Origin of the sequence: Adlercreutzia sp. ZJ473, assembly GCF_013185065.1 — a bacterium.
Classification (GTDB): domain Bacteria; phylum Actinomycetota; class Coriobacteriia; order Coriobacteriales; family Eggerthellaceae; genus CAAEEV01.
Window position 1 is genome coordinate 1 of the sequence record NZ_JAAVTO010000002.1, and the last position, 56,421, is coordinate 56,421.

Sequence of the window (56,421 nt, forward strand, 5' to 3'; positions counted from 1 at the left end):
TTCTCCGTTCATGGCTCTTTCCTGTCTTCTGTGGATGGCAAGGTTTGGCGACTGGACACCATAGCTGGAAAGGGTCATTTTGTGTATTGCGGCGGGCGCTCGGGCCAAAGGGCCCTCACGTCCGCCGGGGGCTTGCGCCCCGTCCCGGTTCCGGACTAACCGCAACTGTTGCGCCTGGTCTGGAAGTTTGCGGTTAGCGTTGCGATGAGTATGAAAAATTTCGTTTCTTGTATCTAGGCTATGCTGCTGTCAAAGTGCGCAAGAAATTGTACGTTACCCGTGGACGTGGCTGAGTCTACGAGGTTTAATCGCAGGTAAGAGCTTGTTTAGTGCATTTGTGACTGCGCCTTAGCCTATCGCTATAGGGCGAGTAACCTGTGCGCATTTCCCGAAGGTCAAGTTAAAACTATGGTCATGCACACAAAATCGCCATATAATTCAAGGACACGAGAGGTGTGATTTCGAAGGGAGGATGTGAGACTTATGGCTACAAATGACCAGGCAAAGCAGCTCGCCAAAGCTCACTACTCCGGCGATGACGATGCATTCAGGTCGTGCCTATTGCAAATAGCAGCTTATGAAGCTAAGCGTGGACACGTCCAAGCTGCAAGGGAATTCAAAGCCCTTGCCGAGCAGCAGCGACAAAAGGCGAAGATAGTTAACCTCACGCAAGTAGAAGGCCTTTTTCAGGTTGCCTATCCCACGACATCCTTGAACAGGCTCATCGTTTCCGATGCGCTTATGGCCAAGTTGCAGCGCGTCATTGACGAATATCGCCAACGTGGCAAGCTTGCCGACTACGGATATGCCAACAGGCGGCGAATCCTCCTTGAAGGTGCTCCAGGTACGGGGAAGACCATGACGGCAGCCGTTATCGCAGCCGAGTTGTCTTTGCCGCTGTTCACGGTTCAGATGGACAAGCTCATTACCAAATACATGGGTGAGACGAGCGTCAAACTCCGTCAGATATTCAGCGCCATCGAGCGCAATGTGGGCGTATATCTCTTTGACGAATTTGACGCTATTGGGGCGGATCGCAACCTCGATAACGAGGTTGGCGAGATGAGGCGCATCCTCAACTCGTTCTTGCAGTTCATCGAAAGCGATAGCTCAGATAGTATTATCATCGCCGCCACAAACAATAGGCAGATGTTGGATCATGCCCTATTTCGCAGGTTTGATGACGTGCTTCATTATGAGCTGCCCACAACCGAAGAGGCTAAGCACATCATCGACTCTGTTATCGGCGGCTACGATACAACTTTCTATGCCTCCGACGAGCTTGCCGAGAAGGCATCCTTGCTGTGTCAGGCGGAGATTGTGCAGGTGTGCAACGATGCCATCAAGGGTTCATTGCTCTCTAGTGAGCCTGTAACTGAGGATATACTCTCTGCGCTCCTTGGTGAGCGGCTTGATGTTTACAAAGTCGACCAGAAGGTTAGCTAGCCTATGCTCCCAAATGTCTTTCTCGCCGATACTTCCGAATCGCGCCCTTACGAGCGGCCGAGCGGGGGTGGCGGCGAGGCCAAGCGTCCCGAGAGGGATAGAAAGGCGCATGCAGACAAGCTCGTGCGACAAATCGATGCGGCTATCGCGGAAGAGGATGAGGACGCTAAGGAACGCGGAGGTACCTATCTTCGATTCAACAGTTCCCCTCTTTTTCCACTCGATCCCGAAGCTTTCGAGAATCGCATCCATAAGGTCGTGCTTCTGCGCATGGATACCGACTTGGATACTGGCAGGATGTCGGCTACTGTATTCGTGCCGCGAGGGAAAGAGGGTTTCTTTCGCCAGAAGGTGACGGATTATGCTGACGAATCGCAGGCAACGAGAGAGGGGCATCCACGTAATCAAGAATTCGTTGAGGATGTCGACGAAGTCTCCAAACCGACTGCGAAGTCCTTTTGGAGTGGAACGGCGGACGAGTACCCAGATGGGGTTGCCATATGGTGTGAGATCTGGATAAACACCTCTCAGACTTCTGCCGAAGATGCCCTTGGCAAGTTCGCAGCGTACTGCGACGGTCGCAATGTCCAACAATCGGCTGATTACCTCATCTTTCCGGAGTGCGTTGTCGTCATGGCAAAGCTCGACGGTAAAAGCATTGAAGAAATGCTTCGCGAGATAGGGGCTGTTTCGGAGATTCGACGGGCCGCTGAGCCGACATCAACCTTTGTCAATGCGGACGCGCGCTTTCAGAAAGAGCTCGTCGACGATCTTGTTGGGCGTTTGACCATTGATGCTACCGAAACGTCCATCTGCGTCCTAGACACAGGGGTTAACGCTAGCCACCCGTTGTTGGTGCCGGCGGTGAAGGATGGCACTGTGATTTCGGCCCGTAGCGGATGGCCCTCGTCCGATGCAGACGGACATGGGACCAGCATGGCGGGCATTGCGCTCTACAACGACTTGAAGGCATCGGTATTAGGCCAAGGGCCAGTGAGCGTAGGGCACCATATAGAGTCCGTAAGAATCTTTCCCCCTTCTGGCGCAAACGAACAGAGCATGTACGGCGTCATAACGCGAGATGCAGTCAGCGAGATTGAGATAGCGCAGCCAGCCTCCAATAGGGTTTTCTGTATGGCAGTAACAGATGACGGCGGCATCACTGATGGTTCGCCGACTTCTTGGTCAGCAGAAGTCGATAAGTTAGCGGCTGCGGTCGGTGAAAATGAGGAGGACAAACGGCTCCTGCTTGTAAGCGCCGGTAACGTAGATACGAATGAGTTTCGTGCCGTACCCTACCCTGGAACAAACCTGACTTCAGCGGTGGAGAGTCCTGCGCAGGCGTGGAATGCACTAACGGTCGGCGCGTATTCAGATGACGTGATGACGAATGAGGCTGGACTCGAAGGCTTTTCGGGAATGGCTGAGAAGGGTGGCCTCTGCCCGTATAGCCGAACGTCGCACATTTGGGACGACATGTGGCCGATAAAACCAGAGATTTGTTGCGATGGTGGGAATCTCGCCACTAACGGTTTCAACTGGATAGACAGCCTAGACATGAGCAAGCTGAGCACCAGTAATGACTTGCCCTCAAGCTATTTCACGAGCATTAGGGCAACGAGTTCAGCGACAGCCCAAGCGTCTTGGATGGCGGCACGTATCATGGATGCCCATCCAGGGATTTGGCCCGAAACCGTGCGCGCCCTTCTTGTGCATTCGGCACGATGGACTGACGCGATGAGGCGGCAGTTTCTCCCTGAGCACGATACAATGAAGGGACCTAGACGCGATCTTCTACGAACGTGCGGATGGGGTATTCCGAACATCGACTATGCGCTTGGTTCGCTTGACAATCGGGTTAACCTCATCATCCAGGGCGAGATCCAGCCATTCAAGGAAGATGGAACCTGCAATGAGATGCGTGTGCACGAGCTCCCCTGGCCAAAGGAAGAGCTCCTCGGGCTTAGTGAGAAAGAAGTTGAGCTGAGGGTAACGCTCTCGTATTTCATTGAGCCAAACCCTGGCGAACGCGGCTGGACAGACAAGTTCCAATACCAATCGTGCGGGCTGAGGTTCCAGGTAATCGGCAAGAATCAAGACTACGACGAGTTTCTCGGATTCGTTAGCAAGAAGATGCGTGATGGCGGGACAGACTATGCCAGAGGCTCGGCTTCAAGCGAGTGGTATCTTGGTCAAGATAATCGCGACGCAGGTTCCATACACAGTGATTTCAAGCGAATAAGTGCAGCCGATCTTTGTGATGCTCGATATGTGGCCGTATATCCCGTAGGAGGCTGGTGGAAGATGCTCAAGTCTCTCGGGAAGCGCACAGAAAAGCTGCGCTATGCACTTGTTGTTTCGATTGACTCAGCGGAAGTTGAAGCTAATCTCTACAACGAGATTGTTGCGAAAATCAAGATCCCGACCGAGACAACGATACCTACGCCATAGCCTGAATCGTTGAGTGACTTTGTGACGGCCCTTTAGCCTATTTGCAGGTTGAGGGGCCGAACTGTTTATCAGCCACGATACGAAAGGTGGTCGAAATGGCAGGTGATACACATGACGCAGAGGCACAAGAAGAGCCGCAAGCAAGTCGTCTTTGGTCAGGTTGTTTGAAGCGCAAAGCGCTATATAGGCTTGAAATCTTCATGCGTGCCTCCGGCTATATAGAGCGTTGACCTTCCTTTTTTGTCATTTATGAAATAAAATTACTTAAAAAATTGAATATATTATTTAAATATACGCAATAAACGACTATATTATAGGAAATGAGATATTTTAACGGTAGCTTTCAAAAGTATAGGGGGTAGCAATGAAGACGTTTACTTCCGCTAGCGCAGCTAAGTACTTGAAGAGCCTTCAGGATAAAAAGGATCATCTCGTCAGCATAGAGAAGAGCAGCTGCGTGTATCAGCTCGCTCCAGGCGAGGAAGCTGATCCTCCCGAGTACGACTATGAGGCTATGCGTCGCGAAATCGCGGAGATTGACGACCAGATGAGGGCTGTTCGCCACGCCCTGCACGTGTTCAACGCCAACGAGGTACTACCCGAGAGCGGCATAACCATCGATGAGGCGCTTATCCTGCTTGCCCAGTTGGGTGGCGAGAAAGGTCGTCTTTTCACTATGCGCTCACGGCAGTCTAAGGAGCGTGTGTCTAGCGGGTACTTCCGCAGCGACTCCATCGAGTACCGCTTCGCAAATTACGACTTGGCCAAGGCGGAGAAAGACTACCTCGAGGTGTCAGAACGGGTTTCAAATCTTCAACTCGAGCTGGATCTGTGCAATCAGACGCGAATTTTCGATGTTGACGTGTAGGATCGCTTTCCGAGTACAGGCGATCACTCTTTGACGAGAGTACGCAAACTCCTTCACGCGTTGTTGTATAACGTTGGCGTTGATCGTGGTTTCGTAGTCTTTTGTGGGTTGGGGCAAGCCGTTACGGTACATTGGAAAAGTTGATTTTCCGCCTCTTCTCGCCTGTGCTGAAAACTTCACGGTGCCGTTCAGGTATCGTGCAGCGCTGAAGTTCGGTTTCAGGCGCTACTGCTGGGAAGTGCCTGAGGAGCTGGGTAGTTCGACAAGAGCGTAGCTAACGTTTGGCTTGCACGCTGATTCGTGAGACTTGCGAGGTTTGGTTGTCACCTCAAAGGGGATGCGGCCTTCGCGCACAGACTGACTTACGAAAATGTTAATGGCGGTGGTCAGGCTCATGCCAAGCTGGTCAAACAGGGTTTCTGCTTCCTTCTTTAGGCCCTCGTCCATTCGGACGGTAATGTTCACATTGGCCACGGTCGCCTCCCATGATAATCGTTTTGCTCGGGTGCATTCAGTTAATGCTTAACTCGTGCATTATACCCGTTCGCGTGCATCCCTTTGATCCCGGGCGGCAAGGATCGAAATGAATTGCGCGAATTGGAGAGGGCGTGGTCGACCGCCATGGAGATCGAGGTCTGTCTAAAGACGCCGTCCGTGAAAGAAGGTTTTGATCAGGAGGCATCCTTGGCGTGGTTGCTCTGGGCGATGATCTCACCAAGCTTGCAGAGCAGGGATTCGATCGTTGGAGAAACGCCGCCTTCACCCTTTTGAGGGGAGGGGAGCAGCTCCTCTATGCTTTTTGCGATATCCAGTGCCTCTTCGCTCATGGTGTAGTGGCTCATCGCCTCGAACAGGTCTTGCTGAACGATGCTGGACATCACGCTGGCTGCGTCTGCCATGAGTGCTGCGTGCGCAGGCGTAAGAGCAATCGTCATCAGAAGGCCATCGCCTTCTCCCTCGCAGGAACACTGAATCGGGGGGAGCGATCCATGAATCCAAGGTCTGTCGAAGTCTCGCTCTATACCTCCCTCGGTGTTCTTGTGCCAAGCGCGGGCATGCCGAACAACCTGCAAGATATCGTATGCGGTTTGGCCTCGATCGTCGGTATGCTCGCTCCAGATGCCGTGGCTTGCCTCAAGGGGCATGTCGCTCAGCTCGGGGAGGATGAGCTTTCTCATGAGAAGCCAAGCCTTCTTGCGGGCGTTTTCCTTCAGGTTAAACTCGCTGAACGCCAACGTCAGGTTTCGGAGCTCCCATTCGATGTGGTCATACTGCCCAACCCAGATGCGCGAATAGATATTGAGCGCACTCATCAAGATGCTCGCCTCGTCGTTGTCCAGGACAACCTCCGCTAATAGCGGCTTCGGGGCGGGTACCTTCATCCATTCGGCTTGTGCGATAACTGCTTCGGCATTCTCCTCGGGGAGGTGAATGCAGCTTATCACCTCTCTTCCAAAATGACTTTTGCCTTGGTGCCAGATGCTTTCGTTGAACGGCACGATGAACAGCTCGTCTTCACCCAAGAGGGCGCGGGCAACGTCATTCGCATCGGAAAGATAGGCGGGTGTTTCTGTTTTGTTCAGGTGATGCCAGATACGGGCCATGTCAGCGGAATGCCACGTGATAGATCCGAAAAGCGACAGCAGCCAGCCTGCTTCGTCGGGCCTGGGGTAGAGGTAAACACGAGAGATGCTCGAGCCGGCAAGAATCTCAAACGTATGGTTGAAGAAGTGATCTCCGCTGTACAGTTCGCTGAAAGCTTCGGGAGAGCCTTGGTCCATGGTGAATATGACCTCATCGCGGGCATCCCCAAAACGCTCGTACCAAGCACGTCCGTCTTCTGGGGGAACTGCGCTCCATAACCCTTCTGAGTCGTTGTGGTAACCAGCGGCTATATAAGCGTCCTTCAGAATCCTGAAATAGTCGCGAGCGCAAAGGCTGGGAATGCGAGGGATGCTTTCCTTTGCCTGCTGTCTCTTCAGTTCCGCCGCAAGAGTTCGCGCCTCTTCGTCACCCATTTTCGCATCGTCGTAGCAGTTGTCCTTGCCGCATATCTCCCAATAGTCTGAACGCTTGATGAAACCATGCCGGCAGCGCATCGGAAGCTCTTTGCTCAGATATTCCTCGTAGTCTTCACGACAAGCCTTTTCCAAGACGAGTCCGATGCTCGCACGCATTTTTTTGAGGGTTTTGTGAATGCGAGGATCATCCCAGACATCTTCCTTGCCTTTCGCCACCTCTATTACAACTCGGTTGTCGATGATCAGAATCATCCAGTCGTCTTCGGCATTGGAGGTGGCTTCATGCCAGTACGTTTCGTCAGGAAAGCACTGCTGCCACTCTTCGAGGCGGCGAGTGTTGACCATTTCTGCCGGCTCATCATAGAACTCAGCGTAATCTCTGTACTCATCAAGCGTCAACCAATCATCTGGCTCTCCACGCTTGACGCAAAACCAAAGGCTGCGCACGCGAGAGTCTTTCTCTTTCGGAGGGAAAGACTCCATCATCCGAAGAATATCGCGAGCTGTGCGCCAGTCCGCTTCATGACCGAAGGGGTGATTTCCCAAACTGCGCCATTCGATGTTTTCGATGTCTGCTTCACAGAGATACGATATCATAAGCGCTCCTGCTCTGGCTTTGTGGGCGTCTTTGTGGTGGATTGGGCTTTGCAGCTGTGCGGCTGTATGTCCACTCGCAAAATTAGGGTGTCTGCTCTTTCGGCGGAAACAGCCGTTGGATATGCTGCGCCGACGTGAAGCCTTCCTCGATAGTAGGCACTTCGAACTCCTCGAGGTAGATCGCCAAAGCTGTCTTGGCATGCGGTGGGTCCGGATTGTCGGGGTGCGCCGCATTCCAGCTAGCCGCGTCGCTCTCGTCATAGCGAGCGTAGGTTTCCAAGTCTGGCAAGGAATAGAAGCAGCTGATTCGTGCATCTGGACGCACCGAGCGCACCGCATTGATGTACATGGTCCGGCGCTTGGCTTTCATGAGCGTATGCCGCAGAATGACTTTGCGATGCCGCTGCAGCGCCTCAACAAGCTCTTTCTCGCAGATTAGGTAAGAGTCCCACACGGTGCAGCTGCGCTTTTGGATCTCGTGTAGGTCGATTACCTCGTAACCGAGCAGGTTCTCTCTTATGAACGTGAGCTTGCCCGAGCAGGGCGGGCCTATAACAAATACAACATCCTCGGCTTCGATGGCGTTCATGCTGTCTCTTTTCGTAGGCGAAGGCACCGCCAGAGAATAGCCCGGTATCTTCGAAAGACGATAACTTACTAATTATCGTAATGATTATTACTTCAAATACAATAAAAGCTAATTAAATTTAAGTAAATAATCATAATAATGCTCAGATAGTCTCAAAGGAACCCTTCTCCGCTTTTCGGATTGCAAGGAGCCGAAACCAACCTCCAGGATCTTTTTGTTGAAATACCTAGACGATATGCAAGAGGCCTGACGGGGCGGACGATTAATTGCAAACCAAACAAGATGCTCCATCATGATGCGCTGTCGACGATCAGGAAACGGTCCTTCCCTTTTCGCTTTGCTTCGTACAAGGCTGCGTCCGTCTGCTGGTAGATTTCGTCGATCACGAGCTTCTCCGGGATGAAGGACGCGCCCGCGCTGACGGACAGCCCCTCTCCGGGGTACTCCGACTCGAAGGTTTCCCGTACCCGGTCGATGAACTTGCGCAGCATCCCCTCCGCCGCTTCAGCAGTGAGGGGGCGCCCTGCGAAGACGGCAAACTCGTCCCCGCCGAGCCGGGCTGTGATGTCACCGCTTCGGTTGAAGAATTCGTCCAGCTGCCGGGCAAAGCTCCTCAGGGCCACATCTCCCTCCGGGTGGCCGAACTTGTCGTTGATCTGCTTGAAGTTGTCCAGATCCATGATGATCAGCATGCCCTGTCCGGGGTGCGCCGCCACCGCGTTCTTCAAGGCCTGCCGAAACCCGGACCGGTTGAGCAGACCGGTGAGGTTGTCGGTTCTTTCCCGGACGTCCATGAGGGCGATCTGCTTGGCTGAGCGAAAGGTGACCAGCACCAGAAGCAGGCAGGCTGCCAGGGACGTCCCCACCATGATGACCATGATCTGGTCCAGGTTTCGCAGGGCCTCTCTGCTGCTCATGCAGGTGACGAAATACCAGTCCATCGCCTCGATGTGGATGACGTTGGTGATGTAGCTGCCGTCTTCTCCCTGGACTTCATGCTGGCCGGTCTGGTCCTGGGCAATCAGACGGTCCACGTTCTGGTACAGCGGAGCGCTCTCCTCGCTGTTCAGCGGCTGCCCCACCGTGGAGGTGTCCGAATTGGCCAGGATGATCCGACTCTGACCGGTAACGAAGAAAGCGTAGCTGATGTTGTCTTCCGTGATGTCGGCGACTACCCTGGAGGCGTAGTCCAGGTAGACGTCCGCCGCCACCACGCTCTCCACCGGGCTGTTGTTGACCCGCGCGGAGGCGCTGACGCACACCTCTCCGGTCATCACATCCACATAGGGCTCTCCGAAGCCGAAGTGGTCCCGTGTCAGTCCCTCCCAATACCAGTTCCGCTCCGCTGGGACATAGTCTGCATCCGGGACCCATCCGGAGGAGTCAAAGTAGTTATTCTTCCGGTCTCCCCAGTACAGGCCGTAAGGGTAAGCCTCATGGCCGGGGTAGGAGGTTCCCATCAGCTCAAAGACCTGGGGATTGTCCATCCCCACCTGCTCAATCATGTCCTTGTAGATGTCCAGCTCGCCGAGGATCTCCTCCGCCCATACGCCCACCGCTTCCGCGCCGCTCTGGGACTGAAGGGCCAGCTTCTCTTTGGAGAGATCCATAACCTCCTGCTGGACCAGAAGGAGAAGCATGATGAGCAACGGAAGCACGATGAGCATAACGGAGCAGATCAGCTTGAAGCCAACGCCGGAGATCTTCGCTTTCTTTTCCATATGCAACAGCTTCTTTTTCCTTCAAGTACCTCCCAGAGAGCCATCTGTCATTATATATTTATGTCTTACGGGGGGGGCTGACAAATAACTGCCGAAGGAGGCATCGGTGAAGGACGCCTGTCTCCCGAGGCGCTGTTTTCGGACTCCTTCGATAGCCCATGATCTTTTGACTCAGCCCCTGAGCTCCTTGATCCTTGCCCGCATCAGCTTGGGGAAATCGCGATACCGCATGCCGACGAGCTTTGTCAGGCGGCTCTGCATGAAGGCGAAGCATGCGAAGTAGAGCACGACCGCCGCAAGGTACTCCCACCAGGCAACCGAGCAAAACGCGATCAGATAAGCCAGGCATCCCGCGCCGAGGGCGAACTCCGCGAGCGCGGTGACCATGCCGGGCGTGTAGGGGCGCGTCTGCTGCATCAGCTTGATGCCCATCACGTGGACGATTCCCTCGAAGAGGCCCAGATAGACCGGTAGCAGGACGAGGATCCAAACGCGATCGAAGAAGAACGGAACAACCGTGAACCCGATGATGAGGGCCATGGTGGGTATGCGCGAGAGGTTCGCGATCTCTTGGCTCACCTTGCGCTTGAGCAGGTTCGCTGCCATAAGGTCGACGAAGCCGCCGGGGTACTTGCCCTCCTCCCACTCATGCAGCACGAACAACCACATGAATCCGAGCATGAAGCGCTGAACCACATCGAGGCTCGGGCAGATTGCGGCGGCGAACACGATGAACGTGCCCAGTATGAACGTGAGCACTTCCAGGTTGTATTTCGCAATCCAGTTTCTCATAGCGAACCACCCGCCTTTTCCTGGGATCTGCGAAGGCGCGGTAAGCATGCGCGCAAATCCGATATAGTGTCTGATAATAGTATCGGGGTGCTGCCCGCCAGCATCAACCGACACAGCAGGCTGTTTTGTAGGAAAGAAGAAAGCCATGGCCAAGAAGAACCTCGAGAAACGAGCTGCCACGCGAAAGAGGATCATGGACTCATGTTGGGACGTCTACGTCGAGAAGGGCGCAAGCGGGTTGACCGTGAAGGAGATAATCACCCGCGCGAAGGTCCACAGGAGCACGTTCTACGAGTACTTCGATTCGGCTCAGGACGCATTCGACGCCCTTGAAGACGAACTCATAGCTCTTATCCAGGCGGAGGCGCTCCTTGCCATGAAAAACGACGCGAACGACCCGGCGTCATTGGTTCGGCATGTGTACGTGGAGCACCAAGAGAGGCTTTCCGTCTTGCTCGGATCCCAAGGGGATCCCTCGTTTTCAAGGAGGATCGCGGATACCATCATCTGCTCAGTCGTAGGCTCGCTGGACCTGGGCGAACCGGACGACCAGGTGCCGTATGTACTGGAGTTCGCCCTCGTCGGAGCCCTTTCCGCCATTACGCTGTGGTATGAGCGCGGCTGCGATCTCTCGTCGGATGAGCTGGGCGCACTCGTCGCAAGAATGCTCAGGGCGGTCACGGCATCGTAAAAGAGAGGCATTTCACCTGCTGCAACCTGCGGTAGGCGAATAATCCCACAGAGGGTGGGCTGTTCGGATGGCTGCATGCTATAATCCCGCTATCAGCCATTCGGCGGGGCCAGCGGATGCGCGCCGCTTCGAGTTAGGTAAGGTTAGATGAAGAACTAGCGATGCCCGTTACGGGCGCCCATACGACCACTTCACACGTCCGGTCGCGCTTTTGAGGGTGCCGCATCGCTTCAACGTCCTTTCGCTTCAGAACCAATACATCGCGTGCCTAGCCCCTGCGCGACCTCCTTTTAAAGGAGCTCGCCATGCAACTGAATCTCTCACATGTCAGCTACACCTATTCTGGGGCGGCGTCACCTGCGTTCAGCGATGTCAGCGTCACGTTCCCGTCAGGTTGGACGGGCGTCATCGGCGACAACGGGTGCGGCAAGAGCACGCTCGCCCAAGTTGCTGCGCGCCTTATCAAGCCCGATTCCGGAACGGTGAGCCCGCAGCTGTTCTCGGCTTACTGCCAGCAAGACTCGACCCGAGCGCCGAAGAGCCTCCTCGACCTCGCTTCTGACTGGGGGCGGGAAGGCCGACGGGCAAGGGCGCTGCTGCGCATCGAGGACGACTGGTTCTGGCGCTACGAGACGCTCTCGGGCGGTCAGCGAAAGCGGCTCCAGATCGCATGCGCGCTCTACGCGCGCCCTGACGTCCTCGTCATGGACGAGCCGACGAACGACCTCGACGGCGAAACGCGCGACGTCGTGAAGGCAGCCCTCGCCTCGTTCGACGGCATAGGCATCCTCATCTCGCACGACAGGGATCTGCTGGACGCCCTCGTGAGCCAGAGCCTGCTGTGCGAGGGGGATCGCTGGGCCATGCGTCCCGGCGGGTACTCGAAGGCGAGCAGCCAGGTGGCAAGCGAGCGTGCTTCTGCCATGAGGGATCGGGAGAAGGCGGCCCGCGAAGTTGAGCGCCTGAAGGCGGAGGCCCGGCGCAGGAGCGAGGAAGCCGCCCGACAGAAGGGCAAGCGAAGCAAGCGCGGCCTTGGCAAGGACGACAGCGACGCACGCGAGAAGATCGGCCGCGCCGTAATCTCTGGTAAGGACGGTGTCGCGGGGAGGCTGTCGTCGACCATGGGCAAGCGGCTCGCCAAGGCCGAATCCGAGCTTTCGGGAAAATCCGTCTCGAAGCGATACGACCACCGCATCGGCGAGTTTGGAGTGACAGCCAGGTCGAGCCATGTGGCGCACTTGGAGGCGACGCGGCTGCGGACAGGCGAGTTCTCCGTCAAGGTGCCGGAGCTTTGGATATCTCCTGCTGACCACGTGGTTCTCACCGGGGCAAACGGTACGGGCAAGAGCCTCGTGGTGCGAAACGTCATCGAATCGGTTCCGGACAGCGTCAAGGTGGCGTACGTGCCCCAAGACGTCTCGCCCAGGGAGCGGGAAGGAGCCTTGCGGTCGCTTCGCGCTCAGGCGCAGGGGCAGAGGGGCCACGTCCTCTCCATCGTGGCGCGCCTGAACTCCGACCCCGGCAGGCTTCTCGACGGCAATGACCTCAGCCCGGGCGAGCTTCGCAAGCTCATGCTCGCCGAGCAGCTCGTCGCAGATCCGAGCTTCCTCGTGCTTGACGAGCCGACCAACCATCTCGACGTCGGCTCGATCGAGGCTCTCCAGAACATGCTCGTCGGCTTTCCCGGCGCAATCCTCCTGGTGACGCACGACAGGCAGCTGGCGAATGCGGTGGCGCAAACGGAGTGGAGGATAGAGCGGAGCGAAGATGCCTTTGAGTTGAGAGTCAAATGAAGGGCGGCGCGGACGAGGTCCCGGGCTCGACGCAGAAGGCGGAGCATGCGAAATAGAGCACGACCGCCGCAACCCGCTGCCGCCGCAACCCTGCCCGTGTCGCAACCTGCTGCCGTTGCAACCCGCCCGCGCCACCTCCCAGCGCTTCGCGCGGCGCAAGCCTGCATTGACGATCCCGATGTGCTGAAGGCCGTCGATTGGGCCATTGTGCGACTCGGAAACAAGGCGTTTCGCCCATAACATCCTCCGTCTTCAATGGCCTTTCCTTTTCAGCTTCTTCTTAGCAACGCGCTGTGCGTAGCGTCTGTCCTCTGATTGCTCTTTTTCGGTAGAGCGACGGTGGGCTGCCGCTTTCTTATGCGCCTCTCTTTCCTGCGAGAGAGCGCGTTGCGCTTTGGTGCTCATGGTTGGCCTCTTGAGCGCCTTCGCCGCGTCTCGCATGCGGCGCTTGGGGTTCTTCGCCAACGGCTTCGGATCGGCATCCAGGTCATCTCGGAACGACAACGTCTGCCATTTCTCTACGACGAATCGGAGCACCTCCTCGTTCGACGGCTCCGCACCGAACACGATTCGGGCAGCTCCGAACCCTCCGTCTTCGACATGCTCGACGATGCCCACCCAAAACTGGCCGTCGTGGTATACGGTCAGGGTGGATGACACGCTGATCTGCATGGACGCTTCCTCCTTTATGTAGACAGACCATGCAGAGAAGGGACAACCAAGGAGGCAGGTTACTGATGCGGCAGAACCGCACGCCCACGACTACCCGACGGGGACTGTGTTTTCATCTCTGGTAGATTGATTATACCCTGCTGCCAAGGTGCTTCAAGAGATCCGCGATGCGACATCCTCAAAGCGGCTGATCTCCAGCGGGAGACAGCCGATCAGCTCCTATTCTCAAGAATGCACGAAACATGTCATCTAGACGTGACAATGACACCTGAGATATGCCACCCTGACATGGTAGATAAGCTTGTCGAGTCCAAATATACTGAGCTTGGAGGTATGAAAGATATGATCAGTCAGAACATACTTTCGCTGAGAATGCGCTCTGGCATGACGCAAGAGGAGCTCGCCCAGAGAATAGGCGTGGCTCGGCAGACCGTCGCGAAATGGGAGGCAGGCGCTGCCGTCCCCGACCTTGACAACGCGACGCGCCTCGCGCAGCTGTTCGGCGTGAGTCTCGATGCGCTCGTCCACCACGACGAGGAGCAGGTCGGGTACCCTGTCGCCCCTCGCGGCCTGCACATCTTCGGCGTCGTTCGCATGGGCGAGCGCGGCCAGGTGGTCATCCCGAAGAAGGCTCGTGACATCTTCGAGCTGCATGCTGGAAGCGAGCTTCTGGTGCTGGGCGACGAGTCGCAAGGGCTTGCGCTTCAGCGCATCGAGGATGCGGCGGCCATGTTGGAGAGCTACGGACGCGCCGTGAACGAGAGGCTTTCTGACTGATCCAAGGAAAGGATCTACGCCATGGACAACAAGGGCTACGCCTGCAGAGGACTCATCTCCGTGAAGCTCGGCCCCGCCGGCAAGCTGCTCGTCAGTGACCTTGTCTTCCAGGAGCTCTGATGCAAAATGCGCAGTATCGAAGAAAAGGCCGGGCAGCCTGCGCTTTCTTTCACAAAGCACGAAGGTGGCGCGCGCTCCTTGGTCCTCGTTCACGCGCAGAGCACCGATCAGCACAGCTTCGACAAAGTGATCAGGCCGCTGTCAAAAGATTTCACCGTGTATACCGTGGACTGCTTTGGGCATGGGAAGAGCGCCCACGATCCAAGCTTGTACAACATCGTCTCGCTGGGAGACGCCCTCGTCAGGTTCATCGAGGATGTGGTCGGCAGACCGTGTGCGCTGCTCGGGCACTCATCGGGCGGGCTGATCGCCGCATACGCCGCCGGGAAGACGCAGCTGTGCGAACTGCTCATCCTTGAGGACCCGCCCTTCTTCTCGTGCCAGGGCGAGCGAAGAAAAAAGACGTTCAACTATCTGGATCTCTCGTCGATATGCCATGAGTACCTGCAGGGCCCGGCGGATGAGAGCTTCGTGTTGTTCTACTTCGAGAACCAGTACGCTTGGAAATTCTTTCCGGAAAAGGCGCGCGAGAAGATGCGTCCGAAAAGCATTGCGTCGGCCAGAAAGTTTTTACAGAAGCATCCTGAGAAAGACCTGAAGGTCCCCTTCTGGCCAAAGACCGCCTTGGCGGCGTTTGTTGGGATGGGGAGCTACGATCCGCGATTCGGGGAGGCGTTCTATGACGACAGCTTCCACTGCGGGATTCCCCATGAGGAGCTGCTTAGTGAAATCAGGTGCCCGGCCCTGTTCATGAAGGCGAAGACGGATTGGTCTGACGACGGCGTTCTTTTCGCCGCGCTCGATGAAGACGACCTTGCGAAGTGCTTGGGGCTTATCTCCGACTGCGAGCTCGTTCGGTTCGACTGCGGTCACGGGATCCATGTTGAGAAGTCCAGGGATTTCGTCTCGGCCATCAAGGATTCAATCTCGCGCGTCAGGTGATGACAGCGGCGGGGCAGGCAATTCTGCACTGGCACGTCAGGGTGTGTATGTCGTAGCCTTCAAGTACAAGAAACCCCCGTACTGTCTTCCGTTGCTAGAAAGATGGTACGGGGGTTAAAAATGCGCCTGGCGATCGAGCAGGCTACATCAGCGCCTTGCCTGCATCCCAGGCATCGCCGACTTCTTCGCCGACCTCAGCAAACTCCTTGAGCGCGCACTGGATTGCGATGCGCGAGTCCTTCGCCAACAAGATGCCGTCCACGTCTGATCCTTTCATCTTGCATGCCGAGTAACCTTACGTGCGTGATCGATATGAAGTATGATTCAAAGGCGAAGTTGCGACTAGTACTATTATTAAAGATAGATACTATCTTGAAAGATAGCCATGAGATTGTCTAAAAGAGGATCGGAGAAGCCAAGTTCCAGATCACGGGCCCTAGCCCGGTCGACAACGTTTCTTGCCGTCACCGTGGGGCACTTGTATGAAAACGCTCCGTTGTCCCATTTGGGGCGGACAGATAGGGGCACGCACTTGCCGCTGAAAGCACAATGGTTGACGCGTTGTGGAAGAGCGCAGATTGCTGCGGCGTAAGGACACCTGCAATGCTCAGGGCCAGCAACAGGCTGTTGAATCCGATTGCGAAGCGGTATCCGCGATTCATGCGTCGTTGCAAGGTGCGGGATAATGTACGCAAGTACACGATGGAATGCAGGTCATCGGAGGTTAATGCGATGTCTGCCGCTTCGCGTGCGACCGCAGATCCAGCCGACATGGCGATTGACACGTCGGCTGTGGCCAAGGCGGGCGAGTCGTTGACGCCGTCACCTACCATGCACACCTTGCAACCTTCTGCCTGTAATTTGCGAACGAATCGGTGCTTGTCTTCGGGCAGCAGGTCAGCGTGGCATTCGTCTATGCCCGCCTCTTCGGCGATCCGTCGCGCGGTGCGGTCGGCGTCGCCCGTCAACATGATCACGCGCCGGAATCCTTCGGCGTGCAGGTTCTCAATGACGCTGCGCGCTTCTTCTTTTAACGGGTCATCAATGTAGATGACGCCGCGAAGCTGATGGTCGACTGCCAAAAACAGCGGTGACGTTCCAAGCGCCAAGCTGTGAATATGCTCCAGTTGCTGTGCGTCAATCTGGACAGCTTCGTCTTCCAGCACGAAATGCTGACTGCCGATAACAACGCGCTTGCCGTTTTCGAGCGAGCTTACGATACCGTGGGCGACCACGTACTCGACGTCGGAGTGTAGTTTGCGGTGTTCCAGGTGCTCCTCTAGTGCGGCGTTTACCACAGCACGTGCGACAGGGTGCGGGAAGTGCTCTTCGAGACAAGCTGCAAGGCGTAGTACCTCTTTGCGCGAGAACCCGTTATACGGTTCCACGTGGTGCACCGCAGGTGTGGCGGCTGTCAACGTACCTGTCTTGTCGAACACGAGGGTGTCGGCTTTTGCGATGGCGTCGAAATACCGCGAGCCTTTTACCAGAAATCCATGCCGTGCGCCTTCGCGCTGTGCGGCCATGACGGCGATGGCGCCGGACATCTTGAGCGCGCATGAGTAATCAACCATAAGGCACGCCGCCGTTTTCGAGAGCGAGCGCGTTGCCAGCGCCACCGCGCCCGCTAGCGCGAAGTTCCACGGCACCAGCTTGTCGGCTATGTTTTCGATGCGTTTCTGTTCGGACGACTTCGCAGCGTTCGTGTCTTGCATCATGGCGAGGATCGAGTTGATCTTGCTTTGCGCAGGGTCGCTGGTCACGCGCACGCAGATCTCTCCTTCTTCCACGGCGGTTCCGGCATACACGCTGTCGCCCATCTGCCGCATGACGGGTAGCGGTTCGCCGGTCAGCGACGACTGGTTCACCATCGCTTCGCCGGACACGATGGTGCCGTCAACGGGCATCGCATCGCCGGTGCGCACGATTACGTGCTCGCCGATCTGCAGGTCGGAAAGATCCACTTCCACTTCTACGTCGTTGCGGTTTGCTCTTGCCGTAGTGGGAATGCCCAGCAGCGACTGTGCCAAACTGGATTCGGAGCGCTTGCGGGTGTAGTCTTCCAGGATCTCTCCCACATGCAGCAGAAGCATGGTTTCACCGGCGTTGCTTGCTCCTTGTGTGAAGCCCATGGCAATAGCTGCGCCGTCGAGCACGGGCACATCGAGTCGTCTGTGGCGCAGAGATCCAAGGCTTGCCTTCCAGAAGGGGAGGGCGCGCCGAAACCACACGATGGTTTTCAACGGCTTAGGCATGAAGAGGCGAAGGATAAACCATGCCGTAAGGTTGGCTAGTTTCGCATACAGCTCGCGACTGCGCGGTGCAAGTGCGAAAGCGTCGCTCGGGCGCCATGCGTTCAATTCGGCGAAGGTGGTCTTCGCTATACGTCCCACGACGGCGTTGCGTGATGATTTCGTTGGCTCGAACTCAACGGCGAAGCTGGCTGCGTGAGGGTATGCTGTGGCTTTGCGAACGAAAGTCATCTCAAGAAACGTTTCCTCGAGCGCCATCGCCTCATGGTCGGTCAAGTTGCGGGGCAGCTGCAAACGCAGGCGTCCGGGTAGGGAGTGCTTGATGACGCAACGCACGAGCCGCTCGCTATTCTTCCGGTTCTTTCGAGTCTTCTACAGCTTCTTCGATGATCATGTCGTCGACGTCGTGCGCGGCATCCTCTTCGTTTCTCAGTACTTTCGCTTCGGCCATGATGTCATCGCACTGAGCTTTTGCTTCGTCCACAACATGCTCGACGTAGCCCTTGCACTCAAGTCCACATGCCGTCGCACGCACGCATGCCTGATGAACTGGGCGGCTTTTCGCAGCTTTTATGCCAACGGTTCCAAGAAGAAAACCTCCGATAACCAATAATCCGGGATGCATGATGACCTCCTAAAATTGAATACGTTTTCATCTGTCGGATTAAGGAGCGCCTTTCCGGCTGTTTGCATTTCTTCGTAATTTACCTTAGTCCTCAATAATTAGCCTTAGCATACTTAATGTTATCCTAATATAACTTTTGAGCGAGAGCCAGCGGTATGAAATAAGAGAGCCAGCGGCACGAAATGCACCGACATGGTCATTGCTCTCTCCAGCGTAGTTAATGAACGATTGATACGAATGGAGCATTGAAAAACGAATGGGCTAACAGGAATTGCTTGACATCGCATAAAAATGTTAGCCATAATTAACATCGTTGAAAGGTTGGTTGTTTTGAATAGTCAGAGAGCAGAGCAGGGATTAAAACCGAAGGACCTCATCAACGTAGGCATTTTCAGTGCGATTTATTTCATCATCTGTATGGCGGTGGCTATGCGAACGCATCCAAGTTCTCATCGGCATTCAAGGAGGCGACAGGCTTCACGCCACGTGAGTTTCGTGCGCGTGCGCTATCTGAGGTTTAATTCCCCGTATCCGTCAGCCTTGCGCGGATGGGCTGATGTCTTTCCGGTCACGTCTCAAAGGATCTTCCTGGTGTATTGAAAGGAGTTTGCTCATATGCAACATGATGAATCGTATCAAGAATCATCTCTGAAGGCGCCCGTATCTCCCTCCGACGACGCAAGCGAGCCGTCAAGTAAGCTGGGGTTCGCCTATCTTCTCGGATTCGCGGGGCGCAAGCGCTGGCTGCTCTATTTCGGATGCGCTCTGTCGGCAGTGGCTATGCTGCTTTCATTTGGACCTTATATCTGCATCTGGCTCGTCGCGCGCGACCTCATCGCGGTTGCTCCCGATTGGACGGAGGCGGAAAACCTCGCCTTGCATGGTTGGCTTGCGCTCTTCCTGGCCGTCGTGAGCCTCGTGCTGTACTTCTTCGCGCTGCTCTGCACCCATGCGTGCGCCTTCCATACGGCGAGCAACTTGCGCAAAGCCTGCCTGAGCCACCTCATGAAGGTGCAGCTCGGCTACTTCGACACGCATGCTTCGGGTGCGCTTCGTCGCGTCATCGACGGATGCGCCGGTTCTACTGAGGGCCTCATCGCGCACAAGACGCCCGACACGGCGGGCTCGCTCGCCATGGTGTTAGGCCTCGTTGTCACGCTGTTCGTGTTCGACTGGCGCATGGGGCTTGCATGTCTGATGTCCGCGATCCTATCTATCGCTTGCATGTTTGCCATGATGGGCGGCAAGAACGCTCACTTCATGCAGCGCTACATGCAGGCGCAGGTGAACATGTCGAAGGCCGGAACGGAGTACGTGCGCGGCATTCCCGTCGTGAAGGTGTTCCAGCAGACTGTCTACTCGTTCAAGGCATTCCACGACGCCATAATCGAATACTCGGAAATGGCCGAGAAGTATGCGGTGAAGACATGCGCCAAGCCGCAGGTGACAGCGCTCACCGTCATCACGGGCGTCGCCATCTTCCTTGTGCCGGTGGCCATCTTTCTCGCGCCAGGTGCGCAGGCGGAAGGCTTCGCCGCGTTCGCGGGCTTCATAGCCGACTTCGCGTTTTATGCGATCTTCTCTGCCATCATCGCCACGGCCGTTACGCGCCTCATGTTCGTGATGGAAGAGTTTGAAATCTCTTCTGATGCAGCGAAGAGGACGTACGACATTCTGAACTCGCCGATCCTTGCCGAACCCGAACATCCCGAAACTCCGTTCGCCTACGATATCGCCTTCGATCATGTCAGCTTTCGCTACGAGGGCGCAGACCGTGACGCTTTGTCTGACGTGAGCTTCGAGGTTCCTCAAGGCGCGACGGTTGCCTTGGTGGGACCTTCTGGCGGTGGCAAGACCACGGCGGCGAGCTTGGTCCCGCGCTTCTGGGATGTCGCTGCTGGCTCGGTGCGCATCGGCGGCATTGACGTGCGTGCGATCGATGCGGATGAACTCATGCAAAGCATCGCTTTCGTGTTCCAGGACAACCGACTGTTCAAGAAGTCCATCTACGAGAACGTCGCTGCAGCGCGCCTCGATGCTACGCGCGAAGACGTGATGTCTGCGCTCGCTGCCGCCCAATGCGATGACATCTTGGCTAAGCTTCCCAACGGCGTTGACACGGTGGTGGGAACGGCTGGCATCCATCTTTCCGGGGGCGAGAAACAGCGCATCGCGCTTGCTCGCGCCATCTGCAAGCAGGCGCCCATCGTGGTGCTCGACGAGGCGACCGCCTTCGCCGATCCGGAGAACGAGGCGCTCATTCAAAAGGGCTTTGCCGAACTCGCCCGTGGCCGCACCGTGCTCATGATCGCGCACAGGCTTTCCACGGTGGTAGGCGCCGACAAGATCGTGGTCATCGACGACGGACGCGCTGTAGAACAGGGAACGCACGACGAGCTCGTTGCATTCGGCGGACTGTATGCGCGCATGTGGGAAGAGTACCAACACGCTGCGCTTTGGCGCATCAAGTCCGATGCGCCGGCTCGGGATGGGGCTGCGGTCGTGGGCGAAGCATCTGCGTTAGAAGGAGGCGCGCGATGATGAGCATGAAAGAGAAGTATGCGCTCACTGATGAGGGTGCAAAAAACGTCCGTCTTGGCGCTTTCTGGACCGTGGTGGTGAACATCGTTGCCATGTTCGGCATCGGGTTCTTCTTCATTTTGATGGATCAGCTTGTCGGGGCACTCACGCAAGGCGAGCCCTTGCCCGATATGCTGCCGTATGCGATAGGGCTTGTTGTGTTCGCCATTGCTCTTTGGATAGCGCACTGGTTCCAATATGACCACACCTACGGCAAAACCTATCGCGAGAGCGGAAAACAACGTATTGGCCTGGCCGAACGTTTGCGCGAGTTGCCGCTGTCGTTCTTCGGCAAGCGAGACTTAGCGGATCTTACCGAAACGATCATGACCGACGCAACCACGATGGAACACGTTTACTCCCATGTGCTGCCTTACCTTTACGGTACCTATATATCGACGGGAATCATCGCCGCGTGCCTTTTGGTTTCCAACTGGCAGTTGGCTCTTGCGGCTCTCTGGTCGGTACCGGTCGCTTTTGCCATCCTGTTTTGGTCGCGCCGCTTTTCTGCTCCGCTCATGCGCAAGACTCGCTCACACGCGCTTGACATGACGGAGAACACCCAGGAGATGTTGGAGTGTGTTCGTGAGATTCGCGCGACAAACCAAGTCGATGCGTATCTCAAGCAGGCTGACAGCCTTATTGACCGCCACGAGAAGTCGATGTTCAGATCGGAGGTGGGGATGGGCATCCCGGTACAGTCCACTCAAGTCATTATGCGCTTCGGCATTGCAACAACCATTCTTGCAGGTTCGCTCATGCTCGCCGACGGATCCATCGGATTCATGGTTATGTTCGGGTTTTTGCTCGTGGTCTCGCGCATCTATGCCCCCTTTGACCAGTCGATGCTCATGCTCGCCGAGTTGTTCATGGCTACCGAGGTAGCTGCGCCCCGCATGAAGGCACTCTACGACGAGCCGGTGGCCACGGGCAGCAAAACGTTCGAACCTTGCGGGTACGATGTGACGTTCGAAGATGTCACCTTCTCATATGGCGATGGTGGCGAGCCAGTCGTGAGCAACGTCTCCTTCGTTGCCTCAGAAGGCAAGGTGACGGCGTTGGTCGGTCCGTCCGGATCGGGCAAATCGACCCTCACCAAGCTGGCGGCGCGCTTCTGGGATGCCGACAGTGGACGTGTGCTTGTAGGCGGCGTTGACGTCTCCACTATCGACCCCGAAACGCTTTTGAAGGATTACTCAGTTGTCTTTCAGGATGTGCTGCTCTTCGACGACACGGTGATGGGCAACATTCGCCTTGGCCGCCGCGATGCGACCGACGAAGAGGTGCTGGCTGCCGCCAAGGCCGCCATGTGCGATGACTTCGTGCGCAAGCTCCCGCAAGGCTATGACACCATGATCGGCGAGAATGGGAGCAAGCTCTCCGGCGGCGAGCGCCAGCGCATATCGATCGCCCGGGCGCTTCTGAAGGGCTCGCCCATAGTCTTGCTCGACGAAGCAACTGCTTCGCTTGATGTGGAGAACGAGTCGCAGGTGCAACAAGCGCTATCGAACCTGCTTGCAGGAAAGACCGTCATCGTCATCGCGCACCGCATGCGCACGGTGATGAACGCTGACAAGATCGTGGTGCTCGACGAAGGCCGCGTGGTGGAAGAGGGATCGCCGAACAGCCTCCTTGCGGAAAACGGTTTGTTCGCCCGCATGGTGAACCTGCAAAGCCAGTCCTCTGCTTGGACGCTCTAGCGATGACAAGCGCCTTGCCTCGTATTCCATAATCTCGCGTCTACTTAGACTTTGGCAGCACGCCAAGTCTTTCGCATTGCCTTTGAGCCACAAAAGCGCATCGTAGCAGTCATCAAGCGCGGCAGGGTAGGGATGCACTGGTGCCAAACGATAGCCAGGAGACACGATCATGCAGCCAAACTTTTCGACCAAATGCCTTTGCTCATGGCTAGATTTCAAACGTTGCGCCAGCGACAAATGCTGAGAGCTTATCTCCCAAGGTTTCAGCAAGTTGGGGCATGTAGGGGCCTGTGCAATGTCCCGTGATCACGCGGGATACGCCTGTATCTGCAAGCTTCTTAGCAAAGGAATAGACGAATTCCTCGTTACGATCGAATAAGTGAAGACCACCAATAACGGCTTTGACGGGCTTGCCGGGAAATGCGCGACGGGCCTCCTCGACGACGACGTCGGCTCCTGCGTGGCAGCATCCGTTGACCACGACTATGCCGTCGCCATCAATCAAAATGAGTGACTGCTCGTGCGTGAAATCATCGGCCACAAGTTCGTCGTCGACTTTGATAAGCATCTTTTGCGCGGCACCTGCATCCGCATAGCCTGATACGTCATGTCCCAGGATGTATGCACCCTTACCGATTTGCTCTAGGTTAGAAGTGGGGCGGATACGGTCTTCCAGCAGGCTCATCAACCCAGGCTCAATGCCGATGTATTCAAGATCGCCTTTGGCGCGTGAGTAGCAATTCTCCTTGGCGGCGCTGGCGATATAGATCGGGGCATCAGTGTTTGTATCGGCAAAGGACTTGAGTCCACCTGCGTGGTCGAAATGCGCATGGGACAGGATGCATGCGTCGACGTTCGCAAGGTCGACCCCTAGGACTTTGGCGTTCGCGACGAAGGCACCGGTGGCTCCTGTGTCATAGAGGTAGGTCGTACCCGCATGCTCGACCAGGAGTGATAAGCCCCACTCACAGGTCAGGCCCTCGTCTGCATTGTTGTCTATCAGCACGCGAATTCGCATGATGCCCCTCGCTTTCTCCTGCATACATTGATCACGTTAATCCATCCAATTCCATTTCGCAAATTTGCAAATTGCTATGTTTGCGAAATGGAATAATGTCCGCAAGTATTCTTCTCGCACTTGTCGCGAATTCGACAGCCAGGCCACGCTCCAATCGCCTGTTTCGTCAACAGTTTAGCCATTGTTCGATTGAAATATACAAACAAACATTCTAATAGGGGAGTGCACTTGCGGGTCGAGCTCATATCGATGGGTCCAGCAGATGGGACGCTGTACATGGTGTTCAGGTCCCCTGCGCTTATCTCCGAGTCGGGTCGCGCGGAGATGCTGTCCAATCTTGAGCGGGTAGCTGATCCTGGCAGCTGGATTAGGACTCCAGAACCCCTCACGTCAACTCGTGCCGTGGCGATGCTGCGCTATCGCGGTGAGCTTATGAGGGCGGGACCCGGCAAGTTGAACTGAACACCTAATGTGCAGTTTTGGGACGCAGTTCAGAATGGCGCGGGCTTTTTGTAGCGAAATCAAGCTACCCTGCTATGCGAATCGATAGCGTACACCTGAACCTGTCTTTTTCGCCATGATCGAGAAACCATAGCGATGCGGTTTCATAATACGGTTCTTCGAGGATCAGATTTTCTCTTTGGACAAATCTCCTTGCGGCTTTGTACGCCTTACCAACTTCAGGCCACTCCTCGTTGAATATGACGACAACGTAATCGCCTTCAGGTTTTGTGTCTATTTTGAATTCGTTTCGAGACACTTCTTCAAGTGCGTCTTCTGGGATTTCTATTCCCTGTGGCAAAAGAAGATACGAGGACTGGTAAAGCGGTTTGCCGTCCACGAAGTTTGCAGTCAACCCATATGGAGACAGCTGCGCTGCAGGTCCGATGCTCTTTGTGAGCATCATGGCTTTGCCTAATGCCGGCCACAATAATTCAAAGGAATCACCAGGGTGTTTGACTTGGGCGGGTCCGTCAACAAGGAGCAGCCTTTCGGGAAGGTGCTTCACGCGAACATCGACAACCCCTTCCGCTTCTAGGCCGTCTTGCACTGCTTTTTCTGACTGACGTGCAATCTCCGCCAAGAGTTCTTTTGATCGCTCCAGTTCGCGGATGCGTTGCAAAATGGCTTCTTGCGTTTCTTTGACGGTGTTGTGAAAAAGCAGGAGGTCGTCTTTGTCGCAGCGTTCTTTGATTTCTGCGAGCGACATCCCGGCGTCTACTAGGGCGCGGATGGTTACGAAAACGCCATAGTCATCCATGGTGTAATCGCGATAGCCATTTGCTTTCTTCGAAGAGGGTTTCACCAAGCCGATTTGGTCGTAATGGATAAGCGTGTCCTTGCTCGTGTCGCATAGTTTTGCGAATTCGCCAGACTTCATGGGCTCGCTCCTTGTTTTTTCGGTTTTATTCCATTGGTAAAAATAAGCTGTTGACTCTGGGGTTACCCTACAGTTTAGCATCCTCCCATCGAGACATTCAATATGGGTGTCTATACGAAGAGAGAGGATGAGATATGCCAACGTATAACCCTGAGCTATACCGCAAGGAAAAGCACTGGAAAGAAGGCGAATTCGATGTCTATCGAAATGCTCATTGGTCGGGTCCCGGATGCCATGAGGGCTGCGGTCTTCTGTGGTATGTGAAGGACGGCAAGGTTGACCATATTGAGGGCGATCCGAATGACGCTTTCAACAGAGGTCGTCTGTGCATGCGTTGCCTGAACATGGTGGATGAGGGTATCAACAATACTGAGCAGCGACTGAAGCGCCCTCTGAAGCGCGTTGGTAAGCGCGGCGAGAACAAGTGGGAAGAGATTTCCTGGGATGAGGCTTACAGCATCATCGAAGAGCACGTGCATGATGCATGGGATACCGTGGGTCCGCTGTCCATCATCGTGATGGAGGGTACCGGCCGTAACGTATGCTGGCAGGTTCCGCTGCTTGGCTTCTCCGCCTTCAGGACCCCGCAGTTCTCCTGTGGCTTCCTTTCTGGCGACTCTTGCTATCTGCCTCGTTGCTCGTCTTCGGTGCTCATCATGGGCGGTCCTGCAGTTGTTGATTGCGGTCAGTTCAGCCAGGAGCGATATGATCATCCCGAGTACGAGTATCCGGAGGTCATCCTTTCTTGGGGCTCCAACTCTCTGGTCAGCAACAAAGAGGCGCTTCTGGGCCACTGGTTCATCGACTGCGCACGTAATGGCGGCACGAAGTTCCTCAACGTCGACACGCGTGTTACCTGGCTCAGCGCTCATTCTGAGGCTTACCTGCAGCCGCGTCCTGGCACCGACGGCGCGCTTGCCATGGCAATGCTGAATGTCATCATCAGCGAAGATCTTTATGATCATGAGTTCGTCGAGAAGTGGTGCTTCGGCTTCGATGATCTTAGGGAGTGCGTAAAGGATTGGACTCCTGAGCGAGCTGGCGAAATCGCTGGTTGCGATCCCGAGGACATCAAAATGATTGCCCGCATATACGCTACCGCTAAAACCGCTGCATTTGACTGGGGCGTTGCAACCGACCAGAACGTCAACGGCATGGCTCAAACCCATGCTTTCATGATCATGGAAGCTATCACGGGTAACGTGGATGTGCCCGGTGGCAACTACTTGGCAGGAGGTGCCTTCGGCGTAAACGCAATGTGCGCTTGCGGTCTTGATCAGTTCATCTCGAAGGATCTCCAGGACCAGCGTATCGGCCTCGATAAATATCCGATGCATCAGTACGGCATGGTGCCGACTGTGGTACCCGACCTGCTCCTTGAGCAGATCGAAACTGGTGAGCCCTACCCAATTAAGATGCTCTACATGGCAGGCACCAATCCTATCGCCTGCATGGGCGCAGAGGCCCCGCGCGTTGTTGAGGCGTTGCAGAAGGTTCCGTTCGTTGTAATTGCCGACCTGTGGATGACGCCGACTGCCGTTGCAGCTGCCGACCTTGTACTCCCCGTAGCTATGAGCTGCGAGCGCAACTCCTATCGCGAGTGGTATCAGCCGAGCCGTGCCATGACCAAGCTGACCCAGTACGGAGAGTGCAAGTCCGACGAACAGATTCTAGCCGATTTGTCCATTCGACTGAATGGCGAAAACGTGCCGTGGACCAATGAGAAGGAGATGCTCGAATGGGTTCTGGCCAAGGACAACGCTCCTATCACTTGGGAAGACCTTTCCAAGAACCCCGATGGCGCATGGGCCTTCCCGGGTTATCGTCGCTATGAGACGGGCAAGCTCCGCGGCGACGGCAAGCCTGGCTTCAACACGCCGACGGGACTGATCGAGCTTCGCAGCACCATGATGGAAGCTATGGGCTACCATGATCTGCCCTACTTCCAGGAGCCGCCGGAGTCCCCCGTGACTCGCCCCGACCTCTTTGAGGAATATCCCCTGGTTTGCACTTCAGGCAAGCGCCACGATGAGTTCTTCCATTCTGAGCACAGGAACATGCCCACTATGCGTGAATTCCGTCCTAATCCTGAGGTTGACATCCATCCGAACGATGCCGAGAAGTATGGCATCAAGCATGGTGATTGGGTTTGGATCGAAAATCATCGCGGTCGCTGCAAGCAGACGGCAAACGTTACGCCGACTATCAAGGAAGGCGTGGTTTGCGCTGACCATGGTTGGTGGTTCCCCGAGAATGACCCTGCCGAACTCTACAATGTCTTTGACGTGAACATTAACAACCTCACCACTCAGGGTGTTTTTGGTGAGGCTGGCTATGGCGCACCGTACCGCACCATTCTCTGCAAGGTTTACAAGTGCACGTCTGAGAACAGCAAGGTCACTCCTAACCAGATCATAGTCGAGAGCCTGAAGAAGTAGAGGAGGACGATAATGAGCAAAATGGGTCTTTTCATCAATTACGAGTACTGCACGGGTTGCCACGCGTGCGAAGTAGCATGCAAGAAGCACCTGAATCTGGAGAAGGGCCAGTTCGGCATGCATGTTCTCCAGGATGGACCGCGCCTGTTGCCTGACGGCAAGAAGTGGGAGTACACGTATCTGCCTTATCCGTCTCATCTGTGCGATATGTGCGCAGATCGCACAAAGGAAGGTCGCCTTCCCACTTGCGCGCATCATTGCCAGGGCGGTGTTATCGAGTATGGTCCGCTTGAGGAGTTGGTAAAGCTTGCCGCCGAACAGCCCCACTCTGTTATTTACGCCCTGCAGTAATTCGAGTGGCGTAACAAAAAGAGCTAGCGAAGCATCTTAGGCACCACCCTTGTTCGCGAGAATCCAGGGTGGTGCTTTACGTATACGAAGGGAGGACATCCGTGGCGTGTCCAATTTGCAATCCAATGTGTGGAAAATGCCGGCCTCCGCAGCCGAAGCCGATGAGATGCGAGTCATGTGGAAAGCTTGCCATGCGTTCGCGCACGCAGCCTTGGGAATGTAACCACTGTGGAGCGCCCTTGCCCGAACGCCCTAAGGTCAAGTGTGCATGGGCGGGTCGTATGTGCGACATCCCTTGCGCGTTTGTTGCGACATCTCATGAATCGGGCAAGCTTCAGCCATGCAAATGGCCGCCAAGGAAGCCCAGCAAAGTCTGGAGCAAGTGATCATTGAGCTTGAAAAGCGAGGGTCGAGACTATTCATGACAAGCCTGCTGTTCCCATTTGGGGGTCTAGTTCAAAGCCGGGCCCTTTAGCCGTCGTGGCGGTTCGTAGGTCTCGAGGAAGGGAAGCCGCTATCTAGCTATGTTCGCTGTCAAAGTGCGCAAGAAATTGTACGTCATCAGCGCCATCGCCGACGACGTGCAGCCTCCGGCCGCTACATTCACCTCAACCCCCGGATATCGGGCGACGCCCGATAGGCCGAGGGCTTCCGCATGCCAGGGAGCGCGCGTCAAAGCACCCGACCCCCGACATGCCGAACATGCCATGGAAGCCGAATGCGAAGAAGCTCTCCCTTCTTCAAACTCCGCGCAGCTACTCCTGCGCTTTCAGCGCTATAGAGAGCGGCACGTTCCTGATGTGGCGTACATGCAGGAAAGCAACCGCGACATAGCAGACGATGCCCACGCACACCTCGAGCACTAGCTGGGAAGCAGGAATGACTACCTCGAAGTTGCCGTTGTACCCCATGAAAACGAACTTGACGAGCCATGTGAGGAACAGCACGATCACCGGGAGGCACAGCAGAAGCGACGCGACCACGGTAATGGTGATGGAGCGGATATAGAGCCTGTTCACCTCGCGAGGACGGTACCCGAACACCTTCATGTACGAAATCGAGCGCGCGCTGCGATCGATGACCGTCTTCGTGAGCAGGTACATGAGCACCACGTAGATAATGGCCGCCAGCGCCACCAGCAGGCCGGTCATGGATCCCATCGAGTCCGAGAGCTGCGCGACGATTTTATCCATAGCGTCAGGCGTCAGGTCGCTCATGACGTAGAGCGCATCTATCGCAAGCGGCATGTCGGAGGCGTATCCGTTGAAGTATCCGTCCGCGTTTCCGAACAGCCTGTTGAACTCCGCTATGGGCAGGTACGCATTCATGTTCGAAGCACTCCCGCACGTGCCGCTGATGCGAAGTTCGTAGGTTTTGTCGCTCAGAGGATCGCTCAGCTCGACGTTTCCGCCGATAGAAAGTCCGCATTTTTCGGCAAGCCCCCGGCCCACAACGACGCTCCCCTCGGCTGTGTCGACGTCGCTCCAATAGGCGGAACCCTGCTGGATGCCGTACATGCTCACGTCCTCCATGCCGAAGTCTCCCGGACGCGCCGTCTCAAGCGAGGCGACGGCGAACTTCTCGGCCTGGGCAACGGCCTCATCCGAATTCGCCAGCGTGTTCCAAACGACGTCGGAGTCGGGGTCGACGCGCGAGGCGTCTGCGGCAAGCTGTATGAGCTCCGATGCGCCCATCGCCTCCAGCTCGCCAGGCGGCGTCATGGAAAGCTTCTCGGCGGCGGCTTGCGCCACGCGCTCGCTCTCGTCGACGTCTATCTCAACCGGCGTCTTCAGGATGTACTGGTGTTCGGCCACCATGTCGGACTTCAGGTTCTCGGCGTAGTGGTCCACGACCGGCATCATGCACAGCCCGAACACGAGCAGAAGGCTGGCAAAGGCTATTCCGCAAAACAGCGTGAGGAAGCTCGGAAGGTTGCAGAGCAGGATGCGCAGGCGGAAACGCGCCGTGAACGGCAGGCGTTCCGGCAGGGCCACGCCGCGTCTGCGGCTTCGCTTCGTGGTCTCGCGGCGCAGAAACTCCAGAGGGGTGCACCTCAGCTTCCGCATGAGCCCGACGAGGTTCACCAGCACAAGCAGCACGACCGGAACGACGGTGCACATGAAGAAGACGCGCCAGTTCCAGAACATCTCAAACGGCGGCAGGCTGTAGGAGTTGTAGTACAGGTCGCGCATCGGCGCGTATAGAACCTGGTAGCCGACGAGATTGCCCGCCACGGCCGCCAGGATGCCGACGAGCGCCGGAAGCGCCATATAGTGGGCGACGAGCTCGCGCTTGCGATAGCCCGAGGCGAGCAGCGTGCCGATGATGGCGCTCTCCGCCTCGATGCTCGAGCCCGCAAGGACGACGAACACGAACGCCATGATCACAATGAGCAGGACGAGCATCACCTCCCACATCAACTGGTCGCCTTCCACGTCGTCAGCCGCGTAGCTGATGGCGCTGTTCGAGGCCGCGTCCATGAGCGACGTGGGCATAGCCCTGTTCTCGTGCAGCGCCGTGGCTATGTCCTCCAGGAGGTCGGCCGCTTCCGCGCGGTCTAAGCCCGCTTCGTCGGCGCGATAGGCGTAGGTGTAGGTGAGCGGCGCATCCACCGAGGCGAATCCCTCGGGCGTCGCCATGCCGATGGTGAAGGTGATGGAGTTGAAGACGAAATCGCTTGGGTCCTCGAAGAGCGACGAATAGTCCGGCAGCGTGCAGATGCCGGAAATCTCGAAGGCGCTTCCCCCTATTTGCACCGTGTCGCCGACGGCGAGGTCGTGATGAGCGCAGAAGACGCGGTCGAGCGCCACCTCGTCAGGGGAGTCGGGCGCCTCGCCCTCGGCGTAGCTGGCCAGGTCGAAGGTGTCACGCTCTTTGAAGAGCCGCACGGTGGCGGAATCGGCAGAATCGGCGGCATCGTCGCCGGATGCGCCTTCCCACGTCATCTCGGCCTCGCGGCTGAACTCCTCCTCCACGGAAACGCCCAGCTCCTCCACCGCCTCTATCGCCTCGTCGGGCGCTTCGAAGGCGCAGGTGAACTGGCCGTCTTGCATGCGGTAGTCCTCGGGCATGTCGGCAACGATGCGCTCGATCGACGAGGCTGCCACAAGAAAACCCGAAACGAAGGCGATAGACACGGAGATGAGAGCGAAAATGCCCAGATAGCGCCCGGCATTGTGGACAAGCTGGCGCGGGATGCGACGAATGAGAGGACTCGACATGAGCTACCACTCCAAGGAAAGCGCCGGCACGCGCTCCTCGTTCACGGAATCTTCCACGAGTATGCCGTCATGCAGGCGCATGATGCGGTTCGACATGCGCGCGATGGCGTCGTTGTGCGTGACCACGACAACGGTGCAGCCGTACTCGCGGTTGACCTCTTCCATCAGCGTCAATATCTCGAGGGACGTCTGGTAGTCGAGCGCGCCCGTCGGCTCGTCACATAAAAGCAGCTTCGGGTTCTTGACGAGCGCGCGGCCGATGGCACAGCGCTGCTGCTGGCCGCCCGACATCTGCCGCGGGAACTTGCGGCGCTGATCCCACAATCCAAGGGAGCGCAGCAGGTCATCGAGCGGAAGAGGGTCTTCGCTCAGATGTGCGCACACCTCGATGTTCTCGCGAACCGTGAGGTCGGGAATCAGATTGTAGAACTGGAGGACGAAGCCGAGCTCGGCGCGCCGATACTCACCCACCTCCCTGTCGGAGAGGCCCGTTATGTCCACACCGTCGACGACGACTCTCCCGCCGTCGCAGGGCTCCAGGCCGCCCACGATGTTCAAGAAGGTGGACTTCCCCGACCCGGAAGGCCCGAGCAGGGACGCGAAGTCACCCTTCTCAAGAGAGGTCGAGACGCCCTTGATCACCTCGATGTGCGCGTCTCCCTCGCCGTATCCTTTGCGAACGTCTGTTACCTCCAAGAATGCCATAGCATGTCTCCTTGTGATTCGCTTCCTGAATCGATCGATACCCTCTAGGGAAACACTGATTTATGCTCGCATCGCTTACTTATGCGTTCGCCCTTACGAAGCCCAGTCTTTCTTGAGGTTTTTGTCAATAATAACCCAAATTAGTTAGTATTGGTAAACTTATTGACGGCGAGCGGCGCAGGCTACGGCGTATCTGAGCAGAGCTCTTGCCACAGTCAGCCAGCACAACACCCCTGCGACCACTGTTGCTGGGGAAACGGGGAGTGGATCAAGGGAGTAGTCGCGCTTTTCGGGTTAAAAAGGCTTGCAAAGCAAATTTGTAATCACCCCAGTGATTACAAAGTGATTCGGACTCGGTGATAAGGAACGTACTTCGATGAACTACATAACACGCAACGGTACGTATTTGAATGACTCCTCCATCGAGGAGGAATAAATCTTTGAGAAACGGAAGTTCTCCTTCTGGCCGTGAACTCAGATGGCGGGAGGGCGCGATAGAATACCGGTTCAAAGAACTGGTGTCGGCGTCTGGGATTTATTCCTTTGCCGGGCTTTCCCCATCGGTTGATCTAGGTGAGTTCAAAACGATACTGCAATACCCGGCTGTTCAGCTAGCCCCGCAAATTGACTACTGCTGGAATAGCGTCTATGCCTAGACCTACGAGGCGCGATCTAACGGGGGTGGGTGGGGGTCGGCTCTTTCCCTGGGTGCCGCCAGATAGTAGAATGGCGGGAAAAGAGAAAGAGGACATGATGACTTCTGCCGAGATGGAAGACATAATCAAAGAAGTCGAGCACAGCTTGGCCGTGGAGCATATGCGCATGTCCGATGCGGAGAAGGAGAACCTCCGCAGGGTTGGTCGGGGCGAGTTGACGTATCGCGACCTCATCGGTGAATACGTGGCGGATGCCAAGCGCCTGGCGGCTTCGCATGCCTAACCCCAAGGTCTACGGCTATCAATACGACCCCGACGATCTCTACGTGTACAAGGGCACCAACGTCCTCGTAAACAAGTTCGGGCTGACGGACTTCGATGAGCTTTGGAAGGTTGAGAGAGCTGTAACCGGCGTTGCTGCGGCCGAGTTTTAGGCATTTGCGGTCGCTCGACAGCTCCTAATGGGTTCGCCGCCGGGATGATCTTTGCCCCGGGGCGCTTTTCGGCTTCACCGTTGCTCGTTTTGTGGCATTATGATGTGCGTGTTCAACAGTTCTGGGCGGTGCTTGCGTGAAGCTGGCCTGCGGAGAAGCTTGCCTGTGGGAAAGTTGCCTACCAGGAAGCGGGCCTTTCGGAGAAGCCAGCGGGAAGGGGATCCATGTCAGTGCTCTTCATCGAGTATCCCAAGTGCTCGACGTGCAAGAAAGCCAAGAAGTGGCTTGAGGATAACGGAATCGCGTTCGAGGATCGCGACATCGTCGCGCAGAACCCGACAGCGGGGGAGCTGAGGACGTGGCACGAGGTGTCCGGGCTGCCCATCAGGCGATTTTTCAATACATCGGGGATGCTCTACCGCGAGCAGGGCATCAAGCAGAAGCTCGATGGCGGCATGACCGACGAGGAAGCCTATGCGTTGCTGGCAAGCAACGGCATGCTGGTGAAGCGGCCTTTGCTGATCGTCGACGGCGTGCCGGCGACGCCGGGCTTCAAAGAGGCCGACTGGAGGGCCGTCCTCGGCTAGCTCTCCCCGTTCCCCAGTTGAAAGGAGGGGAGGCTCGTGCGGGCATTCATAGCACTCGAACTGCCGGAGGCGTTTGTCGATGAGGTGGCGGGCATGGCGCGCACGTTGGGCGGTGCCGTCAAAGGGCGGTTCGTCTCGAGGGAGAACTACCACATAACCCTCGCTTTTCTCGGAGAAGCGGACGACGTGGCTGTGGGGCAGGCCATGAGCGTGCTCGACGAAGCATGCGCAAGCGCAGCCCCGGTGCGCCTGGCGGCTGACGGGCTGGGGAAGTTCGGGCGCGCCTCGGATGCCACCCTGTGGCTGGGCGTTGCCGAGGATGCCGGGCTGATGGCGCTTGCGGCGTCGGTGCGCGAAGGTTTGGCCTCTCGCGGAATCCCGTTCGATCCCAAGCCCTTCAAGCCGCATATCACCTTGGCGCGTCGCGCGCACATTCCGAACGGATCGCTTCCGCTCGTCCCCTTCCCGGAGCCGGTTCTCGCTACCAAAGCCACGCTCTTCAAGAGCACGCTGGACCGGCAAGGCGCCATCTACAAGCCGCTGTATGAAGTCGAGTGGCGATAGCCGGGGCCTTTCGCTGAGTTTCAATTCTTGTCCAGGAAATCGTCCGGGCCTCGAATCGTCCGGGGCTTCTTTCGTGACACGTCTGTTTGCAGAACGCCTGTCGTTTCTAAATTGTACACTTTGCGCTTCCAGCCCTCGCATGCGATGTCGCGAGGGCACGCCTTACTCCGCTTTACTCCGCCTTACTCCGTCATTTGGGGATTAGCCAGCGCAGTAGGCGCAGCAACGAAACGCGGTAGCGACCGTTCTGTGCTATCGCTGCCGTCGTTACTCCGCCTTACTCCGCCTTACTCCGTCATTTCGCGAGCGTATAGTGTTGGGAGGGGTCATTTGGTGCCGTCCCGTGCCAGACGAGGATCTGCTTATCAACAAGCCCCCGCAAGGTTCGGGCGCAGAGCTTGCTGCCCTTGCCGATCCGGTCGACGAGTCCCTTCGTCGTGACGCGCCCTTGCGCCATGGCAAGCTGCACTGCGGCGATTTCGTACTCGTTGAGCGTCTCGAGCACGTCAACGCCTACAACCTCCTCCAAGCTACCGCCGCGCCAGAGCATGCGAGACGAGATGCTGTTCTCGAGCGTCAGCATCACCGATGCGTTGTTCGGCTCCGAGAACATCGGAGGGTTCAGCAGGTAGGCGTCCATGTCCCCGTAGATGCGGTCGACGCCCTCGTTGAGCTCCCTCACCCAGCCTAGCTCAACGAGCGTCCTTGCTATGACGGGGTTTCGCGACCAGCGCGTGTGGCGAAGGTTCTCCAAGGTCACCAGGTTCGGAAGCTTGCCCGGGCTTTGTATCTCCATGCGGTCGTCGAAGATCGACACGCGGATGTAGTCGCCGCTGTACCCGTAGTTCCTGTGAGTAACGGCATTTACCACGCCTTCGAGCCAGGCGAACTCGGGGTATTCGGGAACTACCTGGAACAAGCCGTCGTCCCCCAGCGACTGGAAATCTCGTAGTTGTTCGGAGACCATCGCCTTCACGCCGTCGAGGACCTTGGGGATGGGGCCGTCGAAGGTGCGGTCCTTGACGATGTTGAGCCTGCGCCCCGTTTCCCTCCCTATGCCATCGTAGCGCAGCACGCGAACGCGCGCCCAGGGCAAGTACTTCGGCGGGTACTCGGCGAACAGCAGGACGCCGGCGTTCGTCAGGTGCCCGTCGACGAGGAAGCCCCGGCTGCGAAGCACCTGCTCGTCTGAGGATCTGGTTCCCAGCGCGGCTTTGTAGCGCGCCATCACCTCCGGGTCAACGTCCTCGATAGAAGAGCGGTCGGCGATCTCGTCCTCGTAGCGACGTTGGTTCTTGTCGTACTCGAGCGCCGTCACCTGCTCGCGGTCAAGGCTGACGCTCTTGTCCTTCTGGCGGAGGAAGACAGCCTTGTCCCTCCGGCGGGCTATCACCCTCTCAGCGGACGGCTCGACGTCGATGACCAGGATAAGGTCGTCTTCGCCGTTCGAGTTGACGACGGGGATCTCTGCATATTTAACCCGAGGCGAGGGCTCACAACACGTGATGGCCGTCTGCCTGAAGCCCTCGATGTCATGCGCCTTGTCTCGTTTGAAGCCGGTGATCTCGCCGTCGTCCTCGATGCCGATGACGAGCTTGCCGCCCGCGAAGTTGGCGAAGGCGATGATGTGCTTCGCGATCTCGTCGGTGTCCTTGCGTGCGCTCTTCCGGTCGAAGTACTGGTTTTCCTTGACCGTGGCGAACACCTGCGGGTCGTTGGTGTCGATGGGCTGCTGCATCCGTTCTCCGTTCCTTGTGCTCTCGTCCATTGTACCAGTGCCGAATATGGGAGGACGAACGTGCGGTTTCGAATACGGCGGCGATGACAATGCTGTGCTCGATCTGTATCTATGGAACATCGGTCTCGCTCAATCGGTACTGCGGGATGCTTCTTTTTTCGAGGTCGCTCTCAGGAATGCTTACGATCGCGCCATCACGGCAGCCCTTGATGGTGACGGTCACTGGTTGTTCGATGGATCGCCTCCCGTCAGACGACCGATTCTTAGAACATATAGGCGCAGGCAGGCCAATGATGCCAACAGGATCAATCGCGACGTCATCGACCACTTGAGAGCTGGTCTCAGGGGAAATGCCACATCTGATGATGCCATATCTAATCTGACCTTGGGCTTCTGGGCGCACATGACCGATCGAAACCATGAACGCGATCTGTGGATTCCAGCCCTTCATAAGGTGTGGCCAAAGGGCACTTCTCGCAGCGACATCAACAATCGCATCTCGGAGATAAACATAGTTCGCAACCGTGCCGCCCATCATGAGCATTTGTTTGCTCCTGCTGGTTCTGTTTGCTCGACGTTGGAATCATGCCAAGAGGCAGTCTTGCTGTTTTCGCAACTGGAGCCAGAAGCTTACGGCTACATATACGGAAACAATGATGGAGAATGCTCTGTGAGCGAGTTCGCTGGCAATAATCCCGCACCCTGCAGCATCGTGATTTAGCCTGTTCGCCTCACCAGGCGCCGCTTCTTTTTTGCTGCCTTTGCCGCGTTTTCGTTGGTGCTTCTGAGCTCGCACATGAATCGTTAAGCGGTGGTTACGTCCAGCTTCAACCCGAAGGCCCTTACAACCTTTTGAACTGTGTCAAACGATGGGTTTCCCGTAGGCGAAAGCGCTTTGTAGAGGCCATCGCGAGTGACTCCGGTCTCTTTAGAGAGCTGGGTCATACCCTTTGCACGAGCGATGTCGCCAAGGGCAGCTGCGATCACTGACGTGTCGCCATCTTCCAGAGCAGCATTAAGGTAGGCGGCCATGTCCTCATCTGTTGCAAGGTATTCGGACACATCCCATTTCGTAGCTTTTTTCATCCTTGCTCCTATTGCTCATATTCAGCATTGAGTCTCTTGGCTTTCTCTATATCCTTCTCCTGCGATGATTTGTCTCCACCGATCAGGAGCAGAAGAATCTCCCTGCCATGTTGCGAGTAATACACGCGATAGCCTGGACCATAATCGATTCGAAGTTCGTGCACGCCATCGCCGACGGGCTTAGTATCGCCAAGGTTCCCCGTCAGAGAGATTCGCTTGAGCCGCACGTTGATGCGCGCTCGAGCATCGACGTCTTTCAGACGCTTGAGCCATTTTGCGAATTCGTCTGTTTGCCGGATGCTGATCATTTTTGAATTGTATACTGTATTCTACGTTTTGTCAATTGTCTAGAAGGTGCTATCAGATCGCATGCGCACGGACGACGGACCCCTCCTCTCCGTACCAGCGCAAGCGGTACTCCCAGGTGTCCATGGTGACGCCGACCTCTGCCGTGCCCTGCACCTTCTCGGCCATCGTGTCCTGGATGATGCTGTCATCGAACTGGATGCGGACCTCGCCCTCGTCGGAGATGGGCTCGCTCACGCCGACGCCTCCATACATCGCACCAATATGCATGACAAAGCATCCGCCCTCGTCACAACCCTGCCCATGCCTTAAAATGCTTGATACGAAGAGTTGCGGAAGGAGACGGGCCATGCGGCACGAATGCAGGATCACGGTTTTGGAGACCAAGTGCTTCGAGGACTACCAGGAGAAGTATTTGGCCGACCCCAAGTCGGGCCCGTGTCCGTTCTTCAAGCCGGGAGACACCTTCCTGCTTAAGCGCACGCCCCAGCAAGATGACTTCTACCACCTGATGAACGGGAAGTTCTGCGGCGAGGCGTGGGATGCCGTAAGCCGCTACGTGTACGCCGCTCTGCAGGGTGGCTCCATCATGAAAAGCTGGACGAACGACGACCGCATGATGATTGCCTGCTGCAACGATGGCACGCGCCCTGTCATCTTTAAGATCGAGCGCATCGACATACCCGAGAACGTCGAAGAGGAAGAGTGGCTGGCTAAGCAGGACTTCACGAACGCTGAAGAGGACGCCTACACCGGATAACGATGCTCCAGCTGCCTAGGGCTCATGCGCTGATAGGGACGAGAAGGCATAGCGTGGCAAATCGCGCTAGACGTTCGTCTTGGCGTCTTATCGCTATCGCAATTATGTTAAAGCTGCTTTGACATAATTGCATCATGAAGGTGATGACCGACACAGAGAAGCCCTGCGAGGTCGGGGAGGTTCGATAGGCTGACTCCCTGTTTTGACTTTTCCAAATGCGGGTACAATCAAATGGTCAATAGATGTACGCATTATCATGAGGCTTGAGTCAGGTGTTTTTGACGTGATTTGACGTGTTGGGAGCGCCCGCTTTAAGGTGCGCAAAGAATTGTACGATACCGGAGGTGGAGAGGGCTTTGGCGAACGCGCTTACCGTAGGCAGGATCGCGCTCAGCGTCGCCCTGCTCATACCGGTTGCGCTCTCGCCGGCCTTCCTCGCCATCTACGTCCTTGCCGGCCTGACAGACATGCTCGATGGCTTCGTGGCGAGGAGGACGGGGACGGAAAGCGAGCTCGGCGCCAGGCTCGACAGCGTTGCGGATGCCGCTCTCGTCATCGTCTGCCTGGTGAAGATACTGCCCGCCGTCTCGGCGCCGCCGTGGCTGTGGGCTTGGATCGCGGCGATAGCCATGGTGAAGGCGGCGAATGTGATAAGCGGCCTTGTGGTGGCGAAGCGCCTGGTCATGCCTCACACCGTCGCCAACAAGGCCGCAGGGCTCGTGACGTTCCTCGTGCCGTTCGCCATCCCGTTCTTGGGCATCGCCGTCCCAGCTGTTCCCGCGTGCGTCGTGGCGACGTTCGCGGCAGTCCAGGAAGGGCATCTCATCAGGACAGGCTCCGTCGACCTATGATGCCCTTAGTTCCACGTCCCTGCGTATTCTGCCAAGGGCTCAAGCTGCGCCTTGTCGGAATGGTCGAACGATGTTCCCAGCATCTCGACCATGAAGTCCCCCTGGCGGTCGCGGTCGCTCTTCTTGGCCGTGGACTTCTTCACCGCCTTCAAGATCATTCTTTGGGGCAGCCCGAGCTTGTCGAGGCGGAGGCCGCCCTCCAGATAGAAGAGCGGAGTGTCCGCCAGCTTGTTCTGCTCTCGAATGCTGGCGACAACCTCTTCGAAGGGGGGAGTGCAGCCGACGGCGAACACGGCGTCAGGCGTTGCGATGTCGCGCAGCTTGTCCAGCCCCATGATCGCGTTTCCCATGACCCAACCGCCGAAGATGATCCGATCGTATGCGCCAAGCTCGGCTTTGCCGAGCTTTTTCAGCGATACGCAAGGGCAGCTTAGGCGCTCGGATAGCTCAAGCGCATACTGCTCAGTGAATCCAGTGTTGGAGCTATAGATTACGATCGTCCCCATGCTCTCCTCCTCTGAGCTTCTCGGTGTTTTCGATAAGCTGCATGAATGTTCGAGCCATGCTGCTGATCACGTCATCGGGAGTATCCGCGAAAATCTGCCGCATTGCCTGATCGCTTGCCTGCTCATGCTGGCTTCTGAACTGCAGGGCTTTCTCGGTCAGGGTTATTCGCTGCTTGCGCTTGTCTGCTTCGTCCTGCTGAAACTGCAGGTAGCCGGCCGACTTCAGCTTGGACAAAACCTGCTTTGCGTTTTGGTGTGAGCAGCCGAGCAGGTCGGCCATGTCCTTGATGGTCGGCGGCTCCGGAAACAAGGTGACGCAGTTCATGAAGAAGACCTGCTTCCAGCTCAGCTCCGCAAAATAAGCGTCTGCCGCCGCTTGGAAGCTGTTGTTGAAGCGGTTGATCAGGCCGATGAGGAAGTAGCTTTCTCCTATCTGCTCAGAATCGATCCCCGCAAAGACGTTGCCCATGTCCATCCGTTCCTCAAGATATGGAAGATATTACCTACCATGTCATTATACAAGAGGTTACCTTTATTGTTAAGGCGCTTTTTTTGCAAGATGGTAGAGCTGTGTTGATGACGGCATGGTCCTGCTACGAGCTGTTGCGTCCCCCTATGAGGGGCTGAGGGAAGGCCGCCTGCGAAGCGATGCGTCTGAAGACGGAGGCCCAGCGCAGGAGCGAGGAGGCCGGGTGGCTCTCCTTGGTATGCCCCATGGGCATGATGCAAATTGCATTATAGGTAATGAGGATTTCCTGCTTGCTGATGCATACTTGAGCGAAAGAGAATCAAGAGAAGGGGCCGTCATGGAGCTTGAAGACTACCTTGACCATTTGAGCAGCGGAAAGACGGTTGACGGCGGATCGGAGATGCACGAGTTCATGCACCTGGTCAGCCAAGAGGCCATTCGCATCTGCGCCGACATCAACTCCTCCTACCACACGCCCGAAGAGCTCACGATGCTCTTCGCGGAGCTGACGGGCCGCCCTGTCCCAGAGGGCTTTGCCCTGTTCCCGCCGTTCAACGCGGACTGCGGGAAGAACATCCATCTGGGGAGGAACGTGTTCGTCAACAGCGGCTGCAAGTTCCAGGACCAGGGCGGCATCTACATCGGCGACCGCGCGCTCATCGGGCACAACGTGGTCCTGGCAACGCTCAACCACCCGCTCGACCCTGCCAGGCGCTCAAGCCTCGAGCCTGCGCCCATACGCATCGAAGAGGACGTCTGGATCGGGTCGGGCGCCATCGTGCTGCCCGGCGTTCGCATCGGACGCGGTTCGGTGGTTGCGGCGGGCGCGGTCGTCACGAAGGACGTCCCGGCCATGACCGTGGTCGGCGGCGTCCCCGCCAAGCCCATCAAGAAGATCGACGCGCCTTCGGGCTTCCAGGAGCCGCTGCCTCCCTCTTCGGCGCCGGGAAGAGACGCGGCAGCTCGGCCGCAAGCCGTCTGACGGGGGCGTGGGTGAGCACCATGGCCAAGGCAGTCACGCGCATCATCTCAGCCGCTCTCCTTCTCGGCGCTCTCGCTCTCGCGGGATGCGCGGGATCCGGCAGCGAAGGCGGCGGCAGCCCGACTGACAGCCAGTCCTCTGGCGTGCATGCGGAAGCGCAAGAAGGCGAGCGCGAAGAGCTGAAAAGCGCTGGGCAGAAGGAGGAGCCTCCGATGCGGCGGTCGGCTGCAACAGCGATGATGGCGATTGGCGACGCGCAGTTCAGCATCGATCTGGCTGACAACGAGACGGCGGCGGCCTTCGCGGCAACGCTCCCCATGGAAGCGGAGATGTCCGAGCTGAACGGCAACGAGAAGTACGTCTACCTCGATGCGGCATTACCTGCGAGTCCGGCAAGTCCGGGCGCCATAGAGGCGGGCGACGTGATGCTCTATGGCGACAACTGTCTCGTTGTGTTCTACGAGCCGCATCAGACCGCGTACTCCTATACGAGGATCGGCAGAGTCTCCGACGCGTCGGGCTTGGCTGCTGCGGTTGGAAGCGAATCGGTAAGCGCAAGATTCACGCTGGCCTGATGCAATGGCAACCAGGCTAGGCAGAGCCCGCGGAAAAGGATGAGAGACGGTTGCGCAGGTTTCCCCTGCCCAGATCCACGGGGATGATGCCTGGCGGGCTTTCGCGCCTCTAGCTCTAGAGCTTGTGCTTGCCGAGCTCGTCGAAGGGGGCCTATGAAGCGCTCGACGGAGCACGGCGCAGCCTTATAATGGTGGCTGGCAGATAATAGCGTCACAAGGGAAGGAAGAGATGGTAGCCATGGCAATCAAGCAGACCGCAGGGCGCGAGCAGCTGGGGGATTTCGCGCCTGAGTTCGCGCGCCTGAACGACGACGTCTTGTTCGGCGAGGTGTGGAACCGGCAGGACAGGCTCTCCCTCCGCGACCGCAGCCTGGTGACCGTGGTGTCGCTCATGGCGCAGGGCCTCGTTGACCCGTCTTTCGAGTATCACCTGATCAGCGCCAAGAACAACGGCATCACGAAATCCGAGATAGCCGAGATACTCACCCATGCCGCCTTCTACGCCGGTTGGCCCAAGGCATGGGCCGCCTTCCGCATGGCTGCGAAGGTCTGGGCCGAAGAGCCTGCGGACGAAGAGGGCGGACGTGCCGCCCATGAGCGCACCTGCATCTTCCCCGTCGGCGAGCCCAATGCGGCGTATGCCCAGTATTTCGTCGGGAACAGCTACCTCGCGCCCATCTCCACGGAGCAGGTGGCGTTCTTCAACGTGACCTTCGAGCCGGGGTGCCGCAACAACTGGCATGTCCATCATGCGAGCGAGGGCGGCGGGCAGATGCTCGTCTGCGTCGCTGGTCGCGGCTGGTACCAGGAATGGGGGAAGCCTGCCCAGAAGATGCTGCCGGGCGACGTCATCCACATCCCTGCGAACGTGAAGCACTGGCACGGCGCGGCTGCTGACAGCTGGTTCTCGCACCTGGCCTTCGAGATCGAGGGGGCTGACGCGTCCAACGAGTGGCTCGAGCCGGTAGGCGAAGCTGACTACGAAAACCTCTGAGGAAGCCTCTGAGAAAACCTCTGCGAAAGCCTCAAGGGAGGTGACGCCGCTGCGCCCTTTCCTCGTCCCTTTCGCGATTGCCGCAGAATCGGGCTTTGCGGGCGAAGCCCGACTTTGTCCTTCGACGCTGAAAATGATCGCATGTGCCGGGTTCCTTTGCCCCTCCATGAATAGTAAGATTTGGAGCGGCTTGTTCTCAAGCGCATGCGCTGTTCGTAATCTTTGTCGCAAAGGACGCGTGGAGGTCAGCTCAGGTGGCGTTTTTCGAGGTAAGAGGGCTCACGGTATCCTATAGGCGAAACGGCATCCCGTTCGAGCCTTTCAACGGCATCAGCTTCGAGCTTTCAGAGGGGCAGGTCGCAGACCTCGTGGGCCCTTCGGGGTCGGGCAAGTCGAGCCTGCTCTGCGCTTGCGCGCGCCTCCTTCCCAGGGCGAGCGGCGCCCTTTCGCTCAAGGGGGTTGACGCGGGCTCGCTCTCGCCGGAGGAGTGGCGAAGGCGCGTCTGCTACGTGCCGCAGAAGCCCACCGTTATCCCCGGCACCGTGCGCGACAACCTCCTGCTGCCCTGGAGCCTGCGGGTCCGCCGAAGCGACGACCCGCCCAGTGACGAGGCGCTTCGCTCGCTCATGGGCGAAGCCTCCCTCGGCGACGTGGGCCTCGACCGGGATGCTGCGCAGCTGTCGGGCGGCGAGCTCGCCCGGGTCGCGCTCCTGCGCGCCTTCGCGACCAAGCCGGACGTCCTCTTGCTCGACGAGGTCGACGCCGCGCTCGACGACGGCACGGCGCGGTCGGTTTCCCGCCTCACGCGCAGGCTGGTTCGCGACAGCACGACGTGCCTGCGCATCCGCCACAGGCCCCCTGATGGCGCGGCCGACAGGACGCTGAAGTTGGAGCGCGGCAAGATCACTCAGCTCGACCACGTGGAAGAGGGGGCGTAAGGTGGACGCAGGCGTCATCGACATCGGGTATCTGGAGCTCTTCGGAGCCGCGGCCTTCATGCTCGTGGCGGCCGTCGTCGCGTGGTCGCTCAGGCTCAGGCAGACCAAGGCCATCGTGGTCGCCACCGCCCGCTGCTTCCTGCAGCTTCTGGCGATGGGGCTGCTCCTCGTCTACCTGTTCAAGTACCAGTCGTGGTGGCTCGTCTGCCTCGTGCTCGTGGGGATGGCGCTTGCCGCCACGCAGATCGCCATGGGGCGCGTGAAGGGCAAGGCGCTGCGCATCTGGCCGGAGGTGTTCGGCTCGATCTTCCTGTCGTCGATGATCGTGGCGTTCACCGTGGTCGAGGCCATCGTCCACGCCTCGCCCTGGTATGACGCGCGCGTGCTCGTGCCGATATCGGGAATGGTGCTCGGCAACACCCTGAGCGCGACCGCCGTGGCGATCGACCGGCTCTTCTCGGACATGGACGCGCGCTCCGACGAGATCATGGCGTATCTGGCGCTCGGCTCCACGCCGAGGGAGGCGGCGTTCCCCTCGATCCGCTCGGCGATAGGGTCGGGCCTCACCCCCGCCCTCGCCACCATGTCGGCAGCGGGGATCGTCCAGATCCCCGGCATGATGTCCGGGCAGGTGCTTGCCGGCGCCGACCCCATGATCGCGGCGAAGTACCAGATCGTCGTCTTGCTCATGATCTCTGCGGCCACGACCTTGGCCATCGTCGCGATCTGCTTCACCACCTATCGCAAGCGCTTCACGCCAGACGGGTGCTTCCTCTCTCCCGCGCTGCGCGACGAGCAGTAGCTTTCGCTACGCTTGGGGCTCTGCGGTCTTGCGGATGGGGATCTGGACCTCGGTCAGCCACTCGGATACGTCGTCCTTGTTCCAGATGCCGTCGATGTAGCTCGTGCGGGGGTCGCCGGCGACCTCGTATCCGTTCTGCTCGACCCATTCGAGCGCGTGGGCGAACGCAGGCCCCATGTCCTCGTAGGGACCCTGGTGCATCACCGACGCCACGTCGAGCGCGGGCGCCACCATGAAGCGGATCCCGTCGAAGTCGTCCTTCAGCTCGGTCACGGCCTCGCAGTAGAGGATGTGGTTGTCCGTCTCGCGCCACTCGCGGTCGAGGTTCACCGTGTAGCAGTACTTGGGCGTGGCGCACCTGAGGTCGGGATACTTCGCGCGCAGCTTCTCGCCGAGCGCCGGCATCTCCCTGAAGTAGTCCGCGAACGTGCGCATCGTGTACTCCTTGCAGTAGATGATCTGCTCGGGGATGTGCTTCACCGTCGTCGTGTATGGCATGGTGCCCTCCTTGTTCTCCTTCAGAATGAACTGGACGCGAGAGAGCATGGCCTGCCGCTCGGCGATCTCCTGCTCGAGCTCCGTGGCGTGACGCTGCAGTATCTCCTCCGCATCGCCTCCGGATGCGATGCGGGCGACCTGGCCGATGGGAAGCCCCGCCTGGCGAAGCGACTGGATGCGGTGCAGGTCCACGAGCTGCGCCGCGTCGTAGAGCCGGTAGCCTGTGAACCGGTCCACCGCGCGCGGCTTCAGAAGCCCCACCTCGTCGTAGTAGCGCAGCGTCTTCACCGTGGTCATGGCCATCTTCGAGAACTCGCCGATGCGGAACATGCCTTGCCTTTCTCTCGCGATGCCACCAGTCTCATCCCTCCCGCAACGGGAGAGTCAAGGAGCGTTTTTTAATTATCTCTTATTCGTGCGGAGCGGCGGCGGCCGGCGACGAGGCGCGCCGGCCGCCGGGCTTTTCCCTACAGCCTTCTCAGCACGATGCCGATGCTGTTCAGCAGCCTGCCCGCGCCGGCCTCCATCGAGGCGCGGTCGCCGGCGGCGTACTCGTTGTCGCAGGCGAGCCAATCCGCCCACGCCTCATCATGGCAGCTCAAGGGGGCTATGCGCTCGATGCGCACGCCGCGCGTGGACTCGATCATGGCGCGCCACCAGTCCATGTCATGCATGTACTCCAGCTGCTCGGGCGTCCAGCTCAGCAGCAGCTCAGGAGGCAGGTTGTCGTGGCAGTCTCGCACCATGCCGGGGATGGCGAAGTACAGAAGCCCGCCGCGCTTGACGTGCGGCAGGAGCTTCTCGCCCAGGTACGCGGAGTCGCGGCCGAAGTAGTTGTAGGAGTCGATGCTGACGACTGCGTCGAAGAACTCCGTGGCGAAGGGCAGCCCCTGCGAGGCGTCGGCCTTGACGGGGCAGATCTGCCGGTTGGACAGCCCCATCTCCTCGAAGAAGCGCATGTTCTCGCCGGGGTCGCTCCACAGGTCGACGGCATAGGTGGCAAAGCCGTACTCGCGGGCCAGCATGCACGAGGTGATGCCCGTGCCCGAGCCGAGGTCGAGCACCACGGCGCCTTGCGGGATCTCATGCTCGCGAAGGAGCTCCTCGCAGAGCTTCAGGGGGTTGGGGCCCATGATCTTGGACTTGACGACGCTTGGAGGGAACGTCCCTGATTTGGGGAAGTGGTTCATCGTTGTCTCTTTCTGTAGTTTCGAATGAATGGAGTCGAATGAGGCGAACACCAACCATGCGGCCTGACGGCCGTTCTCGATAAGAGCTATTCGGTTGGCGTTCTTCTACAGAACAATGACCAAAAAGACATCCCCTTGAAGGACTTGGTTTTACAACGGCCCTATTCTACGGCGGGACGCGGCGGTTTTCAAGGGCGCGCTGCGTCTTGGGTCAGCTTTCGCGCCTGCGCCGCCACGTTCAGAATCTTTTCTGAAACGTGCTACACTGACCACATGGCAAGCGCGGCGAAGGAAGGTGCACCATGCCCATTACGCGAACCTCATCCGACCTACAGCGAAACATCAGCGAAGTGTATGAGCTGTGCGAGCAGCATGACCAGCCCGTCTACATCACGCGCAACGGCCATGCCGACCTCGTTGTCATGAGCGCCCGCGCCTACGAGCGGCAGGCCCTTTTGAGCCGGCAGGTATACGAGTACGAGATGGAGCTGCGCGACCGCGCCAACCGCGCCTACGAGGACATGAAGGCCGGGAGAGAGAAGTCGCTCAAGCAGATCAACCGCGAGATGGGTCTGGCATGAGCGCCAGCGACGAAGGTCACGGCAACGGTGCGGGTTGTGTCGGCGGCGCGGGTTGCGGAAGCGGCGAAGGCTGCGCCAGCGAAGAGATTCGCGGTAACGGTGAGGAGCCTCCCTACGAGGTGAGGCTCTCCGAAGCCGCCGAAGTCGCGTATCGAGATCTCGCCCCGAGCGCCGCCTTCCCGAAGCTCAGGAAGATGCTCGACCTTCTTGACACCGTTCCTGAAATCGGGCGAATCTACGACCCTGACTATCCGGCTGCGCTTCCTGATATGAAGATGCGCGTCACCTATGCGGGGCGTTACGGCATCTACTACGTAGTCGAGGAGCGCCTTCGGCTGGTGCGCGTGCTGTTCATAGAGGATCAGCGTCGCGACCCGCTCAATCGCTTCTACGGCATATATCCCTACGAAGAAGAGTAGAGTGCTCGGCAAGGGAATTTTTCGCAGCACGCCCCTGGAGTATCTTGATTTGCCAGTTGAGGTGATAAGCTGGGCGGCGCAGAGAGCCGACAAAGCCTGGATATTGGATGAAAAGCCGACAGAGACGCGGTCCTGCGTGTGCGGCCGCGTCTCTGTACGCGGATCGCAACTTAAGGTTGTAGCCCGCTCAGCCGCAGTCCACTAGCCAATCGGACCGTAGTAAACGACTGGCTTGATGCAGTCCCGGTTGGCCCCATTCATCATATGTAAGGCTTCCTCAGTGCTCTCGATGCCCTCGAGGCGATGTGTAACCAACTTTTCGGGCGAAAAGCGTCCCAGCTCTACCAAGGTAAGGAGCCGCTCCAAGATCTCGCGGTTGACGTCGACCAGCACGCTCTTGAACGTTTTGTCCATGAGGAATCCGTAGTAAGCCAAAGGCTTCGCCTCCTCTCCCATGAAGCTTGCGAGGTTGATGACGGTTCCGTTCTTCTTGGTCATGAACAGGCCCTGGTTGATCGTGCTGGAGTCCTTGCCGCCGCATACGATGGCGCTGTCGACAGGACCATCGTTAGCTGTGACCACTTGCTGTACGATATCGCCATCACGGTAGGAGATGAAGTCGGTTGCCCCGTATTCCTTGGCGATATCGAAGCACAGCTGGCGCGATCCTATGGCATAAATTCGACCTGCGCCCGCAAGCGCTGCGGCTGCAACCGCCATGAGGCCGATCGCTCCGATGCCGATTACGGCAACTGAATCACCGAATCTGATGTTGGCGTTGCGAATGCCCTCGAAAGAGGTTGAGGCCATGTCCGTCAGCATGACTGCTTGCTCCCAGGTGATGGACTCGGGGATCTTCGCTAAGTTCATGTCAGCGTCAAATACGAAGTACTTCTCTGCGAATGCTCCCTGCTGCCAGTTTTCAGCCTTGCCGTAGACGGTCATGTTGTGAGCTCGGGCGTATCCCGCCTGGGCTTCCTTGGTTCGGAAATTATTGATAGCTGCGCCAACAGCCACTCGGTCACCTATCTTGAAGTCCTTAACCTCAGATCCAACCTCCACGACATAGCCGCAGGTCTCATGGCCTATGGCTTTGCCCAGGCACCCGGGTACGGCATGGGGGTTCTCTATGATATGGGTATCGGACGTGCACGGTGCTACGATGTGGGGCTTGATGATTGCGTCATACGGCCCGCATTTTGGCTCAGGAAGGTTGTCTCCCATCTCAACCCGTCCCTTTTCAACGAGAACCAGTCCCTTCATCTTTGCTCCCTCGCTTTCTTTGAGTACGCTGACCAAGCAGGCTTGGACCTTTTTGGGCCCCTGCCTTTGTCTAGGTGATCATCGAGCCACGTTGGTTACTTTTCGATGAGCTCGACCATGTATCCGTCGGGATCGAAGACGTAGGAGAAGCGATATCCGCTCGAACCGCACAGGGGGATATCGATCTCAGTACCAGCATCGACGACCTTCTGATATGCCTCGTCAATGTTGTCGTAAAGAAGAGCGACGTGGCTCGACCAGAAGTCTTCGTGCTTGACCTTGCCCTCCATCCTGCGCTGTTCAATGTTGAAGAACTGGAACAGCTCGACGCACTCAAGGCCGTCTTCTGCGGCCAGAAGCACGATGCGCATCTTTGACTCCTCGTCGCGGGTGAGGCTTTTCGCGGGAATCACTCCGAAGTCCTTGGAAACGCGAAGTCCCAAGACGTTGCAGTAGAAGTCAATTGATCGGTCCATGTCGATGACGCAAATTGAGGTATGTCCGGTGTATGCTGCCATGCATTTCTCCTCTCTCTATTTTCTCGCGTGTACGCGGCTTATTGCGACCGTCATGCTGCGCTAGCTTTGGTGGAGTGCGGGTCAGCTTGGCGATCGCCATCATTTAACCAAACGTCGGAGATCTCAATTGTGGTGTTAAGCGCAATTGCGTGTCCGCATTCTAGGCGACTCCGCCGATGGTCCAGATGGGCCGCAATTCGCGTGATGTTGCTCGCCTGCCGTGTTTGTCGGTGAGGAGCTGATCTCCGGGAGCGTGGCTATCGGACACGATGCGCTCGCGTCGCAGGAGCGGGATCTCACAGTTTCCGAGGATTCTTTAGACCGAAAGGAAGCCGCCGCCCGTGACGTAAGCCTGGCCCGTAGCGAAGGGATGCTCGTCGGACAGCAGGAAGAGGGTCATGCGAGCGTTCTCTTCCGCGTTGGAAAGTCGGCCCATAGGGATCTGGCTGCAAGCCGTTTTTTGGAAGGCCGACTCCATAGAATAGCGCAGTTTCGTTCGGCTTTGGCCGCAGGGGATTAATCCTTCGAATGGTGTGACCGACCACAGTTCATCGATCGGACGGCAAGTATATTCCTTTGCAACGGACGAACTGGCATGGGCACTGATGCCAGGTTCTCCGCGAGAACGAGAGGCAGGAAATGGCAGGAGGAGAATATGACGAACAAATGGGCTCCTGAAGAGGGCCAGCTCGAGCGCGTAACAGCCAAAATCGTCGAGCGTCATGCTGAAGACGAGATCTTCACCGGCGTATGCTCGAAGAACGGCTGCTGGGACGTTTGCCTGCTCAAGGGACATGTCGGCAAAGACGGCAAGGTCAACGCCGTTGAGACCGACAACTCCATTCATCCCAACTGTGGTCGCGAGGACGAGTACTGCGACTTCGACGATTTCGTGAAGGGCATGTATCAGAAGCGTGCCTGCACGCGTGGCCGCCTGATTCGCTCCGACGTCGAGTCCCCGACCCGCATCACGCAGCCAATGCGTCGCGTCGGGCCCAAAGGTCCTGGCGCTACCTTCGAGCCGATCAGCTGGGATGAGGCTCTCGATGAGATTGCGCGTATGTACTCTGAGACTCGCGAGAAGTACGGCCCTCTTTCCGTTTATTGCGACGGCATGATGGGCAAGTCCTGGGACCCGTGGGGAAGCTGGCTTCCCGGTGGCTCCGTTGCGTGTTGGGGCGAGGACTCCTACGAGTCTACAAACTTCGCCGATGACATCATGTACGGCCACAGCGCTGACTGGATCGACCAAGTTGACGGCATCGCCGAGGTGCAGACTTTTTTCGATTCCAAGCTGATGATCCTGTTCGGTCTGGATACCGCCAATAACTTCACCGAGCGCACCTACTACCAACTGCTTGCGAAGGAGAAGGGCATCCCCATCATCTACATCGACCCGCGTTTTTCCTGGACCGCTCAGGCTATTGCGACCCAGTGGATTCCAATCAAGCCGGGTACCGACATCGCGCTCATCTTTGCAATGACCTATGTTCTCATCGAGGAAGATCTCGTTGATCATGAGTTCATCGAGAAGTTCGTTGAGCCTGAGGGCTACCGCAAGTACGTCGACATGATCATGGGGAACGAGCCCGAGTGGTATTGCCAGGGCATGGCTTCCATGGAAGAGCCGAAGACCCCCGAATGGGCCGAGCAGATCTGCGGCATTCCCGCTGAGACTATTCGCGAGCTTGCTCGCCTTTATGGCAAGACCAGCCAGGAAGGCCCTGTATACATTCGCATGATTTGGGCAGCCACCCGTGCCATCTACGGAAAGGACACGGCACGTGCGTTCAACGTCTTGCAGACGATTTGTGGCAATTTCGGCAAGAAGGGTTGCGCGGGTAACGGCACTGGCTTCGGCCGTCGCAAGGGTACTCATGCTCCCTATTCGTTGATGTACGTGGCAAACGGTACCGGCCCCTACGGCGAGACCATCTGCATGGAGGCCGAGGCCTATAACAAGGCCGTCCTGCTTCACCCGAAGATGGAAGCTGGCGAGATCACCAAGGAAGAGTACTGCTACGAAATCGGTTGCTCTGCCACTGGCCCTATGCCCAACATTCACATGATTTGCGACATTCCGTCAAATCGCAATCTTGCTGCTGGCTGGTACGGTGTCAACGAGCGCCTCGAAGCACTCAAACAGGTCGATTATTTCGTGTACATGCACTGGAATCTGAAGAATGCCACCTGCTGCTATGCTGACATCGTGTTGCCGCAGACCAGCTCCTCCATGGAGTCCCCGTGGAACAGCCTTGTGTACAACCTCAGCCTCTGCAACGGCATCAACCCCGGTACCCACAATCACTTCATCTTGGGCGACGGCAGGAGTAAGGCTCCCGAGAACACCCGCTACACCTGGTGGATCGTCAAGGAGATTGCTGTCCGTCTCGGCATCGCCGATGAGTTCTGCCCCAACATCAAGGACATGGACAACGACGAGCTTGAAGAGTACATCATCAAGGATGCAAGTCGTATTGCATATGAGGCATGGTGCGGATACAGCCCCAATGCCAAGAACGCACCGTCTTGGGAAGAGTTCATGGCTCAGGATGAGCAGATTTTCCGCTGGCCCATGGACGACTACTTCGTATACGGCATGGACCACATCCAGAACGGCAAGCCCTTCAACACCAGGTCGGGCAAGATCGAGTACTACAACGAGTTCATCGCCGATCATGATATGCGCAAAGCAAAGATCGGCGCATCCCAGCGCCAGCTCGGCTGCAACGACATCAAGGCACTGCCGTTCTACCGCAAGTCGCCACAGGGTATGCAGTCCCCGCGCACGAAGCAGTTCCCGCTGTACATGATTACCCCGCACTCTCCCTATCGTCAGCACACCGCTTTCGACCATAGCGACTGGGTGAGAGACGAGCATCGTGCATCCATATGGTTGTCAGTCGCAGACGCTAAGTCCCGCGGCATTAAAGATGGCGATCCTGTGCGCGTGCACAGTGATTGCGGCGAGGTCCAGGTTACTGCTTACGTCACGTCCCGTGTGACCCCAGGCGTAACCGTTCTGCCCTTTGGCCGTTGGTACGAGCCGAACGGCATCAAAACTGAGCTCATGCCCGACGGAATCGATACGCGCGGAGACTGTAATTTTCTGATCTCCGACGACCATTATGGTGATGTGAAAGGCTCCATCCTGTGCAACGCCCTCGTCCAGGTCGAGAAGCTTGCTCCTGCAGCCCTCATCGCCAACGCCAGCCAGTTTATCCAGGGAGGGGAGTAAACTATGACCCAGTATGGATTCTTCTTCGACCAGAGTCGCTGCACTAATTGCCATGCGTGCGCGATCGCCTGCCGCGATTGGAACGACATCAAGGGTGGCAGCCCTGTCAAGTTTCTTCGCATGATGCAGTGGGAGAAGGGCGCTTTCCCGAACCTGCGCATGCACGTTCTGTTCGCTACGTGCTACCACTGTGAGGTGCCGGTGTGCGCCGATGCCTGCGAGCACAAGGCCATCTTTAAAGAGGACAAGTACGGTGCGGTTTTAGTGGATCCCGACCTTTGCGAAGGTGATCGTAACTGTTGGAAGGCCTGCCCTTATGGAGCTCCCGCTTATGAGGACGATGCGCCTGGCACCCCCATGCAGAAGTGCACCATGTGCTATGACAAGCTGGAGATTGGCGAGCTTCCCATTTGCGTCTCCTCCTGCCCGCAGCGCGCCCTTGACTTCGGTCCTCTCGAGGAGATGATCGAGCGTTACGGCGACTGCCGCGCTCTTGAGGATATGCCCTCTGGCGACGCAGTAAAGCCAGCTGCTGTGTTTAAACCCATGCATGAGCACAAGCAGGTCGTTCCCTACGATGCCGACCGTGCGCTCGGGCTGTTGGCAAACCGCGGCGAATACCTTGATCCGGTTTTTGACTGCGCCGAGGATGCGACCGAGGTTTATGAGGGCCTCGTTGGTTACAGCAAGCTGGTGATGAAGGCCTCCACCGTGACGGAGACGCTGGCTCGTTCGAAGAACGAAGAGGGTTAGGATTGACGAGCTTTACGCCTTATTGAACCTCGACGTGAGCTTATAGCCCAAGGCTCTTGGCGTGAGCCGGGGTGCTCACCTGATGCGACGCCCTGCCTTCGCGGGGCGTCGCATGGTTATTGAGGAGCTTGCAGCATGGTCGTACCAAAACTCAAACAGTCCTTTGCCGCCGAGGTTGTAACGCTTTGGGAAGAGCATTGCGATCCAGCGGGAAGACTCTTCTTCATTCTAAACACCTTGCAGGAACGCCATCGTTACATTCCTGCAGAGGCCATTGAAGAACTGGCCCAAATAATGGGTTCTGATTTTGGCGAGATTGAGGACTTCGTTCGGTTTTTCGATGTGTACTCGCTTTCGAAATTGGGGGAGTGTGTTATCGAGGTGTGTGACGGTACGGCCTGCCACGCTTGCGGATCAGACCGACTTCTGCGCAAGTTCGAATCTATTCTCGGGATTCCCGAAGGGGAAACGACTCCTGATGGACGTATCAGCCTCAAGCGAGTACACTGCGTTGGATCATGCTCTTCCGCCCCCGTCGTAGTCATGGGAGAGGAGTCTTTTGGCAGGGTGAGGGTGTCGCGCGTAGGCGACATCGTGGAGAAGGCGGTGGGGCGTGATGGAGCTTAGGATTGTCGAAGAGCTGGAGAAAAAGGGCTCGCGGCAGCTGGAGTCATACCCGCGCGTTGCTGTCGGTATGGGTACATGCGGCATCGCCGCCGGTTCGCAAGCTGTCTGCCAAGCTTTTTCGGAAGCCCTCGATGCATGCGAGGATGTGAGGCTTGACGAGGTGGGTTGCCGCGGAACATGCTGGGCTGAGCCCCTTGTCGAAGTGCACATGGCAAAGGGATCCTCCGTTTTGTTGGGCTCGATGACGCCGTTCAAGGCAAAGAGGCTTGCGGCGAACCTGCAAGCCTGCAAGGGCTCGGAGCTGAGTATTGAAAAGGTGAGCAAGGGTCTCTCGTCTTGCGTCCTTGATTATTCCGACATCGACGCCTATCAAACACGCGTTCTCCTTGCCGACTGCGGAAAGGTCGACCCGCTATCGTTGCCGCAGTACTGCGCCATCGGGGGATTCGCCGCCTTTGAGAGGGCTCTGCTCAAGAAAGACCCAACCGCCCTCATCGGGGAGCTTGAGCGATCGGACTTGCGCGGTCGTGGCGGCGCAGGCTTTTCCACGGGAGCGAAATGGCGCGCAGTTGCCGAGGCGAGCGCAAGGCGAGGGGAAAGCCCTGTGGTCATCGTCAATGCTGATGAGGGCGATCCCGGTGCCTACATGGACCGCAACCTGCTGGAAAGCCTCCCTTTTCGCGTTCTCGAGGGAGCCATGCTCGCCCTCGTTGCGCTGGGCGCAAGCCAAGCATACGTTTTTATTCGCAAGGAATACCCACTCGCATGCTCGATCTTGCGCAAGGCGGTTTCTGCTCTCGAAAACGCAGGGCTTTTGGGTGATGACGTGCTGGGGTCGGGAAGATCCTTGCGCATAGGCATCATTCAAAGCGCAGGTTCCTACGTGTGTGGCGAGGAGACATCCCTCATCGCAGCCATCGAGGGTCGCGTGCCCCGTCCGCGCAAGCGTCCGCCATACCCTTCGGAGCAAGGTCTCTGGGGGCTTCCCACCTTGGTGGGAAATGTCGAAACTTTCGCGAATGTTTCGCTTGTGTTCCTGCGGGGCGCCGAGTGGTTTTCGTCGATTGGCGCTTGGGGTAATTCGGGAACTAAAGTGTTTTCTCTCACGGGAGACGCCATGCGTGTTGGTTTGGTCGAGGTAGAGCTCGGTACGCCCGTCTCTCGCGTCGTAGACGAAATAGGCCGAGCGGAAAACGTAAAGGCGGTTCAAATCGGAGGTCCTTCGGGTGCCTTCCTGCCCAATTGGAAGCTCGACGTGCTACTCGAGTATGAGAGCCTTGCCGAGGCCGGCGCCGTCATGGGATCGGGCGGGCTCGTCGTGCTTGGAGAAGATCGATGCATGGTCGAGCTAACCCGATACCTTGCAGACTTTTCCGCAAAAGCTTCGTGCGGCCGCTGCTTGGCATGCAGGGACGGCTTGCGCGAGTGTGCCGCCCTTCTCGAAAAGCTGACAGAAGGAAGCATCGCTGCGGATGCTTTGTCTGAAGTTGCGACCTTGATTCAGCGTATAGAAAAGGGATCTCTTTGCAATCTGGGCAAGTTCTCTATTAGACCCATTGCTTCCGCTTTGGTGTACTTTGAAGACGAGTTCGTCGAGCATGGGGCAGGGCTTTGCAGAGGCCGTGCATGTCGAGACCTCATTCGGTTGGAGATCGACAAGGCGAAATGCCAAGGCGAACGATGCTGTCTGCAGACATGCCCGGGTACGGCGATCAAAGGTAGATTCGGAAAGCCCGGAACCATAGATCAAGACCTGTGCCTTAAGTGCTTTACGTGCATTGACGTGTGCCCCTACAACGCGGTTGTCATTATTGGTCGATGATTGCCGCGATACTACTCTTCTGGGCCTGTGTTGGGAAACAGCCAGGTGGGGTAGGGAACCAGGTCGTTGTGACGCTTTGCGTCATGGTAGTCGGGGGAAAGCACCACCGCACGATAGCGCAGTTTGATTCGGCCGTCCTTCTCGAGTTTTTTGAGGGCGTGTGTTACCGACGTGCGTTCGGAATTGATCAGCTGCGCGATGTCATTATGCGTGAGCTCGACGAGGAAACCCTCGTCAGTCTGAGGGCACAGCCAGGCGATGTTGAGGAACAAGCGGTGGATTCTCTCCTTGAGAGACGTTGTCGAGAGCATCCAGATCTGCCTGTTCATGACGTTGTAGTTGAAATTGGTGGAGTTGATCAGGCTTATCGTGAACTGAGGGTTTTCCTGCGCTGCTTTAAGGATCCTTGCGGCGGGGATCTTGCATATGTCGCATGGCGTGTAAGCCGTCAGGAGATACTCCGCATGGTGATTTTGAGCGAAAGGCTCAGTCTCTCCAAGCGCACATCCCCGACCAAATATGCCCATCGTGACGTTCTTGCCGTCTTTCTCGATGGTTGACATAGCCAGTAGGCCACTTAATATGACATAGGTGTTTTTGCGGTCGGACGAGTCACGGTAGAGAAAGTCGCCGCGCTTGACATGGATGATTTTGCTGCAGGACGTATTCGCCTTCTGATCGCTAAGGCATAGGTCAGCCAAGTGACACTTGAATAAAATCGGACAAAAAGATCCATTGTGATCTTCCATCGCCGCCCCCACTCTTTATTGGCTTGATTCAGCCTATACGGATGTAGGTATTGTAATTGTGGTGATGCACACAATGTTGAGTTGCTCCGATTCGATACGAGTCGGAATAATGCCGTTATTAGCGCTAGGTCGAAGCAGCCGCTCAAAGGACCGACTGTGGAACATGCGTGATAGGCAGGTGGTTTGGCTCTGACGCGGCGCAAGGCGGCATCGGCAACTCCGCGACGGGTTCGCCGGAAGCGCCTCACCTCGCCTCGCCCTCCGCGCCCGCCATGCGCTGGCCTGCCCAGGCAATTCCACGATCAGCCCATCCTCTTTGATGCGCGCATCGCAACCGTGCTAGACTGCTCAAGTGACTTCCGTTTGTCTTGATTCATCGCCGTGGAGGTTCTCGTTTTCCGGCAACTCGGCTTTCCTGGTCCGCGAGCTTATGGAGGGGTGTCCATGCGCGTTGAGACGTTGGCGTTGTTTCTTTCCGTAGCCCAGTATCGGTCCATCTCCCATGCGGCTCGCCAGCATTACATCTCCCAGCAAGGCGCCTCGGCCGCCATCAAGGGCCTTGAGGCGGAGCTGGAGGTTGCGCTGTTCGACCGCACGCCGACGGGGCTTCAGCTTACGGGCGCGGGCCAGGCCATTGCCAAGGAGGTCCAAGCTCTCCTCGACGCCTATCGACGGGTGCAGGTGGCGGCGGCGCTGGGGGACCAGAGGTGGGAGGGCGAGCAGCTCACCGTCGTGTCCATGCCCTTCGTCACCAACCGCCTGGA

At 57.5% G+C, this 56,421-nt stretch carries 54 protein-coding genes and 1 pseudogene (1 of these 55 only partly in view); 30 read left to right on the forward strand and 25 right to left on the reverse strand.

The window, feature by feature from the left end:
* Positions 1–483 precede the first annotated feature (483 nt).
* The 3 genes from HRL41_RS00550 (at position 484) to HRL41_RS00560 (ending at position 4,765) form a co-directional block, all read left to right on the forward strand.
* Complete coding sequence (locus tag HRL41_RS00550) at positions 484–1,446, forward strand: AAA family ATPase (protein WP_172135031.1); 963 nt, start codon at positions 484–486, stop codon at positions 1,444–1,446.
* A 3-nt stretch (positions 1,447–1,449) separates the two neighbouring features.
* Positions 1,450–3,897: a S8 family peptidase gene (locus HRL41_RS00555; protein WP_172135032.1), complete on the forward strand. Its 2,448-nt coding sequence runs from the start codon at positions 1,450–1,452 to the stop codon at positions 3,895–3,897.
* A gap of 364 nt (positions 3,898–4,261) precedes the next feature.
* Positions 4,262–4,765, forward strand: coding sequence for a hypothetical protein (locus HRL41_RS00560; protein ID WP_172135033.1), 504 nt, complete (start codon positions 4,262–4,264; stop codon positions 4,763–4,765).
* Between the two features lie 225 nt (positions 4,766–4,990).
* On the opposite strand, the gene HRL41_RS00565 is transcribed toward HRL41_RS00560, so the two are convergent.
* The 5 genes from HRL41_RS00565 to HRL41_RS00585 all read right to left on the reverse strand — a co-directional run bounded on the left by HRL41_RS00565 (position 4,991) and on the right by HRL41_RS00585 (position 10,485).
* Positions 4,991–5,239 carry a type II toxin-antitoxin system RelB/DinJ family antitoxin gene (locus HRL41_RS00565; protein ID WP_172135034.1) on the reverse strand — a complete coding sequence of 83 codons (249 nt, stop codon included), beginning with the start codon at positions 5,237–5,239 and terminating at the stop codon, positions 4,991–4,993.
* A gap of 197 nt (positions 5,240–5,436) precedes the next feature.
* Complete coding sequence (locus tag HRL41_RS00570) at positions 5,437–7,383, reverse strand: hypothetical protein (protein WP_172135035.1); 1,947 nt, start codon at positions 7,381–7,383, stop codon at positions 5,437–5,439.
* 82 nt (positions 7,384–7,465) lie between these two features.
* Entirely contained in the window at positions 7,466–7,972 is a 507-nt protein-coding gene (locus HRL41_RS00575; protein ID WP_172135036.1) for an AAA family ATPase, read from the reverse strand.
* 290 nt (positions 7,973–8,262) lie between these two features.
* Positions 8,263–9,693: a sensor domain-containing diguanylate cyclase gene (locus HRL41_RS00580; protein ID WP_172135037.1), complete on the reverse strand. Its 1,431-nt coding sequence runs from the start codon at positions 9,691–9,693 to the stop codon at positions 8,263–8,265.
* A gap of 171 nt (positions 9,694–9,864) precedes the next feature.
* Positions 9,865–10,485 (reverse strand): HXXEE domain-containing protein, encoded by a 621-nt coding sequence (locus HRL41_RS00585; protein WP_172135038.1) that lies wholly within the window; start codon positions 10,483–10,485, stop codon positions 9,865–9,867.
* 145 nt (positions 10,486–10,630) lie between these two features.
* Between HRL41_RS00585 and HRL41_RS00590 the strand changes: the two genes are divergently transcribed.
* The gene (locus HRL41_RS00590; protein WP_172135039.1) at positions 10,631–11,176 is read left to right on the forward strand and encodes a TetR/AcrR family transcriptional regulator; all 546 of its coding nucleotides are present in this window, start codon (positions 10,631–10,633) and stop codon (positions 11,174–11,176) included.
* A 305-nt stretch (positions 11,177–11,481) separates the two neighbouring features.
* The gene (locus HRL41_RS00595; protein ID WP_172135040.1) at positions 11,482–12,969 is read left to right on the forward strand and encodes an ATP-binding cassette domain-containing protein; all 1,488 of its coding nucleotides are present in this window, start codon (positions 11,482–11,484) and stop codon (positions 12,967–12,969) included.
* 252 nt (positions 12,970–13,221) lie between these two features.
* Here the strand turns inward: HRL41_RS00595 and HRL41_RS00600 are convergent, their stop codons facing one another.
* The gene (locus HRL41_RS00600; RefSeq protein WP_172135041.1) at positions 13,222–13,641 is read right to left on the reverse strand and encodes a YjdF family protein; all 420 of its coding nucleotides are present in this window, start codon (positions 13,639–13,641) and stop codon (positions 13,222–13,224) included.
* A 342-nt stretch (positions 13,642–13,983) separates the two neighbouring features.
* On the opposite strand from HRL41_RS00600, the gene HRL41_RS00605 reads away from it, so the two are divergent.
* Both HRL41_RS00605 and HRL41_RS00610 read left to right on the forward strand, forming a co-directional pair.
* Complete coding sequence (locus HRL41_RS00605; protein ID WP_165170060.1) at positions 13,984–14,418, forward strand: helix-turn-helix domain-containing protein; 435 nt, start codon at positions 13,984–13,986, stop codon at positions 14,416–14,418.
* A gap of 198 nt (positions 14,419–14,616) precedes the next feature.
* Positions 14,617–15,480, forward strand: a complete 864-nt coding sequence (locus HRL41_RS00610) for an alpha/beta fold hydrolase (RefSeq protein ID WP_172135042.1) — start codon at positions 14,617–14,619, stop codon at positions 15,478–15,480.
* 464 nt (positions 15,481–15,944) lie between these two features.
* Here the strand turns inward: HRL41_RS00610 and HRL41_RS00615 are convergent, their stop codons facing one another.
* Together HRL41_RS00615 and HRL41_RS00620 are read right to left on the reverse strand one after the other, a co-directional pair.
* Positions 15,945–18,008 (reverse strand): heavy metal translocating P-type ATPase, encoded by a 2,064-nt coding sequence (locus HRL41_RS00615; RefSeq protein WP_253904616.1) that lies wholly within the window; start codon positions 18,006–18,008, stop codon positions 15,945–15,947.
* 70 nt (positions 18,009–18,078) lie between these two features.
* A complete protein-coding gene (locus HRL41_RS00620; protein WP_172135044.1) occupies positions 18,079–18,357 on the reverse strand; it encodes a DUF6110 family protein in 279 nt (92 codons plus the stop codon).
* Positions 18,358–18,972: 615 nt separating this feature from the next.
* On the opposite strand from HRL41_RS00620, the gene HRL41_RS00625 reads away from it, so the two are divergent.
* Both HRL41_RS00625 and HRL41_RS00630 read left to right on the forward strand, forming a co-directional pair.
* Positions 18,973–20,898, forward strand: coding sequence for an ABC transporter ATP-binding protein (locus tag HRL41_RS00625; protein ID WP_172135045.1), 1,926 nt, complete (start codon positions 18,973–18,975; stop codon positions 20,896–20,898).
* Positions 20,895–22,637, forward strand: coding sequence for an ABC transporter ATP-binding protein (locus tag HRL41_RS00630; RefSeq protein ID WP_172135046.1), 1,743 nt, complete (start codon positions 20,895–20,897; stop codon positions 22,635–22,637). Before HRL41_RS00625 ends, HRL41_RS00630 begins: the two co-directional genes overlap by 4 nt.
* 72 nt (positions 22,638–22,709) lie before the next feature.
* Here HRL41_RS00630 and HRL41_RS12360 read toward each other — a convergent pair.
* The 3 genes and pseudogenes from HRL41_RS12360 to HRL41_RS00645 all read right to left on the reverse strand — a co-directional run.
* A pseudogene (locus HRL41_RS12360) lies at positions 22,710–22,907 on the reverse strand (alpha/beta hydrolase fold domain-containing protein); the annotation flags it as partial.
* Positions 22,846–23,655 carry an MBL fold metallo-hydrolase gene (locus HRL41_RS00640; protein ID WP_172135047.1) on the reverse strand — a complete coding sequence of 270 codons (810 nt, stop codon included), beginning with the start codon at positions 23,653–23,655 and terminating at the stop codon, positions 22,846–22,848. The pseudogene HRL41_RS12360 and the gene HRL41_RS00640, both read right to left, overlap by 62 nt.
* Before the next feature lie 526 nt (positions 23,656–24,181).
* Positions 24,182–25,036 (reverse strand): MerR family transcriptional regulator, encoded by an 855-nt coding sequence (locus tag HRL41_RS00645; protein ID WP_172135048.1) that lies wholly within the window; start codon positions 25,034–25,036, stop codon positions 24,182–24,184.
* A 134-nt stretch (positions 25,037–25,170) separates the two neighbouring features.
* On the opposite strand from HRL41_RS00645, the gene HRL41_RS00650 reads away from it, so the two are divergent.
* Positions 25,171–27,474 carry a molybdopterin-dependent oxidoreductase gene (locus tag HRL41_RS00650; RefSeq protein WP_172135049.1) on the forward strand — a complete coding sequence of 768 codons (2,304 nt, stop codon included), beginning with the start codon at positions 25,171–25,173 and terminating at the stop codon, positions 27,472–27,474.
* Between the two features lie 12 nt (positions 27,475–27,486).
* The gene (locus HRL41_RS00655) at positions 27,487–27,825 is read left to right on the forward strand and encodes a 4Fe-4S dicluster domain-containing protein (RefSeq protein ID WP_172135050.1); all 339 of its coding nucleotides are present in this window, start codon (positions 27,487–27,489) and stop codon (positions 27,823–27,825) included.
* A gap of 755 nt (positions 27,826–28,580) precedes the next feature.
* On the opposite strand, the gene HRL41_RS12030 is transcribed toward HRL41_RS00655, so the two are convergent.
* Entirely contained in the window at positions 28,581–30,932 is a 2,352-nt protein-coding gene (locus tag HRL41_RS12030; protein ID WP_172135051.1) for an ABC transporter permease, read from the reverse strand.
* Between the two features lie 117 nt (positions 30,933–31,049).
* Positions 31,050–31,751: an ABC transporter ATP-binding protein gene (locus HRL41_RS00665; RefSeq protein WP_172135052.1), complete on the reverse strand. Its 702-nt coding sequence runs from the start codon at positions 31,749–31,751 to the stop codon at positions 31,050–31,052.
* Positions 31,752–32,501: 750 nt separating this feature from the next.
* Here HRL41_RS00665 and HRL41_RS00670 point away from each other — a divergent pair.
* The 4 genes from HRL41_RS00670 to thpR all read left to right on the forward strand — a co-directional run bounded on the left by HRL41_RS00670 (position 32,502) and on the right by thpR (position 33,992).
* Positions 32,502–32,690, forward strand: a complete 189-nt coding sequence (locus HRL41_RS00670) for a hypothetical protein (RefSeq protein ID WP_172135053.1) — start codon at positions 32,502–32,504, stop codon at positions 32,688–32,690.
* Positions 32,683–32,841 (forward strand): hypothetical protein, encoded by a 159-nt coding sequence (locus HRL41_RS00675; RefSeq protein ID WP_172135054.1) that lies wholly within the window; start codon positions 32,683–32,685, stop codon positions 32,839–32,841. The genes HRL41_RS00670 and HRL41_RS00675 overlap by 8 nt, the downstream gene beginning before the upstream one ends.
* A 224-nt stretch (positions 32,842–33,065) precedes the next feature.
* The gene (locus HRL41_RS00680) at positions 33,066–33,428 is read left to right on the forward strand and encodes an arsenate reductase family protein (RefSeq protein WP_172135055.1); all 363 of its coding nucleotides are present in this window, start codon (positions 33,066–33,068) and stop codon (positions 33,426–33,428) included.
* A 36-nt stretch (positions 33,429–33,464) separates the two neighbouring features.
* On the forward strand, positions 33,465–33,992 hold the full coding sequence (thpR, locus tag HRL41_RS00685; protein WP_172135056.1) for an RNA 2',3'-cyclic phosphodiesterase: 528 nt from the start codon (positions 33,465–33,467) through the stop codon (positions 33,990–33,992).
* A 295-nt stretch (positions 33,993–34,287) separates the two neighbouring features.
* On the opposite strand, the gene HRL41_RS00690 is transcribed toward thpR, so the two are convergent.
* Positions 34,288–35,730: an ATP-binding protein gene (locus tag HRL41_RS00690; protein ID WP_172135057.1), complete on the reverse strand. Its 1,443-nt coding sequence runs from the start codon at positions 35,728–35,730 to the stop codon at positions 34,288–34,290.
* A gap of 94 nt (positions 35,731–35,824) precedes the next feature.
* Here HRL41_RS00690 and HRL41_RS00695 point away from each other — a divergent pair, with 94 nt between their 5' ends.
* Complete coding sequence (locus tag HRL41_RS00695; RefSeq protein WP_172135058.1) at positions 35,825–36,451, forward strand: Abi family protein; 627 nt, start codon at positions 35,825–35,827, stop codon at positions 36,449–36,451.
* A gap of 83 nt (positions 36,452–36,534) precedes the next feature.
* Here the strand turns inward: HRL41_RS00695 and HRL41_RS00700 are convergent, their stop codons facing one another.
* The 3 genes from HRL41_RS00700 to HRL41_RS00710 are packed head-to-tail and all read right to left on the reverse strand — an operon-like array spanning position 36,535 to position 37,359.
* On the reverse strand, positions 36,535–36,816 hold the full coding sequence (locus HRL41_RS00700; protein ID WP_165170092.1) for an addiction module antidote protein: 282 nt from the start codon (positions 36,814–36,816) through the stop codon (positions 36,535–36,537).
* An 8-nt stretch (positions 36,817–36,824) separates the two neighbouring features.
* Positions 36,825–37,124, reverse strand: coding sequence for a type II toxin-antitoxin system RelE/ParE family toxin (locus tag HRL41_RS00705; RefSeq protein ID WP_172135059.1), 300 nt, complete (start codon positions 37,122–37,124; stop codon positions 36,825–36,827).
* A gap of 52 nt (positions 37,125–37,176) precedes the next feature.
* Complete coding sequence (locus HRL41_RS00710) at positions 37,177–37,359, reverse strand: hypothetical protein (protein WP_172135060.1); 183 nt, start codon at positions 37,357–37,359, stop codon at positions 37,177–37,179.
* Positions 37,360–37,471: 112 nt separating this feature from the next.
* Here HRL41_RS00710 and HRL41_RS00715 point away from each other — a divergent pair, with 112 nt between their 5' ends.
* On the forward strand, positions 37,472–37,882 hold the full coding sequence (locus HRL41_RS00715; protein ID WP_172135061.1) for a TIGR04076 family protein: 411 nt from the start codon (positions 37,472–37,474) through the stop codon (positions 37,880–37,882).
* A 356-nt stretch (positions 37,883–38,238) separates the two neighbouring features.
* Positions 38,239–38,733, forward strand: coding sequence for a CDP-alcohol phosphatidyltransferase family protein (locus HRL41_RS00720; protein ID WP_172135062.1), 495 nt, complete (start codon positions 38,239–38,241; stop codon positions 38,731–38,733).
* 5 nt (positions 38,734–38,738) lie between these two features.
* Here the strand turns inward: HRL41_RS00720 and HRL41_RS00725 are convergent, their stop codons facing one another.
* On the reverse strand, positions 38,739–39,239 hold the full coding sequence (locus HRL41_RS00725; RefSeq protein WP_172135063.1) for a flavodoxin domain-containing protein: 501 nt from the start codon (positions 39,237–39,239) through the stop codon (positions 38,739–38,741).
* A complete protein-coding gene (locus HRL41_RS00730) occupies positions 39,217–39,708 on the reverse strand; it encodes a MarR family winged helix-turn-helix transcriptional regulator (protein ID WP_172135064.1) in 492 nt (163 codons plus the stop codon). Before HRL41_RS00730 ends, HRL41_RS00725 begins: the two co-directional genes overlap by 23 nt.
* A gap of 337 nt (positions 39,709–40,045) precedes the next feature.
* Between HRL41_RS00730 and HRL41_RS12280 the strand changes: the two genes are divergently transcribed.
* From HRL41_RS12280 to fetB, 5 genes are all read left to right on the forward strand, one after another.
* Positions 40,046–40,690: a sugar O-acetyltransferase gene (locus HRL41_RS12280; RefSeq protein ID WP_172135065.1), complete on the forward strand. Its 645-nt coding sequence runs from the start codon at positions 40,046–40,048 to the stop codon at positions 40,688–40,690.
* Between the two features lie 212 nt (positions 40,691–40,902).
* Positions 40,903–41,265, forward strand: a complete 363-nt coding sequence (locus HRL41_RS00740) for a cyclophilin-like fold protein (protein WP_172135066.1) — start codon at positions 40,903–40,905, stop codon at positions 41,263–41,265.
* Positions 41,266–41,503: 238 nt separating this feature from the next.
* Entirely contained in the window at positions 41,504–42,259 is a 756-nt protein-coding gene (locus tag HRL41_RS12040; protein WP_172135067.1) for a carboxymuconolactone decarboxylase family protein, read from the forward strand.
* Positions 42,260–42,513: 254 nt separating this feature from the next.
* The gene (locus tag HRL41_RS00750; protein ID WP_172135068.1) at positions 42,514–43,197 is read left to right on the forward strand and encodes an ATP-binding cassette domain-containing protein; all 684 of its coding nucleotides are present in this window, start codon (positions 42,514–42,516) and stop codon (positions 43,195–43,197) included.
* A 1-nt stretch (position 43,198) separates the two neighbouring features.
* Positions 43,199–43,999, forward strand: a complete 801-nt coding sequence (gene fetB / locus HRL41_RS00755; protein ID WP_172135069.1) for an iron export ABC transporter permease subunit FetB — start codon at positions 43,199–43,201, stop codon at positions 43,997–43,999.
* A gap of 6 nt (positions 44,000–44,005) precedes the next feature.
* Here the strand turns inward: fetB and HRL41_RS00760 are convergent, their stop codons facing one another.
* Together HRL41_RS00760 and HRL41_RS00765 are read right to left on the reverse strand one after the other, a co-directional pair.
* Complete coding sequence (locus HRL41_RS00760; protein WP_172135070.1) at positions 44,006–44,827, reverse strand: MerR family transcriptional regulator; 822 nt, start codon at positions 44,825–44,827, stop codon at positions 44,006–44,008.
* Between the two features lie 137 nt (positions 44,828–44,964).
* A complete protein-coding gene (locus tag HRL41_RS00765) occupies positions 44,965–45,687 on the reverse strand; it encodes a cyclopropane-fatty-acyl-phospholipid synthase family protein (protein ID WP_172135071.1) in 723 nt (240 codons plus the stop codon).
* A 302-nt stretch (positions 45,688–45,989) separates the two neighbouring features.
* Here HRL41_RS00765 and HRL41_RS00770 point away from each other — a divergent pair, with 302 nt between their 5' ends.
* Positions 45,990–46,268, forward strand: a complete 279-nt coding sequence (locus tag HRL41_RS00770; RefSeq protein ID WP_172135072.1) for a type II toxin-antitoxin system Phd/YefM family antitoxin — start codon at positions 45,990–45,992, stop codon at positions 46,266–46,268.
* Positions 46,265–46,687 (forward strand): hypothetical protein, encoded by a 423-nt coding sequence (locus tag HRL41_RS00775; protein WP_172135073.1) that lies wholly within the window; start codon positions 46,265–46,267, stop codon positions 46,685–46,687. Before HRL41_RS00770 ends, HRL41_RS00775 begins: the two co-directional genes overlap by 4 nt.
* Positions 46,688–46,888: 201 nt before the next feature.
* Here HRL41_RS00775 and HRL41_RS00780 read toward each other — a convergent pair whose 3' ends face one another.
* The 3 genes from HRL41_RS00780 to HRL41_RS12365 all read right to left on the reverse strand — a co-directional run bounded on the left by HRL41_RS00780 (position 46,889) and on the right by HRL41_RS12365 (position 49,192).
* On the reverse strand, positions 46,889–47,986 hold the full coding sequence (locus HRL41_RS00780) for an alcohol dehydrogenase catalytic domain-containing protein (protein ID WP_172135074.1): 1,098 nt from the start codon (positions 47,984–47,986) through the stop codon (positions 46,889–46,891).
* 59 nt (positions 47,987–48,045) lie between these two features.
* Complete coding sequence (locus tag HRL41_RS00785) at positions 48,046–48,468, reverse strand: VOC family protein (protein ID WP_172135075.1); 423 nt, start codon at positions 48,466–48,468, stop codon at positions 48,046–48,048.
* Positions 48,469–48,784: 316 nt separating this feature from the next.
* Positions 48,785–49,192, reverse strand: a complete 408-nt coding sequence (locus HRL41_RS12365; RefSeq protein WP_371808773.1) for an SDR family oxidoreductase — start codon at positions 49,190–49,192, stop codon at positions 48,785–48,787.
* On the opposite strand from HRL41_RS12365, the gene HRL41_RS00795 reads away from it, so the two are divergent.
* From HRL41_RS00795 to HRL41_RS00810, 4 genes are all read left to right on the forward strand, one after another.
* Positions 49,124–51,706: a molybdopterin-dependent oxidoreductase gene (locus HRL41_RS00795; protein ID WP_172135077.1), complete on the forward strand. Its 2,583-nt coding sequence runs from the start codon at positions 49,124–49,126 to the stop codon at positions 51,704–51,706. The two genes, HRL41_RS12365 and HRL41_RS00795, sit on opposite strands and share 69 nt — an antisense overlap.
* A gap of 3 nt (positions 51,707–51,709) precedes the next feature.
* On the forward strand, positions 51,710–52,459 hold the full coding sequence (locus HRL41_RS00800; RefSeq protein WP_172135078.1) for a 4Fe-4S dicluster domain-containing protein: 750 nt from the start codon (positions 51,710–51,712) through the stop codon (positions 52,457–52,459).
* A gap of 135 nt (positions 52,460–52,594) precedes the next feature.
* A complete protein-coding gene (locus HRL41_RS00805; protein ID WP_172135079.1) occupies positions 52,595–53,086 on the forward strand; it encodes an NAD(P)H-dependent oxidoreductase subunit E in 492 nt (163 codons plus the stop codon).
* On the forward strand, positions 53,076–54,908 hold the full coding sequence (locus HRL41_RS00810) for an NADH-ubiquinone oxidoreductase-F iron-sulfur binding region domain-containing protein (RefSeq protein WP_172135080.1): 1,833 nt from the start codon (positions 53,076–53,078) through the stop codon (positions 54,906–54,908). Before HRL41_RS00805 ends, HRL41_RS00810 begins: the two co-directional genes overlap by 11 nt.
* An 11-nt stretch (positions 54,909–54,919) precedes the next feature.
* On the opposite strand, the gene HRL41_RS00815 is transcribed toward HRL41_RS00810, so the two are convergent.
* On the reverse strand, positions 54,920–55,657 hold the full coding sequence (locus HRL41_RS00815) for a Crp/Fnr family transcriptional regulator (RefSeq protein ID WP_172135081.1): 738 nt from the start codon (positions 55,655–55,657) through the stop codon (positions 54,920–54,922).
* Between the two features lie 444 nt (positions 55,658–56,101).
* Between HRL41_RS00815 and HRL41_RS00820 the strand changes: the two genes are divergently transcribed.
* Positions 56,102–56,421: the 5' portion of a LysR family transcriptional regulator gene (locus HRL41_RS00820; protein WP_172135082.1), read on the forward strand. The gene runs 649 nt beyond the window's last position; only the first 320 of its 969 coding nucleotides appear in the window; its start codon is at positions 56,102–56,104; its stop codon lies beyond the right edge, outside the window.

What these genes read in the sequence shown, in the direction of transcription:
- HRL41_RS00550 (WP_172135031.1), top strand. Translation starts at nt 484, where the DNA reads ATGGCTACAAATGACCAGGCAAAGCAGCTCGCCAAAGCTCACTACTCC.
- HRL41_RS00555 (WP_172135032.1), top strand. Translation starts at nt 1,450, where the DNA reads ATGCTCCCAAATGTCTTTCTCGCCGATACTTCCGAATCGCGCCCTTAC.
- HRL41_RS00560 (WP_172135033.1), top strand. Translation starts at nt 4,262, where the DNA reads ATGAAGACGTTTACTTCCGCTAGCGCAGCTAAGTACTTGAAGAGCCTT.
- HRL41_RS00570 (WP_172135035.1), bottom strand. Translation starts at nt 7,383, where the DNA reads ATGATATCGTATCTCTGTGAAGCAGACATCGAAAACATCGAATGGCGC.
- HRL41_RS00575 (WP_172135036.1), bottom strand. Translation starts at nt 7,972, where the DNA reads ATGAACGCCATCGAAGCCGAGGATGTTGTATTTGTTATAGGCCCGCCC.
- HRL41_RS00580 (WP_172135037.1), bottom strand. Translation starts at nt 9,693, where the DNA reads ATGGAAAAGAAAGCGAAGATCTCCGGCGTTGGCTTCAAGCTGATCTGC.
- HRL41_RS00585 (WP_172135038.1), bottom strand. Translation starts at nt 10,485, where the DNA reads ATGAGAAACTGGATTGCGAAATACAACCTGGAAGTGCTCACGTTCATA.
- HRL41_RS00590 (WP_172135039.1), top strand. Translation starts at nt 10,631, where the DNA reads ATGGCCAAGAAGAACCTCGAGAAACGAGCTGCCACGCGAAAGAGGATC.
- HRL41_RS00595 (WP_172135040.1), top strand. Translation starts at nt 11,482, where the DNA reads ATGCAACTGAATCTCTCACATGTCAGCTACACCTATTCTGGGGCGGCG.
- HRL41_RS00600 (WP_172135041.1), bottom strand. Translation starts at nt 13,641, where the DNA reads ATGCAGATCAGCGTGTCATCCACCCTGACCGTATACCACGACGGCCAG.
- HRL41_RS00605 (WP_165170060.1), top strand. Translation starts at nt 13,984, where the DNA reads ATGATCAGTCAGAACATACTTTCGCTGAGAATGCGCTCTGGCATGACG.
- HRL41_RS00620 (WP_172135044.1), bottom strand. Translation starts at nt 18,357, where the DNA reads ATGCATCCCGGATTATTGGTTATCGGAGGTTTTCTTCTTGGAACCGTT.
- HRL41_RS00625 (WP_172135045.1), top strand. Translation starts at nt 18,973, where the DNA reads ATGCAACATGATGAATCGTATCAAGAATCATCTCTGAAGGCGCCCGTA.
- HRL41_RS00630 (WP_172135046.1), top strand. Translation starts at nt 20,895, where the DNA reads ATGATGAGCATGAAAGAGAAGTATGCGCTCACTGATGAGGGTGCAAAA.
- HRL41_RS00640 (WP_172135047.1), bottom strand. Translation starts at nt 23,655, where the DNA reads ATGCGAATTCGCGTGCTGATAGACAACAATGCAGACGAGGGCCTGACC.
- HRL41_RS00645 (WP_172135048.1), bottom strand. Translation starts at nt 25,036, where the DNA reads ATGAAGTCTGGCGAATTCGCAAAACTATGCGACACGAGCAAGGACACG.
- HRL41_RS00650 (WP_172135049.1), top strand. Translation starts at nt 25,171, where the DNA reads ATGCCAACGTATAACCCTGAGCTATACCGCAAGGAAAAGCACTGGAAA.
- HRL41_RS00655 (WP_172135050.1), top strand. Translation starts at nt 27,487, where the DNA reads ATGAGCAAAATGGGTCTTTTCATCAATTACGAGTACTGCACGGGTTGC.
- HRL41_RS00665 (WP_172135052.1), bottom strand. Translation starts at nt 31,751, where the DNA reads ATGGCATTCTTGGAGGTAACAGACGTTCGCAAAGGATACGGCGAGGGA.
- HRL41_RS00670 (WP_172135053.1), top strand. Translation starts at nt 32,502, where the DNA reads ATGATGACTTCTGCCGAGATGGAAGACATAATCAAAGAAGTCGAGCAC.
- HRL41_RS00675 (WP_172135054.1), top strand. Translation starts at nt 32,683, where the DNA reads ATGCCTAACCCCAAGGTCTACGGCTATCAATACGACCCCGACGATCTC.
- HRL41_RS00680 (WP_172135055.1), top strand. Translation starts at nt 33,066, where the DNA reads ATGTCAGTGCTCTTCATCGAGTATCCCAAGTGCTCGACGTGCAAGAAA.
- HRL41_RS00690 (WP_172135057.1), bottom strand. Translation starts at nt 35,730, where the DNA reads ATGCAGCAGCCCATCGACACCAACGACCCGCAGGTGTTCGCCACGGTC.
- HRL41_RS00700 (WP_165170092.1), bottom strand. Translation starts at nt 36,816, where the DNA reads ATGAAAAAAGCTACGAAATGGGATGTGTCCGAATACCTTGCAACAGAT.
- HRL41_RS00705 (WP_172135059.1), bottom strand. Translation starts at nt 37,124, where the DNA reads ATGATCAGCATCCGGCAAACAGACGAATTCGCAAAATGGCTCAAGCGT.
- HRL41_RS00715 (WP_172135061.1), top strand. Translation starts at nt 37,472, where the DNA reads ATGCGGCACGAATGCAGGATCACGGTTTTGGAGACCAAGTGCTTCGAG.
- HRL41_RS00725 (WP_172135063.1), bottom strand. Translation starts at nt 39,239, where the DNA reads ATGGGGACGATCGTAATCTATAGCTCCAACACTGGATTCACTGAGCAG.
- HRL41_RS00730 (WP_172135064.1), bottom strand. Translation starts at nt 39,708, where the DNA reads ATGGGCAACGTCTTTGCGGGGATCGATTCTGAGCAGATAGGAGAAAGC.
- HRL41_RS12280 (WP_172135065.1), top strand. Translation starts at nt 40,046, where the DNA reads ATGGAGCTTGAAGACTACCTTGACCATTTGAGCAGCGGAAAGACGGTT.
- HRL41_RS00740 (WP_172135066.1), top strand. Translation starts at nt 40,903, where the DNA reads ATGCGGCGGTCGGCTGCAACAGCGATGATGGCGATTGGCGACGCGCAG.
- HRL41_RS12040 (WP_172135067.1), top strand. Translation starts at nt 41,504, where the DNA reads ATGGCAATCAAGCAGACCGCAGGGCGCGAGCAGCTGGGGGATTTCGCG.
- HRL41_RS00760 (WP_172135070.1), bottom strand. Translation starts at nt 44,827, where the DNA reads ATGTTCCGCATCGGCGAGTTCTCGAAGATGGCCATGACCACGGTGAAG.
- HRL41_RS00765 (WP_172135071.1), bottom strand. Translation starts at nt 45,687, where the DNA reads ATGAACCACTTCCCCAAATCAGGGACGTTCCCTCCAAGCGTCGTCAAG.
- HRL41_RS00770 (WP_172135072.1), top strand. Translation starts at nt 45,990, where the DNA reads ATGCCCATTACGCGAACCTCATCCGACCTACAGCGAAACATCAGCGAA.
- HRL41_RS00775 (WP_172135073.1), top strand. Translation starts at nt 46,265, where the DNA reads ATGAGCGCCAGCGACGAAGGTCACGGCAACGGTGCGGGTTGTGTCGGC.
- HRL41_RS00785 (WP_172135075.1), bottom strand. Translation starts at nt 48,468, where the DNA reads ATGGCAGCATACACCGGACATACCTCAATTTGCGTCATCGACATGGAC.
- HRL41_RS00795 (WP_172135077.1), top strand. Translation starts at nt 49,124, where the DNA reads ATGACGAACAAATGGGCTCCTGAAGAGGGCCAGCTCGAGCGCGTAACA.
- HRL41_RS12365 (WP_371808773.1), bottom strand. Translation starts at nt 49,192, where the DNA reads ATGACGCTCGACGATTTTGGCTGTTACGCGCTCGAGCTGGCCCTCTTC.
- HRL41_RS00800 (WP_172135078.1), top strand. Translation starts at nt 51,710, where the DNA reads ATGACCCAGTATGGATTCTTCTTCGACCAGAGTCGCTGCACTAATTGC.
- HRL41_RS00805 (WP_172135079.1), top strand. Translation starts at nt 52,595, where the DNA reads ATGGTCGTACCAAAACTCAAACAGTCCTTTGCCGCCGAGGTTGTAACG.
- HRL41_RS00810 (WP_172135080.1), top strand. Translation starts at nt 53,076, where the DNA reads ATGGAGCTTAGGATTGTCGAAGAGCTGGAGAAAAAGGGCTCGCGGCAG.
- HRL41_RS00815 (WP_172135081.1), bottom strand. Translation starts at nt 55,657, where the DNA reads ATGGAAGATCACAATGGATCTTTTTGTCCGATTTTATTCAAGTGTCAC.